Below are 55807 nucleotides of genomic sequence, written 5' to 3'. Positions count from 1 at the left end.
TCCAGTTCTTGCTCAGCTGGCCCGCCACGTCCACCTCCAGGCCGCGCGAACGGGCCGCGCCCGAGGTGCGCCAGTCCGTCAGCTTGGTCACGTCGTTGAACTGGGAGACCAGCACGTTCTTCTTGTGGATGTCGAACAGCGCCACGGTGCCCGTCATGCCGCCCGGCAGGTCGAGCTTGGCGCCCAGCTCCCACGACTTGGCCTCTTCGGGCTTCACCGACGCGTCGAGCACGTAGCCGCTCGACAGCGGCGCGATGGTCGAGGCCGGCTTCAGCGATTGGGTGTAGCTGCCGTACAGCGACACCGTGTCGCTCCACTTGTAGATCAGCCCCAGGCGCGGCAGCAGCTTGGAGCCGTCGGTGTCGGTGTTGACCTTGAACGGACGCCCGCGCCCCGCCAGCTGGGTCCATGCCTGATAGCGCAGCGCGGCCACGGCGATCCAGCGGTCGCTCAGGTGAATCGAGTCCTGCAGGAACAGCGACTGGTTGTGCAAGCGGTCGGTCTGGTCGCTGTCGCTGGCAGACACGGTGCTGGACGGGGCCTCGAGCCCGTACACCGGGAAGATGTAGTTGAAGGTGCGCGTGGTCGCCTGGCGCAGCAGGTCGGCGCGGTAGATCTTGCGGTACTCGGCGTCCCAGCCGAACTGCAGGTCGTGGCGCATGCCTGCCGCCTCGAGCGTGCCGTCGACGTATGCCGTGGCGTAGCTGTCGGTGCTCAGCGCCCCGTGCGTGGCGTCGTTGCTGCGCGCGAGCGTGCCGCGCGTGGTGTTGATGCCGTTCACGCGCAGTTGGTTGGCGTCGTAGGTTTCTCGGTTGTAACTGAGGTTCACATGGCCGGCCCAGCCGCCGCCGAACTGGTGGTCGACCGACAGCTGCGCGAGGTGCGTCTCGCCGCTCATTTCGTTGAAGGGCTCGTCCAGGCGCTGCGTCCTGGGCAGCGCGAGCGGGCGCTGCGTGCGCGGGTCGAGCGCGGTGCCGCGGTCGAAGGGTGTCACGTACTTGCGGTACTCGTACCAGAACACGGCCTGCGTGTCGTCGCCGTACCAGGCGAGCGAGGGCGCCACCAGCGTCTCGCGGTGCCTGCCGAAATTGCGCCAGTAGTCCTCGTCCACATGGTCGGCGATCAACCGGTACGCGAGACCGTTCTCGCCGATGGGACCGGTGGTGTCCAGCGTGGCGCCGCTGCCGTTGCGCCCGCCCGCATAGCCCGAGCCCAGCAGCGACAGCGAGGTGCGCTGGCGCAACTGCGGCTTCTTGCTGACCACGTTGACCACACCGCCCGGGTCCATCAGGCCGTACAGCAGCGACGACGGGCCCTTGAGCACCTCGACGCTCTCGGCCGCCGCGTTCATGCCGCGACCCTGCACCAGCGGCATGCCGTTGTGCATGATCGAGCCGTCGCGGTTGCCGCCGAAGCCGCGCTTCATGATCGTGTCCTGCGTGCCGGCCAGGGTGTTGCCCTGGTTGATGCCGCTGACGTTGGTGAGCGCGTCGTCGATGTTGCGCGGGCGCTGGTCGCGAACGACCTGCGCCGGCACCACGTTCACCACCTGCGGTATCTCCAGCACCGGCGCGGTCGTGCGCAGGGTCGATGCGTCGGGCGTGGGCTGGTAGCGGTCGTCGGCGTCTGCCGGCACGGGCGCCGCGCGCGCCACCACGCGCACCGCGGGCAGCGTGCCGTCGGCGTCTTCGGCGTCTGCCGCCGAGACAGCCTGCGCCGGTGCGGCCTTGCGCAGCGTGAACTCGCCCGCGCCCCCCTCCACCGCCTCCAGGCCCGTGCCCGACAGCAGCGCTGCAAATCCCGCGCGCACCGTGTAGTTGCCTTGCAGGCCGCCGGACTTCAGGTCCTTCGTGCTCGCGGGGTCGAACGACAGCGCCACGCCCGAGGCCGCGGCAAAGCGCCCCAGCACCGACGCCAGCGGTCCGGCATCGATGCGGTAGGCCCTGGTTGCGGCGCTTTGCGCAGGGGCGCCGGCGGCGGGCTCGGCGGCAGCGGCCGCCAGCGGCATCGCAAGGGCGGCCGCCAGCAGGCACAGCGCCTTGCGAACGGGGGTGGGAGACGGGTGCACGGGCATTCGGGCTTCCTTCGGCATGGAGGGCTGTCCATGGCGCTCGCCATGGTTCTTAGAGGTAGGCCGAACGAAACCGGAAAAGATGAAAGAAATGGCGAAGATATTTTTGCAACGCGGCAAAAGCAGCCCCGCGCTCAGGCCGGCACCAGCGACACCCAGTAGCGCGTCATGCCGCTCGCACGCACCGGAAACGCCCGCGTGAGAACGGCCAGCGCCTTGTCGGTGTCGTCCAGCGGAAACGCCCCCGACACCCGGATGCCGGCCACCGCCGCGTCGCACACCAGCCGTCCGCGCCGGTAGCGCGAGAGTTCGGCCACCACCTCGTCGAGCCGCCAGTCATTCACGACCAGGCTGCCCTGCGACCAGTCGGCCGCGCCGGCATCGGCCTGCCCCGGCTCGCCGATGCCGTCGCTGCCCAAGCTCACCTGCTGGCCCGAGCGCAACGTCACCACCTGCCCGGGCCGTTGCGCGGCGCGAATCTCGACAGCGTCTTCCAGCACCGTGACGGCCGTTCGCTCGCCCTCGGTGCGCACGGTGAAGCGCGTACCCAGCGCCAGGATGCGGCCCTGCGGCGTTGCCACCATGAAGGGCCGCGCATCCTTGTCGCCGGGCGCTTGCGGCTTGGCCGTCTCGACGAGGATCTCGCCGTCGCGCAGCGTCACGAGCCGATGCGATGCGTCCATGGCCACGTCCGCCGAGGTGCGGGTGTTCAGCATCAGCCGCGATCCGTCGGCCAGCAGCACGGAACGTTGCTCGCCGGTGCCCGTGCGGTAGTCCGCCAGCCAGGCGCGCCAGCTGCCCTGCACGCCGCCCATGTCCGCCGCCTGCCAAGACAGGTACGCGAGCGAGCCGCCCGAGGCCAGCACCGCCAGGCCGCGCAGCACGCGGCGCCGCTCGGGCTGCGCCGCGCGCAAGGTGGGCGCGGCGATGTGCCCGGGCACGCGCCTGAGGGTGGTCTGCATCGATGCCAACCGCTGCCACGCGCGCCGATGGTCGGGGTGTGCGTGGTGCCAGCGTTGCCAGGCCTCGCGGTCGGCATCGGTCGCCTCGCCCGAGCACAGGCGCGCGTACCAGGCAATCGCATGCCGGCGGACCTCGGCTTCGCGGGGGGCCAGCAGCGCGATGCCGCCGCTGTTCGGGGTGCGTTCGAAGGCGGGCTTCACGGCGCCAGCAGGTAGCAGTGCTCCAGCGCCTTGAGCATGTAGTTGTTCACCGTGCGCACCGTCACATGGAGCCGCTCGGCGATCTCCTTGTAGGTCAGCCCGTCAAGCTGCGACAGGATGAAAGCCTGGCGGACCGGCGGCTTCATGCCGTCGAGCATCGCGTCGATGGCGGTGAGCGCTTCCAGCACCAGGGCGCGCTCCTCGGGCGACGGCGTCTGCGGCTCCGGCAGCGCGGCCAGCGTATCGAGATAGGCGCGTTCGAGGGCGCGGCGGCGGTGAAAGTCGACCACCAGGCCGTGCGCGATGGTTGCGAGGTAGGCGCGCGGTTCGGCCGCGGCCACCGGCCCGGTCTTGCTCAGCACACGCACGAAGGTGTCGTGCGCGAGGTCGGCCGCGTGGTGCGAGCAGCCCAATTTCTTGCGCAGCCAGCCGTGCAACCACCCGTGGTGGTTGCTGTAAAGCGATTGCACCTCGTGCTGCAACACGAACTCGGCGGCCGGCATGGGTTCTACGCGCAGCAGAATGCACCGCGCCCTGGATTAATACGAATGGTTCTCAATTGTAGCGAACTCGTGAGACGGCCAGGATGTAGCGCCATGTAATTTCCACGCACGCGTGTTCGACCGTTGCGCCTACAAGCACTGACAGGGCGCCATGGAAGACTCACCGCCCATGGTGGAAGCACAAAACCTGGACCAGAACGGCCTTGCAACCCTCGCTGCGGAGTGGCGCAGGCGCGCCTTGCGAGGTGATCACAACGCGCGCGGCATCGCGCATGCGCTGGAGGTCGAACTGAGACGAATGGCGGGTGCGCCGCCACCGCCGAGGCACGAGCTGGACACCCGCCACCTGGAACTGCGCCAGGCGCGCAGCCCTTGGTGGAAGCGCTGGTAGCGCCGCCCTGAACCCCGGACTTCAGTCGTCCACGCCCTCGAGGGACCGCGCGTACAACGCCGTTTCAGCCGGCGTCATCGCATCTTCCAGCGCAGCAAGTTCGAGCTGCTCGTAGTCGTGCGCGATCCATTCGAACATGTGCGAGCGCGGCATGTGCGACAGGTCTTCGCCGTCGCACCAAGGCTGCAGCCGTGTAGCCGCGCTGCTCAGCAGGAACCGCAGGTACAACGCCCGCGCCACCCGAACGGCGGCCGCCTTGTCGGGATCCGTCAGCTGGTCCCGATACGCCGCCAGACGCCGTTCGCAGACTGCCAAGCGCACCTGTGCCTTCACCATGCCGTGGGTCGTGACATCGACCGCCCGACACCGCGACTCCTCCATGCGATGAAACTCGCACAAGACCCTTGCATAGGCGTGCTGCTGAAGAAGAAGGAGCGCGTGGTCCAGAAAGCTTGATTGCATGGTGGCCCCATCTGACTGTTTCTCGGCAGTGGGCGGGCGTAGGACTTGGCGCAAAAAAAACGCACGACCATCCTCACGACGCAGGCAGCCCGTAGCAAACTGGTCGACCTCAAAGCCCATTCAAGGAGCTCCGATGCGCATCCGTGAACTCGCCACCGGCCTGCAGTTTCCCGAAGGCCCGATTGCCATGGACGACGGCTCGGTGCTGCTGGTCGAGATTGCGCGCGGCACCCTCACCCGCGTGCGCGCCGACGGCCTGGTGCAGAAGGTGGCCGACCTGGGCGGCGGGCCGAACGGCGCGGCCATCGGGCCCGACGGCGCGGTGTACGTGTGCAACAACGGCGGCTTCCAATGGCACACCGAAGCCGACGGCTGCCTGCGCCCCGTCGGCCAGGCCAAAGACTATTCGGGCGGCCGCGTCGAACGCGTAAACCTCGCCACCGGACGCGCCGAGCGCCTGTACGACACGGTTGATGGCGGCGCGCTGTGCGGGCCCAACGACATCGTGTTCGACGCGCACGGCGGCTTCTACTTCACCGACCTGGGCAAGACCCGCGAGCGAGACATGGACCGCGGCGGCCTGTTCTACGGCCACACCGACGGCGGCGCAGCACACGCCATTGCGCGGCCGGTGATGACGCCCAACGGCATCGCCCTGTCGCCCGACGGGCAAACGCTCTACTACGCGGAGACCGAAGGTGCGCGCGTCTGGGCCTTCGACATCGCCGCGCCAGGCCGCGTGCGAAAGGACGGCTGGCCGTCGCCGCATGGCGGGCGCATGCTCTGCGCCTCGCCGGGCGGCCACTACCAGCGCTTCGATTCGATGGCCGTCGATGCGCTGGGCAACCTCTGCGTGGCCACGCTGCTGCACGGCGGCATCAGCATCGTCACGCCCGACGGCGCCACCGTCGAGCACGTGCCGCTGCCCGACCGCTACACCACCAACATCTGCTTCGGCGGGCGCGACCGCCGCACGGCGTTCGTCACGCTCTCGGGCAGCGGACGGCTGATTGCCATCGACGACTGGCCCACGCCGGGGCTGGCGCTGAACTACTCAACCTGAGGGGCTTCCGGGCACATGCCCCGGACTTTGGGTTTCGGCGAGCACTGAAGAACTGCGAGGCCTACGACACCACCTGGTAGTACAGGTTCTGCGGATGCTTCGCCTGCGCGAAGAAGAACCAGCGCTCGGCCAGCAGGCCCGGCGCCTGCACCGCCACCGCGAGCAACCAGGGCACGACGGCCGTGCTCGCCATGGCCCACACCACCAGCAGCGCAGGCACCACGAAGGCCAGCAACAGGAAGCCGAGCTTCATGTTCTTCAGCGCCACCAGCGACGCACCATGAAAGAACTCGCGCGTGTTGAACGACCCGGCCGACATGCCCATCGACTTCTGCACCAGCTTGTGCGTACGGATGCCGGTGGCCGACTGCAGCGTGGACTTGTGGCGGATGCCTGCATTGCGACGCAGCGCCTTGCCGCGCGCCGCCCAGGCCGCCAGCGTGGCGACCAGCGCCCACGGCCCGAACACCTGCACGAAGCGCGCTTCCGCGGCCAGCGCCGCCATCGCACAGGCCAGCATCAGCCCCGACGACAACCCGATCAGCGTGAAGTTGACGACGGTCAGCGGATGCGCCCATTCCTCGATGAAGCGCAGGCACGCGTAGATCATCGCGGTGCAGTACCAGAGCAGCGCGGCGCCGCACAGCACCGCCAGCGGCAGCAGCCACGACCACGGCGCGCCGAAGCCGAAGTGCAGCGACAGCCACCACAGCCCCACCAGCGCGATGAACGCCGGCAGCACGATCACCTCGCGCGACATCCACGAAGTGCGCCACATCAGCACCGCGCGCCATGCGCGTGTCTTGCGTCCCAGGTGCATGAACGATGCGGCCAGGCCGGCCACCAGCAGCACCTCGGCCACGCCCAGTGCCACGCTCAGGAAGCCCGGCGCCAGCTCCAGCCCGAAGAGCGCGGCCAGCGCGAGCGTGAACACCAGCCCCTGCGCCGCGCCTGCCAGCGTGGTGAAGAAAAGAATCGAGAACGCGGGATGCATGCGGCTACTCCGGTGCCTGCGCCGGCTGCGTGATGTGCCGCGGCAGGTACTGGTTGGCCGGGTTCGTGTCCCACTCGGGCATCAGCTGGTAGCCGCCGCGCTCGCGGATGGCTTTGGAGACATCGGAGTCCGGGTCCTTCACGTCGCCGAAGATGCGCGCGCCCGTGGGGCAGGCCTTCACGCAGGCGGGCTTGCGGTCTTCCTTGGGCAGCTGCTCGTCGTAGATGCGGTCCACGCACAGGGTGCACTTGGTCATGACCTGGCGTTCTTCGTCGAGCTCGCGCGCGCCGTAGGGGCAGGCCCACGCGCAGTACTTGCAGCCGATGCACTTGTCGTAGTCGACCAGCACGATGCCGTCTTCCTTGCGCTTGTAGCTTGCGCCCGTGGGGCACACGGGCACGCACGGCGGGTCTTCGCAGTGCAGGCAGCTCTTGGGGAAGTGGATGGTCTCGGTGGCGGGAAAAGCGCCGGCCTGGTAGGTCTGCACGCGGTTGAAGAAGGTGCCGGTGGGGTTGGCGGCGTAAGGGCGCTCGTCGGCCAGCGGACCGGCGCTGCCGGAGGTGTTCCATTGCTTGCAGGAGGTGACGCAGGCGTGGCAACCGACGCAGACGTTGAGGTCGATGACGAGGGCGAGTTGCTTGGCCAGGGTTTCGCCGGGCTCGGCGCGCACGGTGTTGGCATGACTCCCTCCCCCTCTGGGGGAGGGCTGGGGTGGGGGCACGTCGGCCTTCAATGCAACGAGGCTTCCAGCTCCAACGCCGATGCCCCCACCCCCGCCCTCCCCCAGAGGGGGAGGGAGCGATACCGGGGCCATCAAATCCTTCAACCACTGCATCATTTCTTCCCCCTCCCCGCAAAGTACGTCAACACACTCGCCGCCTTCCCCAACACCCCCGGCACCGACGGCATGCTCCCCGTCTGCGGAAAGCTCTCTTCCGGCTCGCCCGGCTCCGCCGGCCGTATGCGCACCCGCACGTCGTACCACCCGGCCTGCCCGGTGATCGGGTCCGAATTGCTGATGGTCCCGCTCGCCGTTCCAGCACAAGGCAGCTCCTCGCTGATCAGGTGGTTCAGCAGGAAGCCCTTGCGCGCCTCGTCCGAGCCGGGCGCCAGCTGCCACGCGCCATCGGCCTTGCCGATCGCGTTCCACGTCCACACCGTGCCCGGCTCCACCGCCTCGCTGTAGCGCAGCATGCAGCGCACCTGGCCCCAGCGGCTTTCCACCCAGCACCAGCCGCCGTCGGCAATGCCTGCGGCCTGCGCGGTCAGCGGGTTCACATGCAGGTAGTTGTGGCTGTGGATCTGCCGCAGCCACGCGTTCTGCGAGTCCCACGAGTGGTACATCGCCATCGGCCTTTGCGTGAGCGCATTGAGCGGGTACGCGGCGAGATCGGTCGCGGCTTCTTCCAGCGGCGGATACCAGAACGGCAGCGGATCGAAGTACGTGTCGATGCGCTCGCGCAACGCATCGGGCGGCTGCCGTCCCGCGCTCTTGCCCTGCGCCGCGAGGCGAAAGCTCTGCAGCGTGTCGGAATACAGCGCCAGCTGCACCGGGTCGTTGCGCTGGCGCCAGCCCTTGTCCTTGGCAAAGTCCAGGTACTCCCGGTTCCAGTTGCGCATGTAGTGCATGGTCTCGGGCATGTGGTACTGGAACACGCAGTTGTTCTGCGCATAGGCTTCCCACTGCCTGGGGTTCGGCGCGCCGCGCAGGTGCTCGGTGCCGTCCTTGCCGCGCCAGCCCATCAGGAAGCCGATGCCCGGCTGCGGCTCGAAGTTGACGACGAAGTCCGGGTAGCCCGTGTACTTGCGCCCGCCCTCGGGCGTGGTGAAGGCCGGAAACTTCAGCCGCGAGGCCAGCTCGATCAACACCTCCTGGAACGGCTTGCACTCGCCCGTGGGCGGCACCACCGGCACGCGCACCGAATCGACCGGCCCGTCGAACTCCGAGATCGGGCGGTCGAGCATGCCCATCACGTCGTGGCGCTCCAGGTACGTGGTGTCGGGCAGCACCAGGTCGGCAAAGGCCACGGTCTCGCTCTGGAAGGCATCGCACACCACCAGGAAGGGAATCATGTGCTCGCCCTTCTCGTTCTTGCGGTTGAGCATCTCGCGCACGCCCATGGTGTTCATGCTGGAGTTCCAGGCCATGTTGGCCATGAAGATCATCAGCGTGTCGAGGCGGTATGGGTCGCCCTTCGCCGCGTTGGTGATCACGTTGTGCATGAGCCCATGCGCCGACAGCGGGTGCTCCCACGAAAACGCATGGTCGATGCGGATGGGCGAGCCGTCGGGGTTGATGGCCAGCTCTTCCGGGCTGGCCGGAAAGCCCAGCGGCGCGGCATTGAGCGGCGTGTTCGGCTGGATCATGCCGGGGTCGTTGAAGGCCCGGTAGTTGGGCACGATGTGGCGCGGGTACGGCGCCTTGTGCCGGAAGCCGCCCGGCGCGTCGATGGTGCCGAGCACGCTCATCAGCACCGCGAGCGCACGCACCGTCTGGAAGCCGTTGGAGTGCGCCGCCAGGCCGCGCATCGCATGAAAGGCCACGGGCCGCGCCTGCGTGCTCGGGTGCTTCTTGCCCCAGGCGTCGGTCCATGGAATGGGCAGCTCGAAGGCTTGCTTGAGCGCCGTCTCGCCCATCTCGCGCGCCAGCTGACGGATGCGCGCCGCGTCGATACCGGTAATGGCCTGCGCCCACTCGGGCGTGCAGCTGGCCACGCGCTCGCGCAGCAGCTGGAACGACGGCGCCACGCGCGTGCCGTTGGCCAGTGTGTAGTGGCCTTCCAGCGCCGGATCGCAGCCGTCTGCAATGCCTTCGGGGTAGGCGTTCTTCACGCTGCCGCTCGCCGTGTCCCACACCAGCTTGTTGTGCGGGTTGCGGCCGTCGCCGGGCGGCCCGCGCTGCGGGTCGGGATCGAAGGCGAACAGCCCCTGCCGCTCGCAGTCGTCGAGCACCACCAGCTGCGGCGCGTTGGTGAAGCGCTTCAGGAACGCGTGGTCAAGCAGGTCGCTCGCAATCAGCTCGTGGAGCAGCGCCATGAAGAGCGCGCCGTCGGTGCCCGGCTTGATAGGAATCCACTCGTCCGCGATCGCCGAGTACCCGGTGCGCACCGGGTTGATCGAGATGAAGCGCCCACCCGCCCGCTTGAACTTGGCGATGGCGATCTTCATCGGATTGCTGTGGTGGTCTTCGGCCGTGCCGATCATCACGAACAGCCTGGCGCGATCCAGGTCCGGACCGCCGAACTCCCAGAAGCTGCCGCCGATGGTGTAGATCATTCCCGCGGCCATGTTCACCGAGCAGAAGCCGCCGTGCGCCGCGTAGTTGGGCGTGCCGAACTGCCGCGCGAACAGGCCCGTGAGCGCCTGCATCTGGTCGCGCCCCGTGAACAGCGCGAACTTCTTCGGGTCGGTCGCGCGAATCCTGCCGAGCCGCTCGGTCAGCATGTCGAAGGCGCGTTCCCAGCTGATGGGCTCGAACTCCCCCGCCCCGCGCTCGCTGCCGGGCTTGCGCAGCAGCGGCTGCGTGATGCGCGCGGGCGACACCTGTTTCATGATGCCCGACGACCCCTTGGCGCAGATCACGCCCTGGTTCAGCGGATGCTCCGGGTTGCCGTCGATGTAGCGAACCTCGGGCCCCTTCTCGCCGTCGCGCAGGTGCACGCGAATGCCGCAGCGGCACGCGCACATGTAGCAGGTGGTGGTCTTGACCGTGGTCTCGGCCGTGGGGGTGGGTGCCGACAGCGGGTCGTGCACCGGCTCGCGAGACAGGAACTTGAACACGGTCGGTCCTTTGTTTTCATGCGTGGCAAGACCGATCGTATGGGCCCGTCATCAATCGGAAAAGCGCAGAATATCTTTCACCATGACCGGAAAAACAGATCAACTTCCCACGCAGCGGCTGCGCCTGAACCTGCGCCAGCTCGAGGTGTTCGTGGCCACCGCGCGCGGTGGCAGCACGCGCGCCGCGGCCGACCGCATCGCGCGTTCGCAGTCGGCGGCCAGCAGCGCGCTGGCCGACCTAGAGGTGTCGGTCGGCGTGCTGCTGTTCGACCGCATCGGCCGGCGGCTGGTGCTCAACGAGAACGGCCGCGCCCTGCTGCCCAAGGCCCAGGGGCTGCTCGACCAGGCCGGTGAAGTGCAGGCCCTGTTCAGCGGCGAGCATGCGGCGCCGCTGCGCGTGGCCGCGAGCTTCACCATCGGCGAGTACCTGCTGCCCGAGCGCATGACGCAGTGGACGGCGCTGCATCCGCAGAGCCAGGTGCACCTGCACATCGCCAACACGCGCGACGTGATCGACGCCGTGGCGGGCTTCGACGTCGACGTCGGCTTCATCGAAGGGCCGCAGACGCACCCCGACCTGGTGGTGCGCGCCTGGCGCAGCGACGAACTGGTGATCGTGGCCGCGCCGGGCCACGCGTTGGCGGGCCGCGTGGCCACGCACAGGCAGCTGTCGCAAGCGACCTGGGTGCTGCGGGAGCATGGTTCGGGCACGAGGCAGGTGACCGACGCGTGGCTGATCCAGAACCTCGAACAGGTGATCGTGGGCTTCGAGCTCGGGAGCACCGAGGCCATCAAGCGGGTGGTGGCCTCGGGCACCGCCCTGGCCTGCCTGTCGCGCTACACCGTGGCGCAGGCGCTGGAAGACGGGCACCTGGTCGAGTTGCGCACGCGCTTGCCCGCAGGCATGCGCAAGCTGGCCACGGTGATGCACCGCGACAAGCTGCTGGGGGGCGCGACGGCGGACTTTCTTCGCCACTGCGGCGCCAGCGTGCCGCGCGCGGCCACGGCGCGTTGAGTGATCAGCCCGCGCGCAGCAGGCGCGCGGTGTGGCGGGCAATCACCGCTTCTTCGTCGGTGCGCAGCACCCATGCGCTGACAGGGCTTTCTGCGGTGGTGAGAAGGGCAGCGGCGCCGTCCTTGGCAGCCGCGTCGACATTCACGCCCAGCCACTCGCAATCTTCGAGAATGCGGCCCCGCAGCAGTGCATCGTTCTCGCCGATGCCGCCGGTGAACACGATCGCGTCTACACCGCGCAGCGCGGCCGCGAGGCTTCCCATGTGCTGCACGACCTGCTCGGTGAAATGGTCGATGGCTGCGGCCGCGGCAGGCTCGGCGGAGGCATGCAGGGCACGCATGTCGCTGGAAACGCCCGACAGGCCGAGCAGCCCCGACTCGCGGAACAGCAGCGTCTCGACCTCGTCGGCCGACATGCCGCGCGAGCGCAGCAGGTACAGCACCGCGGCCGCATCGATGTGGCCGCAGCGCGTGCCCATGGTCAGCCCGTCGAGCGGCGAGAACGTCATCGTCGTCGCGACCGAGCGGCCCTGCACCATGCCGCACATCGACGCGCCGTTGCCCAGGTGCGCGACGATCACGCGCTTTTGCGCGAGCGCCGGCGCAAGGGCGGTGAACTGCGCAACGATCGATTCGTACGACAGCCCATGGAAGCCGTAGCGCCGCACGCCCGCGCTATGCAGGGCACGCGGCAACGCGAAGCGCCGGTTGACCTCGGGCTGCACCGCATGGAAGGCCGTGTCGAAGCACGCCACCTGCGGCACGCCCTCGAACGCCTTCATTGCCGCACGCACGCCCGCGAGGTTGTGCGGCTGGTGCAGCGGCGCCAGCGGCTCGAGTTCGGCCAATGCGTCAAGCAACGCCGCATCGACGCGCACCGGCGCCACGAAGTCCGTGCCGCCGTGCACGATGCGGTGCCCCACCGCCGCGATGCGCCCGCTGCCGGCCTCGTGCGCATGCCATTCGAGCAGGGCGGCCAGCGCGCCCTGGTGCGAGGCCTGCGCGCCGTCCAGCGCCTCGTCGAGCAGCGGCTGCCCCTGCGCGTCGTGCACGCGCAGCCGCGCCTTCAGGCCCGCGCCCAGGCCGTCGGCCTGGCCCGACCAGCGTGCCGGCGGCAACGCGCCGTCGCTGCCCGGCTGCATCGCATCGAACAATGCGACCTTGATGGACGAGGAGCCCGCGTTCAGCGTCAGCAGCGAATCGGTCATGCGTTCAGACGTAGTCCTTGTACTTGTCGAGGAAGCGTACCGGCTTGGACAGCGCGTCGCGGCGGAACGGGTCGCCCAGCTCGCGGGTGCACATGATCTCGATGACGCAGGTCTTGCCTTCGTTCATCTGCATGTCGATGGCCTTCTTCAGCGCCGGGCCCACGTCTTCGATCTTGTCGACCACGATGCCTTCGGCGCCCATGGCCTTGGCGATGCCCGCGAAGCTTTCGCTCTCGAGCTCGCCGGCCACGAAGCGGCGGTTGTAGAAGTCGACCTGGTTCTTCTTCTCCGCGCCCCACTGGCGGTTGTGGAAGACCACGGCCGTCACCGGAATGTCGTGGCGCACGGCCGTCATGATTTCCGACATGCTCATGCCCCAGGCGCCGTCGCCGGCATAGGCCACGGCCGGGCGGTCGGGCGCGGCGCACTTGGCGCCGATCATGGTGGGCAGCGAGTAGCCGCAGTTGCCGAAGCTCATCGGCGCGAAGAAGCTGCGCGGCTCCTCGAAGCGCAGGTAGCTGTTGGCAATGGCGTTGATGTTGCCGATGTCGGTGGACACCATCACGCGCGGGGGCATGGCCTTCTCGAGCTCGCGCAGCACCTGGCGCGGGTGCAGGTAGGTGCCGCCGGTGGGCGTCTTCTCGCCCTTGGCCTCTTCGATGGCGTCCAGGCTGTATTGGTCGCGCTCGTGGGTCCACTCGTCGAGTTCCTTTTCCCAGGCGGCCTTCTCGGCCTTGATTTTTTCCGCGCGCTCGGCCTTGGTGGCGTCGCAGGCCAGCGTCTTGCCCTGCAGGCGCTTGAGCAGTTCCTTGGCGGTGGCCTTGGCGTCGCCGTGGATGCCCACGGTGATCTTCTTCACCAGCCCGAGGTTGGTGTGGTCGGCCTCGACCTGGATGATCTTCGCGTCCTTGGGCCAGTAGTCCATGCCGTGCTGCGGCAGCGTGCCGAAGGGGCCCATGCGCGAGCCGAGCGCCAGCACCACGTCGGCCTGCGCGATGAGCTTCATCGCGGCCTTGGAGCCCTGGTAGCCCAGCGGGCCGGCCGCGAGCGGATGGCTCGCGGGGAACGAGTCGTTGCGCAGGTAGCCGTTGGCCACCGGGGCGCCCAGGCGCTCGGCCAGCGCCTTGCACTCTTCCACGGCGTCGCCCATCACGACACCGCCGCCCGAAAGAATCACCGGGAACCTGGCCGAGGCCAGCAGTTCGACGGCCGCGTTCAGGCTGTTCTCCCCGCCCGCGCCGCGCTCCACGCGCATCGGCTTCGGGATCTCGGTGGTGAGCTCGCCGTAGAAGTAGTCGCGCGGAATGTTGAGCTGCGTCGGGCCCATCTCGGAGATGGCGCGGTCGAAGCAGCGCGCCGTGTACTCGGCCATGCGCTTGGGGTTGTTCACGTGGCCCTGGTACTTGGTGAACTCCTGGAACATCGGCAACTGGTTGGCCTCCTGGAAGCCGCCCAGGCCCATGCCCATGGTGCCGGTCTCGGGCGTGATCATCACCACCGGGCTGTGCGCCCAGTAGGCCGCCGCGATGGCCGTCACGCAGTTGCTGATGCCGGGGCCGTTCTGCCCGATCACCACGCCGTGGCGGCCCGACACGCGCGCATAGCCGTCGGCCATGTGCGCGCCGCCCTGCTCATGCACCACCGGCACGAGGCGGATGCCGGCGGGCGCAAAGATGTCCATCGCGTCCATGAAGGCCGAGCCCATGATGCCGAAGATGTCGGTCACGCCGTTGGCGACCATGGTCTCGACGAAGGCCTCGGAGGGGGTCATCTTCTGCACGCCTGTGACGGCTTCTCGCGAGGCTCGAACAGGGGCGGCGGGTTGCTTCTGGCTCATGGAAGTCGTCTCCTGGTGGAATGGGGCGGTCGGGTTGAAACTTGAAAGTCGGAACTGCTTGTTCCGAAATTCGTTTCGGCGGAATATAGGACGCCACTGGCATCTCGTCAAACAATTTACAAAATTCGATACGCCACGTCTCTTTTTTTGTGAAAAGACTATGATCCGCGCCATGAAGATCGTCAAAGCGCTCCCGTCGGAGACCGTCGACGCCGCCGAACCCGCCGGGCTGGACGGCGACTCGCCCACCATGCGCCTGTTCGCGCTGCTCGAAGTCATGGCGGCCAAGGACCAGCGCCATTCGCTGCAAGGCCTGGTCGAGCAGACCGGCCTGCCCAAGCCCACGCTGCACCGCATGCTGCAGCAGCTCGAAGGCGCGGGCCTGCTGCAGCGCGAAGGCGACGGGCGCCACTACGGCATCGGCACGCGGCTGCGGCGGCTGGCCGAGAACCTGCTGCTCAACGACAGCCTGCACGGTGCGCGCCATACGGTGCTGCGTCAACTGGTGGAAGAAATCGGCGAAAGCTGCAACCTCACGGCGCTGTCGGGCAGCGAGGTGGTGTACCTCGACCGCGTGGAGACCGCCGCGCCGCTGCGCTTCTACCTGCACCCGGGCTCGCGCGTGCCGGTGCACTGCTCGGCCAGCGGCAAGGTCTTTCTCTCGCAGATGGGCGCGGCGCAGCGCCGCCGCCTGCTCCACAGCGCGCCGCTGGAAGCCTGCACGCCCCGCACCCTGACCGACCCCGGCGCGCTCGAAAAGGAAGTGCAGCGCGTGCGCAAGGACGGCTACGCCATCGACCATGAAGAGTTCCTGCCCGGCCTGCTGTGCATCGCCACGCGGGTGCCGTCCGGCGACGACGCGCCCTCCAACCTGTGCATTGCCGTACAGGCGCCGGTGATGCGGCTCGACGCCGCCAAGGCGAAGACGCTGCTGCCCGCGCTGCAACGCGCAGCGCTCGCGCTGAGCCGCATCGGCACCGATGCGGCCGCCGAGCGCGCGCAGGCCTGACCTCTTCCACAGAATCCACAGAAAGCCGCCCGTGACCGATACCGCAGACCTCCGACCGGACCGAATGCTCAGCGTGCGCGAGGTGTTCGGCATCGACACCGACCTGCAGGTGCCCGCCTTCAGCCATCGCGAAGGACTCGATGGCCTCGAAGACCACGTGCCCGAAGTCGACGCGGTCTACCGCTTCAACCCCGACGTGACGCTCGCCATCCTCGCGGGCTTCATGCGCGACCGGCGCGTGATGGTGCAGGGGCTGCACGGCACCGGCAAGTCGACGCACATCGAGCAGGTGGCCGCGCGGCTGAACTGGCCCTGCGTGCGCCTGAACCTCGACGGCCACATCAGCCGGCTCGACCTCGTCGGCAAGGACGCGGTGGTGCTGCGCGACGGCCAGCAGGTCACGCAGTTCCAGGAGGGCATCGTGCCCTGGGCGCTGCAGCGGCCCGTGGCGCTGATCTTCGACGAGTACGACGCGGGCCGGCCCGACGTGATGTTCGTCATCCAGCGCATCCTGGAGCGCGACGGCAAGTTCACGCTGATGGACCAGAACCGGGTGCTGCGCCCGCACCCGTTCTTTCGCCTGTTCGCCACGGCCAACACGGTGGGCCTGGGCAACCTCAACGGGCTCTACCACGGCGCGCAGCGCCTGAACCATGCGCAGATCGACCGCTGGAACATCGTCGCCTCGCTCAACTACCTGCCGGCCGCCGAAGAGCTCGCGATCGTGCAGGCGCGCGTGCCCTCTTTGGCCGACGAGGCCGGCACCCGGCTGGTCGCCTCGATGGTCGCGGTGGCCGACCTCACCCGCAAGGGCTTCGCCGCGGGCGACCTGTCGACGCTGATGTCGCCGCGCACCGTCATCACCTGGGCCGAGAACGTCGAGATCTTCAAGGACCCGGCGCTGGCGTTTCGCCTGTCTTTCGTCAACAAGTGCGACGACGCCGAGCGTCCCCTGGTCGCCGAGTATTTCCAGCGCTGCTTCGACCGCGAACTGCAGGAGTCGCACCAGCTGTCGGCGGGCGCGCGCGAATGAGCCAAGCGCCTGCATCGGCCAGCGCGATGCAGCGCAAGGTGCGGCAGGAAGAGCTGGTGGCCGAGCTGTGCGCGGGCGTGGTGCGGGCCTTCAGCGGCGAGCGCGACCTGCACTTTCGCGGACGGCGGCTGCATCGCGGACGCGTGGCGCTCCCGTGGTTCGCGCCGCACCTGCATCCGTCGCCAGACACCGACGACTTCGCATCGTTCCGCGGCGTGGCCGACGGCCTGGCGCTGCGGCTCACAGAATCGAACGCGGCGCTGCACGACAGCCTGCGGCCCGAAGAGCCCGTCGAGCGCATGCTGTTCGAGATGCTCGAGCAGTTCCGCGCCGAGGCGATGGCGCCCGAAGTCATGGCCGGCATGCGCCGCAACCTGCGCCACCGGCATGAACAGTGGTCGCTGGCCTTCCATCACTCGGGGCTGACCGACACCGCGCGCGGCCTGTTGCTGTATGCCGTGGCACAGATCTGCCGCGCCCGCGTCAGCGGCCAGCAGGTGGTGGAGGCAACCGAAGACATGCTCGAAGCCACCCGCTTCGCGCTTGCGCCGCTGATCGGCCATGCGCTGGCAGGCCTTCGCCGCGACCGCACCGACCAGGCCGCCTACGCGGTGCACGCGCTGGCCATCGCACGCACCGTCGCCGCGATGCTGCACGAGGCCGGCGAAGAAAGCGCAGCCGCGCGCGACCCGCATGTGGACGACAAGCGCAGCGTGTTCAGCCTGGTCACGGACATGGACCGGGAGATCATCGAGCGCTTCACCACCGCGGAGTCGGGCCGCAGCGCGGTGCTCGACGAGGCGGGCGGCAGCTACCGCGTGTTCACCGGTGCCTACGACCGTGAACAGGACGCCGCCACGCTCGCGCGCAAGGACGTGCTGGCAGAGCACCGCGACAAGCTAGACCGCCGCATTGCCGCGCAGGGCGTGAACATCGCCCGCCTCGCGCGCGAGCTGCGCGCCCTGCTGGCCGAGCCCGAGCGCGACGGCTGGAGCGGCGGGCAGGAAGAAGGCCTGATCGACGGCCGCCGGCTCGCACAGCTGGTCGCCTCGCCCACCGAGCGCCGCCTGTTCCGCACGGAGCGCATGGAGCCGGTGGCCGATTGCATGGTCACCTTTCTCATCGACTGCTCGGGCTCGATGAAGGAGCACGCCGAGTCGGTGGCGATGATGGTCGACGTGTTCGCGCGCGCACTCGAACAGGCCGGCGTGACCAGCGAGGTGCTGGGCTTCACCACCGGCGCATGGAACGGCGGACGCCCGCAACGCGAGTGGGTGCGCGCGGGCCGCCCGCCCCACCCCGGGCGCCTGAACGAACGCAGCCACCTCGTCTTCAAGGCCGCGGCCACGCCCTGGCGCCGCGCACGCCCTGCCATGGCCGCCTTGCTCAAGGCCGACCTGTTCCGCGAAGGCATCGACGGCGAGGCGCTCGACTGGGCCTGCACGCGGCTGCGCGCGCGCAGCGAGGCGCGTAAGCTGCTGCTGGTCATTTCAGACGGCTCGCCGATGGACAGCGCCACCCACCTGGCCAACGACGCGCACTACCTGGACCATCACCTGCGCGACGTGGTGGCGCGCCAGGAGCAGCGCGGCGACATCGCCATTGCCGGCATCGGCGTGGGCCTCGACCTGAGCCCGTACTACAGCCGCAGCCATGTGCTCGACCTCGCGGCCTCCAGCGGCAACACGATCTTTCGCGAAGTGATCGACCTCATGGCCGGGCGCCACCGGCGCTGAAGCGTTCGGCACTGCATCCAGGTTGCTGGTTGACAAAGCGCCACCGACATTCCTACAGTGCGTTTCAAATCCAAGAACGCAGTTCCAAAATTTGGAACACCCGAGACAAACCCATGGACTCCACGCTTGCCAAGGGCCTTGCCGCCCTCGAATGGATGGCGCGCCAGCAGCGCGACTGCCGCGTCACAGACCTGGCCCAGGCCTTCGGCATGGCGCGCAGCAACGCGCACCGCACGTTGCAGACACTCGTCGAATGCGGCTGGGCCGTGCAAGACCCCGGCACCAGCGCCTACCGTCCCAGCCTCAAGCTCTTCGAACTGGGCGCATTGGTCGGCGAGGCCGCCGATGTGGGGGCCCTGCTTCGACCGCACCTGGCCGCGCTGGCGCAAGCCACGGGCGAGACCATCCACCTGGCCGTGCTCGACGGCGCCGACATCGTCTACCTCGACAAGTTCGACAGCCCCCTGCCCGTGGCCGCGTACTCCCGCGTCGGCGGCCGGGCCCCGGCGTACTGCGTGGCCTCGGGCAAGGCGCTGCTGGCGGCCGCTTCGCTCGATGCCGCCGCGCTGCGGCAACGCCTCGGCGCGCTGGTGGCACACACCGGGAACAGCATCACCGACATCGATGCCCTTCTTCTGGAACTGGCGCGCACACGCACACGCGGCTATGCAGAGAACCGCGAGGAATGGCGCCTGGGCGTGTGCGGCCTCGGCGCGCCGGTGTTCAACGCACGCGGCGAAGCGGTCGCGGCCGTGGGGATGAGCGTGCCGTCGATCCGCTTCGCACGCACGCAGGCGCGCCTGCTGGCCGGGCGCCTCACGGCCTGCGCGCGCGACGCCAGCCTCACGCTGGGCTACCGCGCGCGTGCGGCGGCAGGCCCCGTGGCGGACACCCCGAAGCAAAGGAGACTCGAATGACGCTGTTCTTCACCTCCCGCCTGCGCCCCTTGCTGTGGGCCGCGGCCGCGATCCCGGCGCTGCTGGCGCCCCTTTCTTCGCACGCCGACACCGGCGCCGACTACCCCACCAAGCCGATCCGCCTGGTGGTGCCCTACCCGCCCGGTGGCGGCACCGACGTCATCGCGCGCATCGTGCAGGAGCGCTTCCAGACGCTGCTGGGCCAGCCGGTGCTTATCGACAACCGCGGCGGCGCGGCCGGCTCCATCGGCACCGAGCTGGTCGCCAAGTCGGCGCCCGACGGCTACACCGTGCTGTTCACGCTGTCGTCGCACACCATCAACCCGGCCATCTACAACAAGCTGGGCTTCGACACCGCGAAAGACTTCGCACCGGTCGCCATGGTCGCCTCGCTGCCGCAGATCCTGGTGGCCAACATGCAGTTCCCGGCCAGCACGGTGGCCGAGCTGGTGGCCATGGCCAAGGCCAAGCCCGACGGCATTTCCTTCGCCTCGGTCGGCAACGGCTCGCCCGGGCACCTGGCCGGCGAGCTGCTGAAGCTGCGCACCGGCACGCAGATGACGCACATTCCCTACCGCGGCGGCGGCCCCGCCGTGACCGACGTGATGGGCGGGCAGGTGCCGCTGCTGTGGGTGTCCATTCCCGCCGCGGCGCAGTTCGTGAAGGCCGGCAAGCTGAAGGCGCTCGCGGTGTCGACCACCCGGCGCAGCGCGGCCTTCCCCGACGTGCCCACCATGCAGGAAGCCGGCATTGCCGACTTCGACGTCGACTCCTGGTACGCCGTGTTCGTGCCCGCGAAGACGCCGCAACCCGCCATCGACAAGCTCAACCGCGTGATCAACACCGTGGTGAAGGAACCCGACATCCGCGACAAGCTGCTGGCCCAGGGCAGCGAAGGCGTCGGCGGCACGCCCGAACAGCTGGGCAAGGTCGTCACCACCGAACTCGTGCGCTGGCAAAAGCTGGCCAAAGAGGCAAACATCAAAGTCGATTGACCGACACGGACAGACGCCATGGAACATTCGAATCCCTCCCCCATCGCCGAACTCGTGGCGCGCGCGCGCGCCGCACAGCGCATCTACGAAACCTGGTCACAGGCGCAGGTCGACACCGCCGTGGTCGCAGCCGGCTGGGCCATCGTCGAGCCGGCGCGCAACCGCGAACTGGCCGAACTGGCGGTGGCCGACACCGGCGTGGGCAACGTCGAGGACAAGGTGCGCAAGAACCACCGCAAGACCTTCGGCCTGCTGCGCGACCTGCACGGGGCGCGCTCGGTCGGCGTGATTGCAGAAGACCCGGCACGCGGCATCGTCGAGATCGCGCGGCCCGTGGGCGTGGTCTGCGCCATCACGCCCTCGACCAATCCCGGCGCCACGCCGGCCAACAAGATCATCAACGCGCTCAAGGGGCGCAACGCGGTCATCGTGGCGCCTTCGCCCAAGGGCTGGTCGACGGCGGCGCGGCTCGTCGGGTTCATCCACGCGCAGTTCGACCGCATCGGCGCGCCCCGCGACCTGGTGCAGTTGCTGCCCTCGCCCGTCAACAAGCAATCGACCGCCGAGCTGATGCGGCTGTGCGACCTGGTGGTGGCCACAGGCTCGCAGGCCAACGTGCGCGCGGCCTATGCGAGCGGCACCCCGACCTTCGGCGTGGGCGCGGGCAACGTCGCCGGCATCGTCGACGAAACGGCCGACGTGGTGGCCGCGGCAGACCGCATCGTGCGCTCCAAGACCTTCGACAACGCCACCAGCTGCTCGTCGGAGAACAGCCTGGTCATCGTCGATGCGGTGCGCGCGCAGATGCTCGCCGCGCTGAAGGACCGGGGCGCAGTGATGCTCGCCGCCCCGCAGAAAGCCACGCTGCAGGCGCTGATGTGGCCGGAGGGAAAACTCTCGCCCGCCGTCATCGGCCAGTCGGCGCGCGCCATCGCCGAACGCGCGGCGGCGCTGGACGGGGCCAACCGCGCGGGGTGGCAGGCCATTGCCGAGGCCGACCCGCGCATCCTCATGGTGGCCGAAGACGGCGTGGGCCACGACCATCCGTTCTCCGGCGAGAAGCTCAGCCCGGTGCTCGCGGTGTACGCCGCGCCCGACTTCGCGCACGCCATGGCGACCGTCGCGCGCATCTACGCCTACGAGGGCGCCGGCCACTCGGTGGGCCTGCACAGCGCGGAGCCCGAACGCGCGCTCACGCTCGGGCTCACGCTGCCGGTGGCTCGCGTGATCGTCGACCAGGCGCACTGCATCGCCACCGGCGGCAGCTTCGACAACGGCCTGCCGTTCTCGCTGTCGATGGGCTGCGGCACCTGGGGCAAGAACAATTTCTCGGACAACATGAACTACCGCCACTACCTGAACATCACGCGCGTGTCGCGGCCGATTCCGGAGGTGGTGCCAACCGAGGAGCAGATCTTCGGCGCGTTCTTCGCCGCGCACGGCGCCAACTGAGCATGGCGGCGCCGGCCCTCACCGTTCACGCGTTGATCGAGCAGCAGGCGCTTCGCCAGCCGCACGCGGTGTATGCGCGCGCCACCGAGTCGGAGCGGCATCTCGGCTACGGTGAGCTCGCGCGCGCGTGCCGCCGCGTTGCCGCGGTGCTGGAGGGGCATGGCATGCAGGCGGGAGACACCGTCTCGGTCGTCATGCCCAACGGCCTGCAGACCCTGCGGGTGCTGCTGGGTGCGATGCATGGCGGCTTCTGCGTGAACCCCGTCAACCTGCTGTCGCAGCCCGAGCAGATGCGCTACGTGCTCGCGCATTCCGACTGCCGCGTGGTCTGCGTCGCGCCCGAATGGGAAGCGCGCGTGCGCGAGATCGTGCACGGCTTCGGCCGGCCGGTGAAGGTGATCGTGGCCGACCCCGAAGGCGATGCCTTGCCGGACGAAGAAGAGATGGCGCAGGCGGCGTCGCCGCCTTCTCCCGACGCCGTCGCGTTGCTGATGTACACCTCGGGCACCACCGGCATGCCAAAGGGCGTGATGCTCACGCAGCGCAACCTCGCGGCCAATGCGCACGCCATCAGCGCCGAGCACGCGCTGCAGCCGTCGGACCGGGTGCTCGCGGTGCTGCCGCTGTATCACATCAACGCCTTTGCTGTGACCATGCTCGCGCCGCTGGCGCACGGCGGCAGCCTGGCGATGCCGCCGAGGTTCTCGGCCGGCCGCTTCTGGGCGCAGGCCACGCGCGCGCAGTGCAGCTGGATCAACGTGGTGCCCACCATGATCTCGTACCTGCTCGAAGGTGCGAAGCCGCCGCTGGCGCAGACGCTGGGCATTCGCTTCTGCCGCTCGGCCTCGGCCGCGCTGCCGCCCGAGCACCACCGCGCCTTCGAGCAGATGTTCGGCATCGGCATCGTCGAGACCATGGGGCTCACCGAAACCGCCGCGCCCTCGTTCTCCAACCCGATGGACCCGGCCGCGCGCAAGCTCGGCTCGGTGGGGCGCGCCTCGGGCTGCATGGCCGGCGTGGTCGACGCGAAGCTGGCGGCCGTGCCCGACGGCGTGACCGGCGAGCTCGTGATCCGCGGGCCCCAGGTGATGCTGGGCTACTACAAGAACGAGGCAGCCACCCGCGCCGCCTTCACGCCCGACGGCTGGCTGCGCACCGGCGACCTGGGCCACCGCGACGCGGACGGTTTTTTCTTCGTCACCGGCCGCATCAAGGAACTGATCATCAAGGGCGGCGAGAACATCGCGCCGCGCGAGATCGACGAGGCGCTGCTGCGCCACCCCGCCGTGCGCGAAGCCGCCGCCGTGGGTGTGCCCGACCGCCACTACGGCCAGGAGATCGGCGTGTGCATCGTGCTGCGCGAAGGCTGCGCCTGCACCGAGGAAGAGCTGCGCGCGTTCAGCGCCGCCGCGCTCGGCCGCTACAAGGCGCCCGGCCACTACCGCTTCGTGCGCGACCTGCCGCGCGGGCCTTCCGGAAAGGTGCAGCGCCTGAAGCTGCTGCCGCTGTTCGAGGCATGACGGCGGCCGAACTGCTGGTGCCGCCGCTGGCCCCGGCCACGCTGGCCTACAGCCTGTGCGTGGTGTTCGCGGCCGGCATCGTGCGCGGCTTCGCGGGCTTCGGCTTCTCGGCCATCACGGTGGCCGGCATGTCGCTGGTGGTGTCGCCCGCGCTGGTGGTGCCCGCGATCTTCATGCTGGAGATTGTTGCGAGCCTGAGCCAGCTGCGCGGCATTGCGCGCGACATCGACATGCCGTGGCTGAGCTGGCTGATGCTGGGCAACCTGGTCTGCATTCCGCTGGGCGTGGCGCTCCTCGCCTGGCTGCCCGAGACGCCGCTGCGCCTGCTGATCGGTGTGCTGCTGATGGCGGCCGCGCTGCTGCTGCGCGCGGGCGCACACCTCACGCTGGTGCCCACGCGCGGCGTGCGGCTGGCCGCGGGCCTGGCGTCGGGGTTCATCAACGGCGTGGCGGCCATCGGCGGCATTGCGATCGCGGTGCTGCTGAGCACCGCGAAGATGGCGCCGGCGGCATTGCGCGCCACGCTCATTGCGCTGCTGCTGTTCAGCGACGTGGTGTCGCTGGTTTGCGCGGCGCTCATGCCCTCGCCGGCGTATGCCTCCGGCAACCTCATCGGGCCGGACACGCTCAAGTGGGCGCTGTGGCTCGCACCGGCAATGCTCGCGGGCATCTGTTACGGGCAGCGCTCGTTCAAGGGTGTGTCGCCGGCGCAGTTCAGGCGGCATGTGCTGAACCTGCTGATCGCGCTGGCGACGGTCAGCGTGGTGCGGGCGCTGGCCAGCGGGTGGGCTTGAGCCTCTGCGCCGGCCCCGAGCCGAGCGCCGGTCCGCTCAGGGGGCCATTGCCCCCGCATCGAAAGCCGCGCTGTAGGTCTTCCAGTCTTTCTCGACCTGCGCGGCGCATTCGTGGGCGGCCTCGAGCAGGTCGTTGCGCCACGACTTGGCCGAGCCCCCGAAATCGACCAGCGCGTCGGCAACGGCCGAGCCCTGCCGGCCCGCGCTGCGCAGCTGCGCCCACGCCACGAGCTGCCCCATCTCGCCGATCACGCCGCGAATCTGCGCGAGGCTGTTGCGGCGGGCATCGAGGCTCACCCGGTCTTCGCTCGGCTGCAGGCCGCGCAGCACATAGGAAGCAGACGTGGCCTTGGCCCCCACGATGGGGTGCAGGAACGCCATCGACGCCGCCTGCATGCGCTGCTGCAGTCCCACCACGCGGTGCGCCTGCGACGGCCACGCGGGCTGCTTCAGCGCGAGGTGCGGCGCGAGCGAAGACGGCAGCGCCTGCTTCAGGTCGAGCAGGTAGTTGCCGTCGGGCGAGCCCTTGCCTTCCACCAGCACGATGTAGCGCTCGACCCCCAGGCTGCCGGTGCCCGCGATGCGCCGCGCCACGTCGAGCACCTTGAAGAAGCCGGGCTTGTCCTGCGAGGCCGCGAAGGTGTCGATGAGCGCGGTTACCTTCGCACGCGCGTCGTCGCTCACGCTCAGCGCGTGCTTGCCGTCGCAGCGAATGACACGGCCGCGCCCCTTCCTGTCGGTGCGCCGGTCGAGAAAGGCCGGCCGCGTGCGCGCCTTGAGGGTGTCCAGCAGTTGCCCGATCAGCCCGTCCGCGGTGTCGCGCTCCACCCAGCGGGCCTTGCCGGGCACCAGCGCGGCCGCATAGGCATCGAGGAAGGTCTTGCACAAGGCATCGGCGTCGCCGGCCGCGCACAGGCTGTCGCCCGCCACCAGGATGCTCGACAGGAAGCGCACCAGCTCCCAGGTGACGGGCGCCAGCGCCGCCTCGTCGAAGTCGTTGAGGTCGAAGTACACGAGCCGGTTGTCGCCCTTGTAGCTGCCGAAGTTCTCCAGGTGCGCGTCGCCGCAGAGCCAGCCCGCCGGCGCCTTGGTGAAGAGCGCATCGTCCGGCAGGCGGTCGTAGAAGAGATGGCAGGTGCCCCGCAGGAACACGAAGGCGTTGCTGCGCAGGTTGGCGTACTTCATCGCCAGGCGCTCGGGGTCGCGGCCTGCGTTGAAGTTGCGGATGGCGTCGACGACTTTCGGCATGGGCTCCCCTTGCGCCGCACGCGCACGGCGCGCAGTGCATGGCTGGGAGATTGTGGGCCACGACGGCGCGGGGTACGGCCCGTCCGGCCCGGCTTGACGGCGCAAGCCTACAAGGTCCGGCGCGGGGACGCCCTAGATTGCTCCATCCTCACCGTTACGCCGCCCCAAGAAACCATGCCCGAAGAACGCAACCCCGATCTGGCCGCCTGGATCGCCGCAGAGACGGCCGCCTACTCTGCCATTCATGCGCTCCACCAGCGAACGCAAGGCGGGCGCTTCGCGCCGCCGGACCACCGCATCGAACCGATCGCCCGGTTGCGCAAGGAAGCCGACGTTCGTTTTGCCAGCCTGTGGGGTGCCCTTGGCGCATCCGTTCAAGCCTGCGAGCCTGCTTCTGCGACGCGATCCGCGCATGCCACCCCGGCCATGTCTCCCGCAGCTCGCGCTCGACGGCCCGAAGGCCTGAGGGCCGCGGCAAGCCACCCGACGTCGGCGCCGTAAAGAGAAGGTTCTACTGGGGCGAAGCGACGTCTTTTCGCCCCGCATTCAGCCTGTATATTCGCCCGGCCATCAAGGCACGAGGGCGCTGCCCGCCAAGCGAAAAAAGCGGCGGACGGCAGCGCCTAATCAAAAGAAATCCAGGGTGAATCATATGCAGAAAAACACCGGCAGGCTCGCTGCCTTTCTTCCCGCGCTCCCGTTGATCGTTGCGGCCTCCCTGTGGCACGGCAACGCGCAGGCCGACAACGCCGCGCCCGTGCTGAGCTACGGCAAGCTCGTCGAGGCGTACAAGGCCAACCCCAAGGAGGCGGCGGCAAAGTACACGCAGAAGCGCCTGGCATTCAGTGGCCGCGTGATGCGCATGGGCAGCAGCGCGGAGACCACCTATTTCGGCGCGGTGGCCGACGACGGCGCGCAGTTCGACACGCAGTTCGAGGTGAGCGACCAGGAGGCCCTGAAGCCGAAGTTCAAGGACCAGAAGCTGACCCCGTTCCAGCCATCGTCGAGCATCGTGTTCGACTGCCTCAACGAAGGCTTCCTGGCCACCGCGCTGGTGCCTTCGCCCAAGCTCACGCAGTGCCGTCTGGTGAAGTAGCTGTTTCCGCGGGCAGGCGGCGCGGCGCGGCTGCTCAGAGCAGCGTGCTCATCTTGCCCGCGGCGGTCTTCAATGCATCGATGCGCGTCAAGGCGTCGGCCATCGACATGCGCGCCGTCGGCGCATGCACCGCCAGCGCGGCGCGCACCGCGCCTTCGGCGTCCCGCACGGGAACGGCCACCGCCACCAGCCCGGCAATGAACTCTTCGCGGTCGCACGCGTAGCCGCGCTTCGCGGTGGCCTCGCATTCGGCGCGCAAGGCATCGACCGTCGTCAGCGTGTTGGCGGTCATGCGCTCCAGCGGCAGGCTGTCGACGAGCGCGTCGCGCTCTTTCTTCGGCATCAGCGCCAGGAACAGCTTGCCGCTGGCCGTGCAGTGCAACGGCACGTGCGAGCCCACGTCCAGCGTGAGGCGCAGCGGCCATTGCGCTTCGACGCGGTCGAGGTAGAGCACCCCTGCGCCGTCGAGCGTGGTGAGGTTGCAGGTTTCTCCCACCTCGCGCACCAGTTCCGACAGCACCTCGTGCCGCAGGCCGCGCACCACGCCGTGGTTGAGCGTGTCGAAGGCCAGCTTGCGCAGCGCCGGGCCGACGCTGAAGGAGCGCTCGTCCACGTCGCGCGCCAGGAAGCCGGTGGCCAGCAACTGCGTGCAGATGCGGTGCGCGGTGCCCTTGGGCAGGCCGAGTTGCGCGGCCAGTTCGGCCAGCGTGAGGGCGCGGCCTTCGTTGGCCAGCAACGCCAGCAGGCGCAGGCTGCGCTCGGCGGAAGAACCGGAACCGGGCTCCGGCTCCACGGGGGACATCACGGCGGCAGCGGCTCTCGCGGGACGGGGCATGCGGGTAAACCTTAAAAGTGGAACATTGCGTTCCGAAAATCATTGGCCTAGGATGCGGCCGAGCCCTGCGATTGTTCCACTCCCTCACCACAGGATCCCTCCGGACCTCGCCGAATGCCTGACCAAGAGTTCGACTACATCGTCGTCGGCGCCGGCTCCGCCGGCTGCGTGCTGGCCGCCCGGCTCAGCGAAGACCCGGCCGTGCGCGTGCTGCTGCTCGAAGCCGGTCCGGCCGACCGCTCGCTGTGGATCCACCTGCCCATCGGCTACGGCAAGACGATGTGGAGCCCCATCTACAACTGGCGCTTCGAAACCGACCCCGACCCCAACATGAACGGCCGGCGCATCTACTGGCCGCGCGGCAAGACGCTGGGCGGCTCGAGCGCCATCAACGGGCTGATCTACATCCGCGGCCAGCGCGAGGATTACGACCACTGGGCCGCGCTCGGCAACGCCGGCTGGGGCTACGACGACGTGCTGCCCTACTTCATCAAGTCCGAGGGCAACCAGCGCGGCGGCGACGCCTTCCATGGCGGGAGCGGGCCGCTGAAGGTGTCCGACATCGCCGCGAAGCACGAGCTGATCGAGGCCTTCATCGGCGGCGCCGAACAGACCGGCGTGCCCCGCACCCGCGACTTCAACGGCGCCGCGCAGGAAGGCGCGGGCTACTACCAGCTGACCACGCACAAGGGCTGGCGCTGCAGCACGGCCACGGCCTACCTGACGCCGGCCGTGAAGCGCCGCCCCAACCTGCGCATCGAGACCGAGGCGCTGGCCGGCAAGCTGGTGTTCGAAGGCAAGCGCGCCGCCGGCGTCACCTACCGCCAGGGCGGCGAACTCAGGACCGCGCGCTGCCGCGCCGAGGTGCTGCTCTCGGCCGGCTCGATCCAGTCGCCGCAACTGCTGCAGCTCTCGGGCATCGGGCCGCGCGCGCTGCTCGAGCGCGTGGGCGTTGCGCTGCGCCACGACCTGCCCGGGGTGGGCGAGAACCTGCAGGACCACCTGCAGATCCGCCTGGGCTACGAGTGCGCCAAGCCCATCACCACCAACGACCAGCTCAACTCCTGGTTCGGCCAGATGGGCATGGGCATGGAATGGCTGCTGCACCGCACCGGCCCGCTGGCCGTAGGCATCAACCAGGGCGGCTGCTTCATGCGCGCGCTGAAGGGCGCCGACGGCAAGCCCGTGGCGGCCACGCCCGACATCCAGTTCCATGTGGCCACGCTCTCGGCCGACATGGCGGGCGGCAAGGTGCATCCGTACTCGGGCTTCACCATGTCGGTGTGCCAGCTGCGGCCCGAGTCGCGCGGGCACATCCGCATTCGCTCGCTCGACGTGGCCGAGCCGCCCGAGATGCAGCCCAACTACCTGGCCACCGAGCTCGACCGCGCGACCACCGTGGCCGGCGTGAAGGCGGCCCGCGCCATCGCCGATGCACCCGCGATGCGGCCCTACGTGAAGCGCGAGGTCAAGCCCGGCCCCGCCGCGGCCAGCGACGAAGACCTGCTCGAGTTCTGCCGCAACAACGGCGCCACCATCTTCCACCCCACCGGCACCTGCCGCATGGGCAGCGACCCGCTCGCCGTGGTCGACGCGCGCCTGCGCGTGCACGGCATCGCGGGCCTGCGCGTGATCGACTGCTCGGCCATGCCCACGCTGGTGTCGGGCAACACCAACGCCCCCGCCGTGATGATGGCCGAGAAGGCCGTCGACCTGATCAGAGAGGACGCCAGGCAATAGCAGCACCCGAAGGCCCGAAGAGGCCATTCAGACAACAACGCATTGGAGACAAACACATGAGCGCAACCGACGAAAAAGCGATTCGCAGGGTGGTCATCTCGGCCCTGGTGGGAGCCACCATCGAGTGGTACGACTTCTTCCTGTACGGCGTGGTGGCCGGCATCGTGTTCAGCAAGCTGTACTTCCCGGGCAGCGACCCGGTGGTGTCGGTCCTGCTGGCCTACACCACCTTTGCGGTGGGCTTCGTCACGCGGCCATTGGGCGGCGTGATCTTCGGCCACTTCGGCGACAAGATCGGCCGCAAGAGCATGCTGATCATCACGCTGATGATCATGGGCGTGGCCACCTTCCTGATCGGGCTGGTGCCCACCTATGCGCAGATCGGCGTCGCCGCACCCATCCTGCTGCTGCTGCTTCGCATTGCACAGGGCATCGGCCTGGGCGGCGAATGGGGCGGCGCGGTGCTCATGGCGTACGAGTACGCACCGAAGGAAAAGCGCGGCTTCTATGCCTCGCTGCCGCAGATCGGGCTGGCCATCGGGCTGTGCCTGGCCTCGGGCGTGGTGGCGCTGCTGTCGTCGCTGCTGACCGACGCGCAGTTCATGGCCTGGGGCTGGCGCATCGCCTTTCTCATCTCCGGCATGATGGTGCTGGTGGGCATGTACATCCGCCTGCACGTGCAGGAAACGCCCGAGTTCGCGGCCGTGAAGGCGCGCAACGCCGAGCTGCGCATTCCGTTCATGGACATGATCCGGCGCTACCCGGGCAATGTGCTGAAGGGCATGGGCGCGCGCTACATCGACGGCGTGTTCTTCAACATCTTCGGCGTGTTCTCCATCAACTACCTTACGAGCACGCTCAAGATCAGCCGCACCGACGCGCTGCTGGGCGTGATGGCCGCGGCGGTGGTGATGATCTTCTTCATTCCCTTCTTCGGCCGGCTGTCCGACAGGATCGGGCGGCCCAAGGTGTACATGTGGGGGTCGATCGTCACGGCGGTGTCGGCCTTTCCGGGCTTCTGGCTCATGACGCACAGCGGGGGCAACGTGCTGCTGGTGTGGCTCGCGATCATCGTGCCCTTCGGCATCCTGTATGCGTCGGTGTACGGGCCGGAGGCGGCGCTGTTCTGCGACCTGTTCGACGCGAAGGTGCGCTACACGGGCATCAGCTTCGTCTACCAGTTCTCGGGCATCTTCGCCTCGGGCATCACGCCCATCATCGCGACCGCGCTGCTCAAGTCGGGCGCGGGCGAGCCGTGGCAGATCTGCATGTACGTGCTGTTCGCGGGTGCCGTGTCTGCCCTGTGCGCGTGGCTGATCGGGCGCTCGCCGTCGCCGGCCGACGCGCCGCAGGCCTCGGCCTCACGGTGAGGCCACGGCGGGGGCGGCCGCGCGCACCTGCCGCACCACGGACAGCACCGCATCGACCACCGCCTCGGGGTCGTCGAACTGGATGTCGTGCCCCGCGCCGGGCAGCAGGCGGTGCGTGCCGCGCGTGGACCAGCTGGCAATGTCGTCGTGCATCTGCTTCCACAGCGCCTGCACCTGCGTTCCCTGCCCGGGCGTGATCTTCATGCCGCGCAGTTCGCCCTCGACATAGGGCGCCATCGCCGTGAGCACCACCAGCGGGCGGTTGCCCAGGTTGCGAAAGGCGCCCGCCTCGGCCAGCGTGCGGTCGGTCGCGTCGCCCTCGGCCCACTGCGTGCGGAACGACTGCGGTGCAAAGGCACGAACCGCCTGCAGGTCGTGCGCCGTCTGGTTCGGCGCCTGCGGCAGCAGCACCGGTGCCGCCGCACGCAAGAGGCCCGACCACCCCAGGCTCATGAGGATGCGCGAACGCAGCGAGCGCGACTCCGTCATGTAGTTCGCCACGCGCGCCACCTGGTCCGGATGCGAGGGGTCGACCAGCACCAGCCCCGCCACCTCGGCGCCGAAGTACCGCGTGAAGGTGACGGCATAAGGTCCGCCGATCGACTGGCCCACCAACACGAACGGGCCGTGTTCGCCGGCGCCGGTCAATGCGGCATGCAGGTCCTGCGCAACCTGCTTCGCAGTGGAAGGCGCATCCGAAGGGTCGCTCCACATCAACCCCGCGCGGCTGTAGGCGCAGGCGCGCGTGTGCGCGGCCACCTTCGGCTGCACGGCCGACCAGCTCAGCGCGCCGTCGACGCTCTGCCCCGCCTCGAACACCACGGTGGGCGAGCCCGAGCCCCGGCAATCCAGCTGGATGCGCCGCCCGCCGATGTCGACCATGCGCCCGGGCGGCGGAAAGTCGCGCGCGGCGCGGTAGCGGCCGGCCTGCTCGTACACCACGCCCAGCAGCACGGCCAGCGCCAGAACGGCCACGGCGCCCAGGGCGATGCGCGCGGTCACCGGCGCATCACACCGGCGGGAACTGGAAGATCAGCTCCTGCAGCATCGAATGCACCAGTTCGGGCGACCAGAACGGGTCCAGCGTCTTGTCGCCGTGCGCCGGAATGCCGTTTCTCCAGCAGCGCCACGTGGCGTGGACTTCGCCGCTTTCGATGTCGCCGGTAAAGACCACCGCGTTGAGCCGCCCGCCCTGGGCGCCCCAGCGAAAGCCCACATGCGGGTGCGCGTCGCGGCTGAGGCCTTCTTCCCGGTCGACGTAGCACTCGGCCGCGTCGCCGAGCTTGGCCGCAAAGTATTCGGCGAACTCGCAAAAGACGGGATAGGCCAGGTCGTTGAGCCGTTGCGACATGCGCCGCGCCCGCCGGGCCCGGTCGGCCACGTCCGCGTCCTGGCGAGGCTCGAGGAGCCTTGCGTCGAAGTAGCTGTCGAGCAGCTGGAATTTCGAACCGTTCATCGCTTCCCTTTCGGCACTGCAGATGGTCTGCTGCCCTTGCTTATAAGTACCAGAGCTGAACGCAGCCTGTCTGTGCGCGCCGCCGGGGCATTCCAAGGCCGGAACCATGGAATAGTTCACAAAGTACAACCAATGCACACCTACTTGAGCCGATAACTGAGCTTTCGGTTCCCGCTGACCATGGAATCGAGCCCCAGCCATTCGCCCTGCTGCGAATACCAGACGTCGATGGGTTGCGCGTCGGTCGCAATGCGCCATCGCGTGGCGGCCACCTGCTGGCCGCGCACCTCGACCGTGCCGCTGCCGGCGCGGCTGACCTTCACCGCCTCGAACTTGCCGCTCTGCGCATTCAGCAGCTTGTCCTGCGTGCGGATGGCCGGGTTCCAGTAGGCGAAGCTCATCACGCAGCCTTCGAGCGACTGCGTGCCCTTGGGCGTGGTCACGGCCAGCGCGTTGTCGCCGGCCGCCTCGGCGTTCACCCGCTCGGGGGTGCCGTCGTCGTCGGTCTTCGAGCTCAGGCGCTTGAGGCAGTCGCCGCGCCACATCTCGGTGGCGTTGTGCTGGTAGCGGTACACCGTCACGCCCAGCAGCTTGACCGCGAAGCGCGCCTCGCTGGTGAGCTTGCGCTCGTCGCCGGAGGTGGCCAGCGCGAAGCGGTGCTCGCCGATGGGCGCATCGTCCAGCAGCACGCGAAACTCCCATTCGCCACCGGCGGGCCCGGCGGCCGAGGCGGTGGCCGCCCCATTCGAGAGTGCGGCCAGTGCGGCCACCACGAGGACCCGGTGCTTGTTGTTTCTCATGACGCCTTGTGGTTGCCGCGCACCGGCCCCGGAAGAAAGGCATTGGTGCGCGCGATGTAGTCGCGGTACGCCGGGCGGCGCTCGCCGATGTCGCCTTCGAGCATGCGCACGCCCGACACCTTCAGCAGCAGCCAGGTCATCAGCAGCGGCGACACCACGCTCCACGCGCCGCCCCAGCCCGCCCCGCCCATGGCCATGAGCCACAGCCCCCACCAGACGCAGGTTTCGCCGAAGTAGTTGGGGTGGCGGGTGTAGCGCCACAGGCCGCGGTCCATCACCTGCCCCTTGCTCTTCGGATCGGCCTTGAAGCGCGCCATCTGCGCGTCGCCGATCGCCTCGAAGAAGGTGCCGAACAGCGCCAGCGCGATGCCCAGCGCGTCGAGCGCGCCCAGCGCACGCGGCGCCGCCATGCCCGGCAGGAACGGCGCGGACACGACCCAGGCGAGCACCGCCTGCAGCGCGAACACCAGGTACAGGCTCTTGAAGCCGAAATTCGGCTGGTTGCGCGCGCGGATCGCCTGGTAGCGCCGGTCTTCCCCGTGCCCCCAGTTGCGCCAGGTGATGTAGAGGCACAGCCGCACCGCCCACGCCGCGCCGATCACCGCCATGCACAGGCCGCGCACCGTCTGCACCGGCAGCAGACCGAAATAGACCAGCCCCGCACCCACGATGCACAGGGGCCACATGCGGTCGATCAGGCTGGCGTCGTGGCGGACCAGGCTGGCCACCCAGGTCAGGAACGCGAGCGATGCGGTCAGTGCCAGGCCGGCCAGGGCCACTTCCATGGAACCGCTCATGCGCGGCGCTCGAACAGGTAATGGCTCACCCACCAGCGCTGGCCGTTGTCAAAGCCGAACAACTCGGCCACCGACATGAAGAACAGCCGCCAGCGCGTCCACCAGATGTTCGCGTCGGCGCCGTAGGTGGCCTGGAACAGCGGGCGCAGCGTGTCGCGGCGCTCGTCCATGTTGCGCAGCCAGGCCTCGGCCGTGCGCTGGTAGTGGCTGCCTTCCCAGCGCCAGCGGCGCAGCAGGCGCAGGTCGTCCTGGCAGTGCAGCGCCAGGTCGTCGCTGGGCATCATGCCGCCGGAGAAGAAGTACTTGCTCATCCAGTCGCTGGGGTCGCGCACCTCGAAGGGGTACGGCGCCTCCCGGTGGGCGAACACGTGCATGAAGAACTTGCCGCCCGGCTTGAGCCAGCGCGCCACGTTGGCAAAGGCCTGCGGCCAGTTGCGCAGGTGCTCGAACATCTCGACCGACACCACGCGGTCGAAGCGCTGGTCGGTGTCGAACACGTTGATGTCGCGGGTCAGCACGCGCACATTGCGCAGGCCGCGCTGGGCCGCTTGCGCCTCGATGTATTCACGCTGCGAATTGGAGTTGGACAGCGCGGTGATCCGGCTGTTCGGGTAGTGCGCCGCCATCCACAGCGTGAGCGAGCCCCAGCCGCAACCCAGCTCCATCACGTCCTGCCCGTCGGCCAGGCCGGCCCGTTCGCAGGTGGCGGCCAGCGCGGCGGACTCGGCCTCTTCCAGCGTCTGCGTGCCTTCGGGCCAGTAGCAGCTGCTGTATTTGCGGTGGTTTCCCAGCACTTCGCCGAAGAAGGCGGCCGGAACTTCGTAATGCTGTTCGTTGGCCTTCTCGGGCAGCGGCGCCAGGTTGGCCTTTCCCATCCGGGCGACGAAGTCCTGCGTCAGCTCGGCCACGGCCAGCGCATTGCCCGCCTGCAGCTCGTGGAGCCGGTCTTTCAGCAGGCGGCGAATGCCGCGGCGGACCACGGTGTCGGGCACCAGGCCCTTTTCGACCCAGCGAATGGCGAATGCGATGTCCTGCGGCATGACTGTTCCTCGATAGCGGCACGTCGATGCGCGTGCCATAGGCACCTGTACGCAGCGGTCCTGGTTTTGGATGAGGCGGTTCCATTCTTGGCGCGGCGACACCCCCCTTTTGTCATGCACACGAAATGTTAAAAACATAACATAAGTTCACACTTATTGAACAAATGCAGCCGTCATGCCCGAAACCTCCGAATATTTGAGCGATTTCCGGCCCCGGTTCCGCCAGCCCTGCGCGGGCGATCTCTGCACCACGGTGCCGTGCATGACGACCGAGGAGACGAACGAGAAGGTGATGGACGTCTTCAGCCGGCATCGCGATCTCGTCAGCCTGCCCGTGGTGGAAGGCCAGCAGCCGATCGGCCTGATCAACCGCAACATCTTCCTGTCGCAGATGAGCCAGCCGTTCCGCGTGGAGCTGTATGGCCGCAAGAGCTGCATCGCCTTCATGGACAAGGACCCGTTGATCGTCGATGCGGCGCTCGACCTGGAGTCCCTCACCTTCAAGACCGTGGAATACGGCGAGAAGGCCCTGACCGACGGCTTCATCATCACCCGCGACGGCCAGTTTGCCGGCGTGGGCAACGGCCTGCAGCTCATGCGCGTGGTGGCGGACCTGCAGGTTTCGCGCAACCGCCAGATCATGCACAGCATCGAGTACGCCAGCGTGATCCAGCAGTCCACCTTGCGCAGCTCGCTCGACGCATTGGCGCGCGCCTGCCCCGAGGCCCACCTGGTGTGGGAGCCGCGCGACGTGGTCGGGGGCGACTTCTACCAGTTCAGCACCGAGGCCGACGGCTGGTTCGCCACCGTGGCCGACTGCACGGGGCACGGCGTGCCCGGCGCCTTCATGACGCTGATCGCCTCCACCAGCCTGACCCAGGCCATCGAGCAGCACGGCGCGCGCGACCCCGCGCGGCTGCTGGGCAGCGTCAACCGCAGCATCAAACAGATGCTGGGACAGATGGGCGAACACGACGCAACGCCGGGCTCCGACGACGGCATGGACGCCGCGTGCTTCTGGTTCGAGCCCGCGCACGGCCGGCTGGTGTTCGCCGGCGCGCGGCTGTCGCTGTTCGTGCTGCGCCCCGGCGCCGATGCCGTGGAGGTTGTCGAAGGGCAGCGGAAGGGCGTGGGCTACATGGACAGCGATTTCGACTTCGCCTGGAGCAACCAGGAACTCACGCTGCCCGCGGGCAGCCTCGTCTTCGTGAGCACCGACGGGCTGGTCGACCAGGTCGGCGGCCCGCGCGCCATTGCACTGGGCAAGCGGCGCGTGCGCGAACTGCTGCTCGCGCAGCGCGAGCGCACGGCCGCGCAGATCAACGAGGCCGTGCTCGACACCCTGCGGCTCTGGCAGGGCGAGCACCACCGCCGCGACGACCTGACCTTTTTCTGCTTCCGCACCTGACAGGGGAATCCAACCGTGCCGTTCCCGCAGATCGCCGACAAGTACGGCTCCTTCTTCAACCTGGCGCGCCAGCACCAGGTCATCTTCTACTACGTGGGCTACTTTTCGCAGCACATCGTGGCCGCCATGTCCGACGCCGTGAAGCTGCAGCTCGAGGTGGCCGGCGTGGCCGGGCCGACCCGGCGCAGGCTGTTCTCCTCGTTCGTGGAGATGGCGCAGAACATCATTCATTACTCGGCCGACACGCTGACCGCCACGAGCCTGCAGAGCGGCGAACTGCGCCACGGCTCGGTGTGCATCCGCCGCGAGAGCGACGGCGGCTTTCTGCTGCTGTGCGCCAACCCCGTGGAGCCCGAGATCGCCGATGCGCTGCGCGTGAAGCTGGAAATGCTGCGCAGCATGACGCTGGACGAAATCAAGCAGGCCTACCGCCAGACGCTGCGCGAGGAAACGCCCGAAGGCAGCAAAGGCGCGGGCATGGGACTTCTCACGGTCGCGCGCGACGCACGGGAGCCGCTGGAGTTCGACTTCGACGCCGCCGACAGCGCCGGCGGCGCCCCGGTGTTCTACCTGAAGGCGGCAATCTGATGCGCGCCACGCCCGGCAACGAATCGAGACCACAGATGGAAAACCTCTACATCGCCCCGACGCCCAGTTCGCCCCAGGTGGACTTCAGGTTCGACACCCACACGCTCGGCCTGCGCGGCGAGTCCTACCCCGAGAATGCCGCCGCCTTCTATGGCGAAATCATCGCGCGCCTGAAGGACTACCTGGCCGGGCAGAGCGGCAGCCGCATCGAGGTCAACATTGCCCTGGCCTACTTCAACAGCTCCAGCACCAAGATGCTGTTCAACCTGATTGCAGCGCTCGCCGACGCCGTGGCGGCGGGCAACCGCGTGGCCCTGAACTGGTACCACGACGAGGAAGACGACACCATTCTCGAATTCGGCCAGGAGCTGAGCGAAGACTTTCCGGCGATCGACTTCGCCAGCCATCCGGTGAGGCCCGCCTGAATGGACACCGCAGCCGCCACCGCCGCGCCGCCGGACCTGTTCGATGCCGAGCACCAGGCGCTGCAAGCCGCCCGCGCCGCCTATGAAGACTGCGCTTCGGCGCAGCCCTCCCCCTGCCGCCTGGCCCTGGGCGAACTGCTCACCGTCTACGAGCGGCTGCTGCGCGAAACGCGCCGGCTGGTGCGCCGCAGCGACCGGGCCGAACTCGAGATGAACCAGCTCAACCTGCGCCTGCAGGCGCTGGCGGCCGAGCTCGAGTACCGCGCCACGCACGACCCGCTGACCGGCGTGCTCAACCGGGCGGCCGTCATCGAGCTGGTGAACCGCCATTTCGAGCGCCATGACCTCGCGCTGATCGTGCTGGACATCGACCACTTCAAGCGCATCAACGACAGCTTCGGCCACCCCACGGGCGACCGCGTGATCCAGGGCGTGGTCACCTGCCTGAAGAACGCAGCGCCGGCCACGGCGCAAATCGGCCGCGTGGGCGGCGAGGAATTCACCGTGGTGCTGCCCGGGCCGGGCAGCGACGCCGACGGGCAGGTCGCGCAGGCCCTGCGCCGCGCCATCGAGTGCTTTGCGTTCGACCTGCCCGACGGCAGCAGCGTGACGGCCAGCTTCGGCGTGAGCTGGCTGCCGCACGGCAGCAGCTTCGACGAGGCCTATGGCCTGGCCGACGAAGCCTTGTACGTCGCCAAGCGCGGCGGACGCAACCAGGTGGCGCTCGCATCCGGCCAGGTGCACGCGCAGCCCGCATGAAGCGCGAGACTGATGCGGGCTGGCCGGGGGAAGCCGCCGACCGGCCAGCGCCAGCGCTTGCGCTTGCGCCTGCACTTGCGCCGGACACGGCGCCCGATCCGCGCATGCTCGAGCTCATCGTGCGCTCCAGCGCCTCGCTGCTGGAAGAACCCGACCTGCGCGCCTTCGCCCGCGGCGTCATCGCGCAGTTCACCACCCTGCTGGGCGCCGATGGCGACGGCCTGGCCTGCGCACCGCAAGCACCGCCAGCGAGCGGGCACCGGGTGCTGGCGGCGACCGGCCGCTTCGCTCCCCTGCTCGACCTGCCGCTGGACGCCGTGCACGAGCAGCCGGCGGTGGCGCTGCTGCGCCGCGCGCTGGCATGCGGCTGCAACGTCCACGGCGAGGGCAGCGAAAGCGGCGAGGGCAGCGAAAGCGGCGAAGGCCGCGGGTTGGCTTTGCACATCGGCCGCGAGGGCGAGCAGCCCATGGCCGTCTTCATCGACACCACCGGCCTGCACGGCGCGCTCGACCGGCAGCTGCTGGACGTGCTCTGCCTCCACCTCGGCACCTTGCTGCACCAGCGGGGCCTGATGGAGCGGCTGCATGAATACGCCTACTTCGATCCGCTCGTGCGCCTGCCCAACCGCACCCGTTTCGTCGAGAAGGTGGACGACTGCGCACGGCAAGGCATGCGCGAGCACATCCTGGCGCTGGTCGACATCGACGACTTCAGCGCCGCCAACGACGTCATGGGCCACCGCTTCGGCGACCGCGTGCTGCAGGCGGTGGCGCAGCGCCTGGCCGAGGCCTTGCCGGCCGGCGTGCTGCTCGCCCGCCTGGGCGCGGACACCTTCGGCGTGCTCGGGCCGCTGCAGCAGGTGTCGCCCCAGCAATTGCTGGACTGCGTGCGCCAGCCGCTGGCCGTGGACGGCGTGCCGCACAAGGTGTCGCTGACCTGCGGCTACGTGCTGCTGCCCGAAGACGCGCAGGCCGGCGCCGACCTGGTCAAGGACGCCACCATCGCCCTGAAGCGCGCCAAGCGCGACCACCGGGGCCGGCACCTGCAGTACTCGGCCCACATGGGCGCCGAGGCCCGCGACCGCGCCCTGCTGCTGTCCAGCCTGCGCGCGGCCGTCGACAACGCGCAGCTCTTCCTGGTCTACCAGCCGCAGGTCAACCTGAACACCCATGCGCTGGTGGGCCTGGAGGCCCTGGTGCGCTGGCGTGCCGAAGACGGCAGCCTCATACCGCCGGACCGCTTCATTCCGGTGGCCGAGCATTCGGGCCTGATCGTGGCGCTGGGGCAATGGGTGCTGTCCACCGCCTGCCTGGCCATGCGCGCGCTGCTGGACGCGAACCTCGCGCCGCTGCGCATGGCCGTCAATGTGTCCAGCGTGCAGCTGCAGGACCCGGCGTTCTACGACACCGTGTGCGCGGCGCTGGCGCACAGCCGGCTGCAGGGCCACCACCTGGAACTGGAGATCACCGAGTCCGTGGCCGCGCTGCCCACCGAGCTGCTGGAGTCCACCCTGACGGCCCTGCGGGCCAAGGGCATTTCCATTGCCATCGACGACTTCGGTACCGGCTACTCGTCGCTCAGCTACCTGGAGCGGTTGCCGCTGGACCGCATCAAGATCGATGGCACCTTCGTGCGCCGCCTGGGCGAGGCGCAGGGCGCGCGCATTGCCGAAATGATCGCGCAGCTGGGCCGCAAGCTCGGCCTGCACGTGCTGGCCGAAGGCATCGAGGACGCAGCCGCCCTGCGGGCGTTGCTGGCCATGGACTGCGACGAGGGCCAGGGCTACTACATCGCCCCGCCCATGGACAAGACCGCCCTGCTGCGCTGGCTGCACGAACGCGCTGAAAAGGAAAGGCGCGGGCACTCGCTGGGCATGTCCGATCCTTGCTAGCGAGCGGCGGGGCGGCTAACATCGCCAACCCTGGAGATGGCATTCCTCCATGAACCGCCGCGGCATCGCCCGCAGCTGATGATGCCTGCAGACACCTGATCACATCGCAGGGCTGCAGGCGTTCGCGTTCACACACCGCGTTGCCCTGCCGGTCGATCAGGCCCCTCGTTTTTCGCACCTGATCCACATGACCCGTTTTCGCCGCCCCGAACAGCTCGAGCTCCTGCCCTACATCGGCAAGTGGCTCGTCATCGCCAGCGTCGTCGCCTTGCTGGCCGGCTCCGCCTCCGCCTTCTTCCTTTTCGCCCTCGACTGGGCCACCAACTGGCGCGAGTCGCACCGCCAGGTCGTCTGGCTGCTGCCCCTGGCCGGCTTTGCCGTGGGGTGGATCTACCACCGCCTGGGCAAGCCGGTGGACGCCGGCAACAACCTGCTGATCGACGAGATCCACGACCCGAAGAAGGTCGTGCCGTTGCGCATGGTGCCCCTGGTGCTGGGCGGTACCGTGATCTCGCATCTCTTCGGGGCCTCCGTGGGCCGCGAAGGCACTGCCGTGCAGATGGGCGGCGCGCTGGCCGACCAGCTCACGCACCTGTTCCGCCTGAAGCACGAAGACCGGCGCATCCTGCTCATGGCCGGCATCAGCGCGGGCTTTGCGTCCGTGTTCGGCACACCGCTGGCCGGCGCCATCTTCGGACTGGAAGTGCTGGCCATCGGGCGCATGCGCTACGACGCGCTGTTCCCCTGCATGGTGGCCGCCATCGTGGCCGACCAGGTCGGGCTGGCCTGGGGTGTGCATCACACGCACTATGTCGTCACCGCCGTGGCGCCGGTCGCCTTCTGGAGCGTGGTCGCCATCGTCGCCGCGGGCATCGTGTTCGGCCTGGCCGGGCTGGTGTTCGCCACGGCCACGCACAAGCTCGGCGCGCTGATGAAGCGCCGGGTTGCCTACCCGCCCCTGCGGCCGCTGCTGGGCGGCATCGTCGTTGCAACGGCGGTCTGGGCCGTCGACGGCTACCGCTACATCGGCCTGGGGATTCCGACGATCGTCGAGTCTTTTCAGGCGCCTGTCGCGCCATGGGACTTCCTGGGCAAGCTGGTCTTCACCGTGGCATCGCTGGGCACGGGCTTCAAGGGCGGCGAGGTCACGCCGCTTTTCTACATCGGGGCCACCCTGGGCAACGCGATGGCGCCGCTGCTGCACCTGCCGTTCTCGATGCTGGCCGCCATCGGCTTCGTCGCCGTCTTTGCCGGTGCGGCCAACACGCCGGTCGCCACCATCGTCATGGCCGTGGAACTGTTCGGGCCGGCCATCGGCCCGCTCGCCGCCATCGCGTGCATCGCGAGCTACCTGGTCTCGGGCCACACCGGCATCTATCACGCACAGCGCGTCGGCCACAGCAAGCACCGCCAGGCCTTGCCCGAAGACCTTCGGATCGCGGACGTCGCCGAGTTCCGCCGCGAGCAGGCCGGAGAGAAGAAAGACGCCGCCTCGGAGGGGAACAACTGAAGACCACGCGGACGCGCACTCGCGCGCCCGGGGCTACGATGCGGTGGGTTCGGACATTCCCAGCCCCCACATTCCTACCTCCCCATGCGCAACCTGATCGTGGTCCTCGGCGACCAGCTGAGCCTCACGAGCGTGGCCTTCGAAGGCTTCGATGCCGCGCAAGACCGCGTGTGGATGGCCGAGGTGCCGCAAGAGTCGCAGCATGTGCCCAGCACCAAGATGCGCACCGCGCTCTTCCTGTCGGCCATGCGCCACTTTGCCGAGGCGCTCGCCGCGCGCGGCATGCCCCTCGACTACCTGAAGCTGGGCACCCACCCCTTCGCCTCGCTGGAGGCCGCGTTGACAGACACCTTGTCGCACCACCGCCCCGGCGCGGTCGTGACGGTCGATGCCGGGGAATGGCGCCTCGAACAGGCGATCGCCAAGGTCTGCCAGGCGGCGGACGTGCGGCTGCTGGTGCGGGACGACCTGCACTTCATGGCGTCGCGCGCCGAGTTCGCGGAGCACGCGCAGGGCAAGCAACGCCTGGTGATGGAGGCCTTCTACCGGCGCATGCGCACGAAGCACCATGTGCTGCTGGACGAGGCCGGCCAGCCCGAAGGCGGGCAATGGAACTTCGACCACGACAACCGCGGCGCCTTCGGCCGGAACGGCCCGGGCATGCTGCCCCCGCCGCCCTCGTTCGCGCCGGACGCCATCACGCGCGGGGTGCTGGCCGACGTCGAGGCGCACTTCGGCGACCACTACGGCAGCGCAGCGCAGTTCGACTGGCCGGTGACGCGCGAGCAGGCCCTTGTGGCACTAAACGACTTCATGGCCTGCAGGCTGCAGGACTTCGGGCGTTTTCAGGACGCCATGTGGACCGACGAGCCCTTTCTGTACCACGGGCTCTTGTCGTCCTGCCTGAACCTCAAGCTGCTCGACCCGCGCGAGGTAATCGATGCGGCCGTGGCACGCTGGCGCGCGGGCGCCGTGTCCATCGAGTCGGTGGAAGGCTTCGTGCGGCAGATACTCGGGTGGCGCGAGTTCATGCGGGGGGTGTACTGGTGGCGCATGCCGCAGCTGGCCGAGGCCAACGCGCTCCGCCACCACGCCCCGCTGCCCGACTGGTACTGGACGGGCAAGGTCGGCATGAACTGCATGAAGCAGGCCATCGGCCAGACCTTGCGCACCGGCTATGCGCACCACATCCAGCGCCTGATGGTCACCGGCAACTTCGCGCTCACCTTCGGCGTGGCGCCGGCGCAGGTGCATGCCTGGTACCTGTCGGTGTACGTCGATGCGGTGGAATGGGTCGAGCTGCCCAACACCGTGGGCATGTCGCTTTTTGCCGATGGCGCGCGCTTCGTGACCAAGCCCTATGCGGCGGGCGGCGCCTACATCAAGCGCATGAGCAACTACTGCGACGGCTGCCGCTACAAGCCGGCCACGCGCAGCGGCGAAGGCGCATGCCCGATGACGGTGATGTACTGGGACTTCGTCGCGCGGCACGAGCAGCTGCTGGAGAACAACCCGCGCACGGTCATGATGACCCGCAACCTGCAGCGCTTCAGCGACGAGGAGCGGGCCGCGATACGAAGCACTGCGGATGGCATGCGTGCGCGGCCGGACTCACTTTAGGGCGCACCGCGATGACGAGCGATGTGCCCATGCCTGTGACCGACCCGAAGATCGAGCAGACCATCTTTGCGCTGCTTGAGCGGCGCGATGCATCCGCTTCGATCTGCCCGTCGGAGGTTGCACGCGCGCTGGCGAGCAGCGATGTCGCCTGGCGCGCACTGATGCCTGCCGTGCGGCGAGTGGCGGCGAAGTTGGCGGCGAAGGGCGCGCTGCGGGTCACGCGGGGCGAAGTTGAGGTCGATGCGACGTCCCCGGGGGGACCGGTGCGCTTGCGCCGGCCGAAGTAGCGCGCTCGTCGGTGAGCGAAAAACATTTTGGGGAGACATGCCATGACGAAACAGCCTGAGTTCAAGAGCGATGCCTTCGAGGCCGTTCACGCTTCTGCGAGCGCCTTGCAAAAAGTCGGCGCTATCGACGAGGCCACCCTGCGCGCGTTCGACGAAACCTGCCTCTCCGCTCCTGGAAGACAGGTGTCGGACGGTACCTGCCTGACACCGCCGGCTGCTGCATTGCCAAGCCCTGCTCGGTAAAGACGCAACGCCACGCGCTGGCCGTCGTTTGAGATCACAGCTTGTGATTTCAAAGCCGCTCGGACGACAGCCGGGCCGTGAGCCGGCCGGTGCTTGAGGTCACAGTTTGTGACCTCAACGCCTCTCACTCCTCGGACGAGAGCCGAGACATGAAATCGGCATCGAAGGCCTTCATGTCGCAACGCCTTCGCTCACAGCAACACGCAACGACTGAACCGCAGCATCAGCCGTCTCGATCCGCCGATGCAGTTCCTCATTGACCACCTGCACCAGCGCGCTGAGTTCGGACCGATTCGGGCAGACCTCTTCCGTGTCTTGCACGCGCTGCGGATCGATGAGCTTTTCGATGCACGCATACGCACGCTGCACGACGCGAAGGCTGCCGACGTCGTCGCATGCCTGCAGCGCGAGTGATTCGGCGCGGGCGGTTGCTGAAGAAGATTCGGGGAACGGGGGAACGTAAGCCATGAATGGCCTCCAAGGGTTTCGGTTTGCAAAAACCGACGCACCCGAGGCCAATCGGAGGCGGCGGCTCGACGGGTTGGCCTACCGGGAAACCACTTGCGTGAAACCGGCCGGGCTTGCGCCCGCCCATCGAGCCGCCTAAAAAGGTTGCACGAATGACGAAGCCGCAGACCCTGCGGGTGACTGCGGCTTGCGTCGCAGTGATTTCAGTGGGAGGCCAATCCCGATCACGCCTGTTTTCGGCGCGACGGCGGCAGTATAGCCACGAGGCATCGTCGCCTCAAAGGGGAAACGGGCGATGCCCCGGCGAAAGACCCCGGCATCCCGAAGCTGGAACAATCCGCCCATCCATGGACGGCCTCGATCTCATCAAAACATTCCGCGAAGTCGCGTTCCGACGCAGCTTCTCCCGCGCGGCGATTTCGCTGGGCATGTCCAAAGCCACGGTCAGCCGCTACGTGGCCGAGCTCGAGGAGCGCAGCGGCGTGCGCCTGCTGAACCGCTCCACCCGATCATTGAGCCTGACCGACGCCGGCCAGGTGCTGCTGGACCGCAGCACCGAGCTGGTGGCCATGGCCGAAAACACCCTGAACGACCTGCAGGCCCACGGCTCGCACCCGCGCGGCCGGCTGCGCATGAGCGCACCCAACGGCCTGATCGCGGGCTGGCTGTCGGACGTGATCGCCGGATTCATCCGCCTCTACCCCGACGTGTACGTGAGCCTGGTGTTCACCAACCGCGACATCGACCTGATCGAGGAAGGCATCGACATCCACCTGACCGGCGGGCGCATCGACGACATGAACCTGATCGTGCGCCGGCTGGTGCAGTACGACATGGTGGTGTGCGCCACGCCGGCCTACTGGGCCCAGCGCGGCATGCCGCAGGTGCCCGCGGACCTGGGCCGCCACGAGATGCTGAGCTATTCGTCGATGCCCACCACGCACCTGCCCTTCGAGACCGACGGCAAGCCGCACGACGTGACGGTGCACAGCCGCATGGAAGCCAACGACGCCGTGGCACTGATCGAGCTGGCGCTGCGCGGCGTGGGCGTGGCCTACGTGCCCGAGCCGCTGGCGCAGTCGCACCTGGAGCGCGGCGCGCTGGTGCCGGTGCTGCGAGAGCACATGCCGCGCGACCACTGGCTGTACGCGGCCTACTCGCAGCGCCGCCACAACAGCGCGGCGATGCGCGCGATGCTCGACTTTCTGGAGCAGTCGATGGTGCCGGCCGGCCAGACGATGCCGACCTTGCCGCCCGCATTGCAGGTGTCGCCGCTTGCGCCGACCCCTGCGCCTACATGCGCCCTTTCCAAGGCACCAGCCGCCGCTCGAGCCATCGCATCAGCAGGTCGAACAGGTACGCCACCACGCCAATGACGATGATGCCCATGATGACGATGTCGGTGCGCAGGAAGTTCGACGCGTTCAGCACCATCTGACCCAACCCCATGCTGGCCGCCACCATTTCGGCGGCCACCAGCGTGGTCCAGCCGAAGCCGATGGCAATGCGCATGCCCACCAGGATGTCGGGCAGCGCCGACGGCAATATCACGTGGCGAATCACCTGCATGTAGCTGGCGCCCATGGAGTAGGCCGCGTTGATCTGCTCCTGCGACGCACTGCGCATGCCCGAGCGCGCGGCCAGTGCCAGCGGCGCGAAGCAGCTCAGGAAGATCAGCAGCACCTTGGGCAGCTCGTCGATGCCGAACCAGATGATGATGAGCGGCAGGTACGCCAGCGGCGGCAGCGGCCGGTAGAACTCCAGCGGCGGATCGAAAATGCCGCGCCAGAAGCGGCTCATGCCCATGGCAATGCCCACCGGAATGGCGGTGGCGCAGGCCAGGAAGAAGGCCGAGAACACGCGGAACATGCTGGCCAGAAAGTGCTGCCACAGCGGCTTGTCGTTGGCCTGGCCGGTCAGGTATTCGTAGAACTGCTGGAACACGGCCTGCGGCGTGGGCAGGAACAGCGGCTTGACCCAGCCCATGTTCGTGACCAGGAACCACAGCGCGATCAGCACGGTCACGGTCACCACGCTGATGACCACGCTGGAGCCCTCGCCCGGCACCTTGAAGGCGCTGGTCTTGAGCTTGGTGCCGGCTGCCTGCGCCGAAGATTCGGGCGATGCCGCGGGCTTGGAGGGTGGCGTCATGGCAGCGTTGACCACGCGGGGCGATGCGATCGTGACCTCAGGCATGGGCGGCCTCGCGGTGGTGAATGATGGACAGCACTTCTTCGCGCATGCGAATGAATTCGGGCTCGGACTTCACCTTGCGTGAATCGCCGTGCGATAAAAACTGGCGAGAGAACGGCACGTCGTCGTAGATGTGCGAAATGCGCCCGGGGCTGGGGCTCATCACGATCAGCCGCGTGGCCAGGAACAGCGCCTCTTCGACCGAGTGCGTGATGAAGAACACCATCTTGTTGGACTTGGACCAGGCGTGCAGCAAGATCTCTTGCACCTGTTCTCGCGTGAACGCATCGAGCGCGCCCATGGGTTCGTCCATGAGCAGCACGGCGGGGTCGCTGGCGAGCGCACGCGCAATGCCCACGCGCTGCTGCATGCCGCCGGAGAGTTCGTACACGGCGCGGTCGGCATACTTTTCCAGGCCGACAAGGGCAAGTTTTTCTTCGGCGACGCGGTCGCGTTCGGCCTTGCCTACACCGGCCAGCCGCAGGCCCAGCGCCACGTTGTCGCGCACGTCGAGCCAGGGCATGAGCGCATGCTTCTGGAACACCACGCCACGGTCGGCACCGGGGCCGACGACGGGTTTGCCGTCCAGCAAAATCTCCCCGGTCGAAGGCGGCAGGAAGCCGGCGATGCTGTTGAGCAGCGTGGTCTTGCCGCAGCCTGACGCACCCAATGCAACGACGAAGTCGCCGTCGTGCATCGTGAGGTTGACCGGGGCCAGCGCCTGCAGCGTGCCGCCCTTGACTGCGTAGTTGACCGTGAGGTCTCGGATGTCTAGCGTGGGCATGTCTTTTTCTCCAATGCGGGTTGCTGTTGCGCGCTGCTGTTCGGGGCGGGTGCACAGGCCGCCGGGTACTCCCCTCCGCGAATGTCCCCCGGGGCTGCGCCCCTCCTCCTTCATTTCGCTGCGGGGAGCACCCGACGCCCTGTTCACCTGGGCACGCTGTCGGTTTGCGGCTGATCAACCACCGCTGCTGACGACGCTCACGTCGATGGGGTGCCTTGCGCAGCGAAATAAAGGAGGAGGCCGAAGGCCGGGGGACATTCGCGGAGCAAGGTACCCCGTCGGCGTGAGCGCCACCCCGAACAAAGGCGCCCCCCGAAACCACAGGCAGTGTTACTTGCCCATCGCCTTCTCGACATAAGCAGTGGTCACGAAAGCGTTGTAGTCAGGCTTCACCTCCTGCACACGCCCCTGTTCCTTCAGGAAGGCCGCCGTGTTGGCCATCGCCTTCGCAGCGCCCCCGCCGAGCCACACCGGCGACAGCTGCTCGGCCATCGTCGGGAAGGTGTAGAGCGCCATCGCCGGCCCCACGTCCTTCGGGTCGGCCTTGGTCCACTTGGCCATGGCCTTGGTCTGCGGCGAGTCGGGGTTCCAGCTCTTGCCGGTGGCCTTGTATTCCTCGTTGGCGCGGTTCAGCGCCTTCACGAACGCGACCATGAACGGCTCGTTGGCGGCAGCCCACTTGGCGTTGACCACGATGCCTTCGAACGTGGGCGCGCCGCGCTTGCCGATGCTGCCCGAGGTGGCGATGGTCTTGCCGTTGGCCTTGATCTTGGAAAGCACCGGGTCCCAGATGAAGGTGGCGTCGATGTCGCCGCGCTCCCATGCCGCCGCGATCTCCGGCGGGCGCAGGTTCATCACGTTCACGCTCTTGGGGTCGACGCCGTCCATCTTCATGCCGGCCATGAGCTGGTAGTGCGCGGTCGACACGAAGGGCGTGGCCACCTTCTTGCCGGCCAGGTCCTTCATGCTGTTGATGTTGGAGCCGTTGCGCGCCACCAGCGCCTCGGCGTCCGCGATGTCGGCGGAAATCCAGAACAGCTTGATGTCCTGCCCCTGGCTGGCCGCGGCGGTCAGCGGGCTGGAGCCGGTTTCGCCCATCTGCACGTCGCCCGAAGCCATGGCGCGAATCACGTCGCCGCCGCCCGAGAACATGCGCCAGTTGATCTTGTAGCCCGTGGCCTTCTCGACCTCGCCGGACTCCATGACAAGGCGCAGCGGCACCAGCATGTCCTGGTGGGCGAAGGTGACTTCCTTGGTTTGCGCGAAGGCGGCGCCGCCAAGGGTCATTGCCGCCGCGAGGGCTGCGCACTGGAGGGAAAGACGTCGGGACAAGGTCATCTGTTTTCTCCTGGAGGGTGAATCTCGCTGCGGACTTTGCACCCAACACCGCCAGCCAGGAAGTACCAGCGCTTGCGTGGGCGTAGAGCCAGTGGCTCGGGACTTACCCTCGTTCTGGTGCGCGCTGCACGCCAGCGGTGCGCCTCCGCCTCCGGGAAGCCGCAAGGCTCAGTGCGTTCGACCACCCGCCGGGCGCTTCTCGCCCCGCGCCAGCGCCAACTCTTCGACCGCGAGCCCCAACGCCCGGATACCCGCCGGAATCTGCGCCGCCGCAATGGAAGACAAGCGCAGCCGGAAGAACGGGCACGGGTACGGCGGCTTGGCAAAGAACACGTCGCCCGCCTCGATCAGCACGCCGTGGCTGCGCGCCATCAGCGACAGCTCGGTGGCGTCCACCCAGGTCGGCGCCTGCACCCAGATCGACGCCCCGCCCGAAGGCAGCCGGAATTCGAAATCGGGCAGATGGTCGCGCAGCGCCTGGGCCGCCAGGGCCAGCCGCTCCTGCATGGCGTGGTTCACCCGCCGCGCATGCGACTCGTGATGCCCCAGCGACAGGAACAGCGCATACGCATGCTGCAGGAAGGCGCTCGGGTGCCGCACCATCGCATGCCGGATGACCCTCAGCTCCTTGATCAACGCGCGCGGCGCCACAATGAACCCCAGCCGCAGCGCCGGCGACAGGCTCTTGGACACCGACCCCACGTAGATCACCCGCCCCGTCTTGTCCAGGCTCTTGAGCGCGGGCATCGGCTTGCCTTCGTACAGGTTCTCGGCCTCGTAGTCGTCCTCGATGATCACGAAGTCCTGCAGCTCCGCCTTGCGCAGCAGCCACTGCCTGCGCTCCAGGCTCAGCGTGGCTGTCGTGGGGCTCTGGTGCGACGGGGTCACGAACAGGTAGTCGGCGGCGGGCAGCGCATCGACCACCAGCCCGTCTTCATCGACGTCGACCTCGACCCATTTGGGCTGGCGCAACGAGAAGCTGTTGCGCGCATGCGGATGGCCCGGCTCTTCGAGCCCCACGCGCGTGTGCTCGTCGAACAGCGCCTCGGCCAGCAGGTAGTAGGCGTGCTGCGCGCCCATGGTCACGAGGATCTCTTCCTTCAGCGCGAACACGCCGCGCTTGGGCAGCAGCCGCGTGCGGATCTGCTCGATGAGGTCGGGAACGTCGTCGGTCTCGAAGTCGGGCGTCCAGTGCGGCAGCTGCGAGCGCGCCAGGCTGCGCGCGCAGCACTCGCGAAAGTCTTCGGTGGGGAACAGCTGCGGGTCGTAGTTGCCGTAGACGAAGGGGTACGGGTAGTCGCGCCACCGGTCGGGCTTGGACAGCGTGGGCTTGTCCATCAGCGAGCGCAGCACGCGGCCCGACCAGTCCGGCGGCTGGCTCGCCTGCCCGCTGCGGCTCACCAGCGGCTCCGCATGCGCGGCGGACACCGGCCGCGCATTGCGCGCCACGAACACGCCGCTGCGCGGGCGCGCTTCCAGGAAGCCTTCGTCGATGAGTTGCAGGTACGCGGAGGTGACCGTGTTGCGGCTCAGCCCGAGCAGGGCCGCGAGCTCGCGCGACGAAGGCAGCGGCGCGCCGGGGCTCAGGTGTTCTTCGAGGATGGCCTGAACCACGGCGGTGCGCAAGCGGGCTTGCAACGGCAGTGCCGGCTGGTCGGGCAGCGCGAAGAGCTGCGCCCATTGGGTGGCTCGCGGGTTCGGGGGCATGGTGCGCCGCAGTTTAGGGCAGCCGGTGCCGTTCGTGCACTTTGGCCGGCGCTCTGGCTCGGTCGAATTCCCGCAACTGGCCCTATCGCGCAGGCAGCCGGCTGCCTACGCTTGCCTCATCAATTTCCGGAGCTCCCGCGTGACTGCCTCTTCTTCCTCTACCGTGACCACCGACACCCTGGCCGCCTTCAGCGACGCCTGGAACCGCCACGACGTCGACGCGCTCATGGGCTTCATGACCGACGACTGCATCTTCCAGACCGCCGCCGGCCCCGACGCCTGCGGCACGCGCCATGTGGGCACCGAGGCGGTGCGCAAGGCCTTCGCCGCCGCATGGGCCGCGGTGCCCGACGCGCAGTGGGTGAACGGCCGGCACTTCGTGCACGGCGACTTCGGCACCTCGCAATGGACCTTCACCGGCACCGCCGCCGACGGCAGCCGCATCGAGACCGACGGCATCGACGTGTTCACCTTCCGGGGCGCAAAGATCCACCTGAAGAACGTGTTCCGCAAGGCCCGGCCCAACCTGCCCGCCGCGAAGTAAGCCGAACCCTTTCCTTTTCCCCCTTCCTGGAGCCCTTCATGACCATGACAGGCACCGTGCAGTTCGCCACCGCCAGCGCAGCCATCGACGCCGCATCGTTCGAGCCGCAGCCGCTGCAGGTGCCCATGCGCCCCTACGACCCGCAATACGACCCGCTGCACGCGCCCGACCCCGGCGCGGGCCGCGCCTACGCGCCCACCTGGTGGGTGGCCAGCGCCGGCACCCCGCCCGAGGACGACGGCCCGCTGGTGCAGGACATCGATGTCGACGTGGCCATCATCGGCTCCGGCGCCACGGGCATGTCGACCGCGCTCTACCTGGCGCAGGAACACGGCATTCGCGCCACCGTGCTCGAGGCCAACCAGGCCGCGTGGGGCTGCTCCAGCCGCAGCGGCGGCCAGGGGCAGAACGCGAGCGGCCGCCTGAAGCGCTCGCAATGGATCCAGCGCTGGGGCATGGACACCGCCAGGCGGCTCGACGCCGAGATTCGCAGCGGCTTCGAGAACTTTCGCCACCTGACCACGCAGATCGACTGCGACGCGTACGACGGCGGCCACCTCTACCTGGCGCACCGGCCCGAGAAGCTGCCGGTGCTCGACGCCGAAGCACGGCTCATGCGCGAGAAGTTCGGCTACGCCACCCGCATGATGAGCGCGGAGGAAGTGCGCCGCGACTACTGCGACGAGCGCGAAACCGTGGGCGCGATGTTCGAGGCCGAAGGCATCGGCATCCACCCGCTGAAGTTCACCTTCGGCCTGATGCAGCGCGCCCGCGCGCTGGGCGTGAAGGTGCACACCTCCAGCCCGGTGCAGGGCTGGCACACCATCGACGGCGTGCACCACCTGCAGACGCCCGCCGGCGTGGTGCGCGCGCGCCGCGTGGCGGTGTGCACCGGGGGCTACACGGGGCAGGCGCTGAGCCCGCTGCTGAAGAACCGGCTCATGCCCATCCTGTCGAACTCGGTGGTCACGCGGCCGCTGACCGATGCGGAACTGCAGGCCACCAACTTCCGCTCGAAGACCTTCCTCACCGACACGCGCACGCTGCGCTTCTATTACCGGCTGCTCAAGGGCAACCGGCTGCAGATCGGCAGCCGCAGCGCCGTGACCGGCGCCGACGCCGAAGACCCGGTGCACCTGAAGCTGCTGACCGACGCCATCGCGCGCAAGTTTCCGCCGCTGGCGGGCATACGCATCGACTACTCGTGGTGGGGATGGGTCGACATGAGCCACGACATGATGCCGCGCATCACGCAGCCCGAGGCGGACAAGAAGGTCTGGTACGCGGTGGGCTACGGCGGCAACGGCGTGTCGTTCTCGACCTGGGCCGGCAAGCGGCTGGCCGAGCGCGTGGCGGGCAAGGACACGGGCAAGGACGTGTTCGAACTGCCCATCTACCACTCGCCGCTGCCCTTTCCCAACGTGCTGGGCATGGTGGAGTCGCGCGCGTTCGCGCCGTTCCGGCGCATGGGGCAACGCATGCTCTACAAGTGGTACTGGCTGCGCGACGAAAAGTAGAAAAGAAGGCGCCTCGCCACGACGGGAAACGCACCGCGCGCGCGCATTCCCCGATGTGGCGCACGGCCCCGTCGCACAACGGGGCAAACCCGTGCCTTCTGGCCCTGTGACTCGCGCGGCGTTGGCTCTTCGCCGGCACGCACCAAGCGCCTATCTTCGACACCGAGGTCCTGCAACGCCGCGGACCGAAACCGATTGCCTGTGTCGAACTCCCTGAGGTCCTGTCATGCCGATCCCCACGCTCCCCTCGCTGCCCTCGAATCCTGCAGATGCAGTCTTCACGCGCCGCACCACGCTGCTGTCCGCCACGCTCATGGCCGCGAGCAGCCTGCTGCCGCTGCCGGCGTTCGCGGCCGACGAGCCCAAGCGCGGCGGCACGCTGGTCATCGGCAGCACGCAGACGCCCCGGCACCTGAACGGCGCGGTGCAGTCGGGCATTGCCACCGCCCTGCCCTCCACGCAGATCTTCGCGAGCCCGCTGCGCTTCGACGACAAATGGAACCCGCAGCCCTACCTGGCCGAATCGTGGAAGCTGGCCGAGGACGGCAAGTCGCTCACGCTCAAGCTGCGCAAGGACGCGGTGTTCCACGACGGCAAGCCCGTCACCTCGGCCGACGTGGCCTTCTCGATCATGGCCATCAAGGCCAACCACCCCTTCACCACCATGATGGGACCGGTGGACAAGGTGGAAACGCCCGACGCCTACACCGCCATCGTGCGCATGGGCGTGCCGCACCCGGCCATCGTGCTGGCGATGTCGCCCGCGCTGTGCCCGATTCTTCCCAAGCACATCTACGGCGACGGGCAGGACCTGAAGAACCATCCGCGCAACAGCACCGACGTGATCGGCTCGGGCCCCTTCCGCGTGACCGACTTCAAGCCCGCGCAGCGCGTGGTGCTGGAGCGCTTCGACAAGTTCTTTCTGCCGAACAGGCCCTACCTCGACAAGATCATCGTCAACATCACGCCCGACTCCGCCAGCCTGATCCTCGGGCTGGAGCGCGGCGACATCCAGATGGTGCCCTTCGCCACGCTGCCCACCGACCTGAAACGCCTGGCCAACGACCCCAAGGTGTCGCTCACGCCCAAGGGCTACGACGGCATCGGCGCGCTCAACTGGCTGGCCTTCAACACCGCGAAGAAGCCCCTGTCCGACGCGCAGGTGCGCAAGGCCATTGCCACGGCGCTCGACAAGAACTTCATCACCAAGGCGCTGATGGGCGGCTTCGCCACCGTGTCCGACGGCCCGCTGGTGGCCAGCAGCCCGTTCGCGGTGACCGACCTGGTGCGCTACCCGCTCGACCTGAAGAAGGCCGGCGAGATGCTCGACGCCGCGGGCTACAAGGCCGGTGCCGGCGGCGAGCGCTTCAAGCTCACCATCGACTACCTGCCCGGCGCCGACGACCAGCAGAAGAACGTGGCCGAGTACATCCGCGGGCAGCTCAAGAAGGTGGGCATCACGGTGGAGGTGCGCGCCTCGGCCGACTTTCCGGCCTGGGCCAAGCGGCTCGCCTCGCACGACTTCGACCTGTCGATGGACACGGTGTTCAACTGGGGCGACCCGATCATCGGCGTGCACCGCACCTACCTGTCGACCAACATCAAGCCCATCGTCTGGACGAACACCCAGTCTTACGCCAACCCGAAGGTGGACGAGCTGCTCAACACCGCCGGCAGCCTGATGGACCCGACGCAGCGCAAGGCCTACTACGCCACCTTCCAGAAGATCGTGACCGACGAGCTGCCCATCGAGTTCATCAACCAGGTGCCGTACCACACCATCACCAGTAAGAAGCTGGGCAACGTTCCGACCACCATCTGGGGACCGATGTCGCCGATGGACGAGGTGTACTTCAAGTAAGGCGCGGGTCATGGGCACGCTGCGCTATATCGCATCGCGACTGCTGCAGGCGCTGGGCCTGGTGATTGCGGTGGTGGTCCTCAATTTCGTGCTGGTGCACGCCGCGCCGGGAGACCCGGTGGAAACCATTGCCGGCGCCAGCGGCGGCATGTCGCCCGAGCTGATGGCGCAGCTGCGCACGCAGTACGGGCTGGACAGGTCGCTGCCGGTGCAGCTGGGCGTGTACCTGGGCAAGGTGGCGCGGGGCGACCTGGGCTACTCGTACTTCTTCAACCTGCCGGTGACCCACCTGATCGCCGAGCGCGTGCCGGCCACGCTGCTGCTGGTGCTGAGCTCGGTGCTGCTGGCCTTCTTCGTGGGCACGGCGCTGGGCGTGCTGTCGTCGCGCAAGCCGAACGGCTGGCTGTCGCAGTTCATCACGGTGCTCTCGCTGGTGGGCTTCGCGGCACCGGTGTTCTGGCTGGGGATCATGCTGGTGATCCTGCTGGCCTCGGTGTTCCCGATATTGCCGGTGGCAGGCATGCGCGCCATCGATTCGAGCGGCGCCGGCGGGCTGGCCGACCTGATCGACGTGGCCTACCACCTGGTGCTGCCCACGCTCACGCTGAGCCTGGTGTACCTGGCGCAGTACAGCCGGCTGGCGCGCTCGTCGATGCTCGACGTGCTGGGCTCGGACTTCATCCGCACCGCGCGCGCCAAGGGCCTGGCCGAGCGCGTGGTGCTCTACAAGCATGCGCTGCGCAACGCGCTGCTGCCGGTGGTCACGGTGCTGGGGCTGCAGTTCGGCAACGTGCTGGCCGGCGCCATCCTGGTGGAGACGGTGTTCAACTGGCCGGGCCTCGGCCGGCTGGCCTTCGAGTCGGTGCTGCGGCGGGACTACCCGACCATCCTCGGCGTGCTGCTGTTCTCCTCGGTCGTGGTGGTGGTGATGAACCAGCTCACCGACCTGTGCTATCGCTTCATCGACCCACGGATCAAGGCCTCATGAACAAGGTGAGCACTATGCCTTCTGTTGCTGCACCCGCAGCGCGCGTGGAACACCCGGGCATGGAGGCGCTGCGCATGTTCCTGCGCAACCCCGCCGCCATCGTCGGCATGGCGATGCTGCTGGCGGTGCTGGTGGTGGCCATTGCCGGGCCCTGGTTCTACCCGGCCGACCCGTTCGAGATCAGGACCGCGCCGCTCACCCCGCCCTTCAGCGAAGACGCCTGGCTGGGCAGCGACTACCTGGGCCGCGACGTGCTCACCGCGCTGATCTACGGCGGGCGCGCCACGCTGCTGGTGGGCGCGGTGGCCGCGCTGCTGTCGGTGCTTATCGGCATCACGCTGGGGGCCTTCGCGGGCTACTACGGCGGCAAGGTCGACGCAGCGCTCATGAAGCTGACCGAGTTCTTCCAGGTGCTGCCCGCGCTGCTGTTCGCGATGGTGGTGGTCACGCTGTTCTCGCCCACGCTGGTGACGGTCACGCTGGCCATCGGCATCGTGAGCTGGACGGGCACCGCCCGCCTCACGCGCGCGGAGTTCATGAAGTTCCGCGGGCTGGAGTTCGTGCGCGCCGAGCGGGCCATCGGCGCGCGCGACGCGCGCATCATCTGGAAGGTGATTCTTCCAAACGCGCTGCCGCCGCTGGTGGTGTCGGCCACGCTGGCCATCGGTGCGGCCGTGCTGTTCGAGGCCGGGCTGTCGTTCCTGGGCCTGGGCGACCCGAACCAGATGAGCTGGGGGCTGATGATCGGCTCCAGCCGGCAGTACGTGCTGTCTTGCTGGTGGGCGGTGGCCTTTCCCGGTGCCGCCATCTTCGTCACCGTGCTGGCCGTGAGCCTGATCGGCGACGGCCTGAACGATGCCCTCAACCCGAAGCTGAGGGAACGCTGATGGCAAGCACCCACAACACCCACGACGCATTGCTTCGCGTGCAGGACCTGCACGTCGAGTTCAAGACCCGCCGCGGCCAGGCGCTGGTGCTCAACGGGGTCGACTTCGAAGTGCGCGCCGGCGAAACGCTGTGCGTGGTCGGCGAGTCGGGCTGCGGCAAGAGCATGACGGCGCTGGCACTGCTGCGGCTCATTCCGTCGCCGCCGGGGCGCATTCGCCAGGGCCGCGTGCTGTTCCAGGGCGAAGACCTGGTGCAGGCCAGCGACGCGCGCATGCGCGAAGTGCGCGGCAACCGCATCTCGATGATCTTCCAGGAGCCGATGACCTCGCTGAACCCGGTGTTCACCGTGGGCGACCAGATCGGCGAATCGCTGCAGCTGCACGCCGGCATGAACGCCCACGCGGCGCGCCAGCGCGCCATCGAGATGCTGCGGCAGGTGGGCATTCCGGCGCCCGAGCGGCGC

At 68.5% G+C, this 55807-nt stretch carries 52 protein-coding genes and 1 riboswitch (2 of these 53 cut by a window edge); of the genes, 31 read left to right on the top strand and 21 right to left on the bottom strand.

Translation table 11 applies throughout. The features are described 5' to 3' along the window. From AC1DJH_RS15605 to AC1DJH_RS15595, 3 genes are all read right to left on the bottom strand, one after another. Nucleotides 1–2092 carry the 5' portion of a TonB-dependent siderophore receptor gene (locus AC1DJH_RS15605; protein WP_478186264.1) on the bottom strand. It extends 401 nt beyond the left edge of the window, so 2092 of the gene's 2493 nt are visible here — the first part of the coding sequence; its start codon is at nucleotides 2090–2092; its stop codon lies off the left edge, out of view. A 113-nt stretch (nucleotides 2093–2205) separates the two neighbouring features. Further along, nucleotides 2206–3234 (bottom strand): FecR domain-containing protein, encoded by a 1029-nt coding sequence (locus AC1DJH_RS15600; RefSeq protein ID WP_478186263.1) that lies wholly within the window; start codon nucleotides 3232–3234, stop codon nucleotides 2206–2208. After that, entirely contained in the window at nucleotides 3231–3737 is a 507-nt protein-coding gene (locus tag AC1DJH_RS15595) for a sigma-70 family RNA polymerase sigma factor (RefSeq protein WP_478186262.1), read from the bottom strand. Before AC1DJH_RS15595 ends, AC1DJH_RS15600 begins: the two co-directional genes overlap by 4 nt. Before the next feature lie 169 nt (nucleotides 3738–3906). On the opposite strand from AC1DJH_RS15595, the gene AC1DJH_RS15590 reads away from it, so the two are divergent. After that, complete coding sequence (locus AC1DJH_RS15590) at nucleotides 3907–4128, top strand: hypothetical protein (protein WP_472115361.1); 222 nt, start codon at nucleotides 3907–3909, stop codon at nucleotides 4126–4128. Between the two features lie 21 nt (nucleotides 4129–4149). On the opposite strand, the gene AC1DJH_RS15585 is transcribed toward AC1DJH_RS15590, so the two are convergent. Beyond that, nucleotides 4150–4710: a hypothetical protein gene (locus AC1DJH_RS15585; protein WP_478186261.1), complete on the bottom strand. Its 561-nt coding sequence runs from the start codon at nucleotides 4708–4710 to the stop codon at nucleotides 4150–4152. Nucleotides 4711–4723: 13 nt separating this feature from the next. On the opposite strand from AC1DJH_RS15585, the gene AC1DJH_RS15580 reads away from it, so the two are divergent. Further along, nucleotides 4724–5653 (top strand): SMP-30/gluconolactonase/LRE family protein, encoded by a 930-nt coding sequence (locus AC1DJH_RS15580; protein WP_478186260.1) that lies wholly within the window; start codon nucleotides 4724–4726, stop codon nucleotides 5651–5653. Between the two features lie 61 nt (nucleotides 5654–5714). On the opposite strand, the gene AC1DJH_RS15575 is transcribed toward AC1DJH_RS15580, so the two are convergent. Genes AC1DJH_RS15575 through AC1DJH_RS15565 form a run of 3 tightly spaced genes read right to left on the bottom strand, consistent with a single transcriptional unit; the run spans nucleotide 5715 to nucleotide 10427 of the window. After that, nucleotides 5715–6647 (bottom strand): dimethyl sulfoxide reductase anchor subunit family protein, encoded by a 933-nt coding sequence (locus AC1DJH_RS15575; RefSeq protein ID WP_478186259.1) that lies wholly within the window; start codon nucleotides 6645–6647, stop codon nucleotides 5715–5717. A 4-nt stretch (nucleotides 6648–6651) separates the two neighbouring features. Continuing rightward, a complete protein-coding gene (locus AC1DJH_RS15570; RefSeq protein ID WP_478186258.1) occupies nucleotides 6652–7485 on the bottom strand; it encodes a 4Fe-4S dicluster domain-containing protein in 834 nt (277 codons plus the stop codon). Then, complete coding sequence (locus AC1DJH_RS15565) at nucleotides 7482–10427, bottom strand: molybdopterin oxidoreductase family protein (RefSeq protein WP_478186257.1); 2946 nt, start codon at nucleotides 10425–10427, stop codon at nucleotides 7482–7484. The genes AC1DJH_RS15570 and AC1DJH_RS15565 overlap by 4 nt, the downstream gene beginning before the upstream one ends. 82 nt (nucleotides 10428–10509) lie before the next feature. Between AC1DJH_RS15565 and AC1DJH_RS15560 the strand changes: the two genes are divergently transcribed. Beyond that, complete coding sequence (locus tag AC1DJH_RS15560) at nucleotides 10510–11442, top strand: LysR family transcriptional regulator (RefSeq protein ID WP_478186256.1); 933 nt, start codon at nucleotides 10510–10512, stop codon at nucleotides 11440–11442. A gap of 4 nt (nucleotides 11443–11446) precedes the next feature. Here AC1DJH_RS15560 and AC1DJH_RS15555 read toward each other — a convergent pair whose 3' ends face one another. Together AC1DJH_RS15555 and xsc are read right to left on the bottom strand one after the other, a co-directional pair. Continuing rightward, nucleotides 11447–12649 (bottom strand): acetate/propionate family kinase, encoded by a 1203-nt coding sequence (locus AC1DJH_RS15555; RefSeq protein WP_478186255.1) that lies wholly within the window; start codon nucleotides 12647–12649, stop codon nucleotides 11447–11449. 4 nt (nucleotides 12650–12653) lie between these two features. Then, entirely contained in the window at nucleotides 12654–14486 is a 1833-nt protein-coding gene (gene xsc / locus AC1DJH_RS15550) for a sulfoacetaldehyde acetyltransferase (RefSeq protein WP_472115389.1), read from the bottom strand. 160 nt (nucleotides 14487–14646) lie between these two features. Here xsc and AC1DJH_RS15545 point away from each other — a divergent pair, with 160 nt between their 5' ends. The 8 genes from AC1DJH_RS15545 to AC1DJH_RS15510 all read left to right on the top strand — a co-directional run bounded on the left by AC1DJH_RS15545 (nucleotide 14647) and on the right by AC1DJH_RS15510 (nucleotide 23942). Beyond that, nucleotides 14647–15495 carry an IclR family transcriptional regulator gene (locus AC1DJH_RS15545; protein WP_478186254.1) on the top strand — a complete coding sequence of 283 codons (849 nt, stop codon included), beginning with the start codon at nucleotides 14647–14649 and terminating at the stop codon, nucleotides 15493–15495. A gap of 31 nt (nucleotides 15496–15526) precedes the next feature. After that, nucleotides 15527–16528 (top strand): AAA family ATPase, encoded by a 1002-nt coding sequence (locus AC1DJH_RS15540; RefSeq protein ID WP_478186253.1) that lies wholly within the window; start codon nucleotides 15527–15529, stop codon nucleotides 16526–16528. Next, nucleotides 16525–18264 carry a cobaltochelatase CobT-related protein gene (locus AC1DJH_RS15535; protein WP_478186252.1) on the top strand — a complete coding sequence of 580 codons (1740 nt, stop codon included), beginning with the start codon at nucleotides 16525–16527 and terminating at the stop codon, nucleotides 18262–18264. The genes AC1DJH_RS15540 and AC1DJH_RS15535 overlap by 4 nt, the downstream gene beginning before the upstream one ends. 113 nt (nucleotides 18265–18377) lie before the next feature. Beyond that, on the top strand, nucleotides 18378–19181 hold the full coding sequence (locus tag AC1DJH_RS15530) for an IclR family transcriptional regulator (RefSeq protein ID WP_478186251.1): 804 nt from the start codon (nucleotides 18378–18380) through the stop codon (nucleotides 19179–19181). Next, nucleotides 19178–20176 (top strand): tripartite tricarboxylate transporter substrate binding protein, encoded by a 999-nt coding sequence (locus AC1DJH_RS15525; RefSeq protein WP_478186250.1) that lies wholly within the window; start codon nucleotides 19178–19180, stop codon nucleotides 20174–20176. The genes AC1DJH_RS15530 and AC1DJH_RS15525 overlap by 4 nt, the downstream gene beginning before the upstream one ends. An 18-nt stretch (nucleotides 20177–20194) precedes the next feature. Further along, entirely contained in the window at nucleotides 20195–21628 is a 1434-nt protein-coding gene (gene sauS / locus AC1DJH_RS15520; RefSeq protein ID WP_478186249.1) for an acylating sulfoacetaldehyde dehydrogenase, read from the top strand. A gap of 2 nt (nucleotides 21629–21630) precedes the next feature. Continuing rightward, nucleotides 21631–23148, top strand: coding sequence for an AMP-binding protein (locus AC1DJH_RS15515; RefSeq protein WP_478186248.1), 1518 nt, complete (start codon nucleotides 21631–21633; stop codon nucleotides 23146–23148). Beyond that, complete coding sequence (locus AC1DJH_RS15510) at nucleotides 23145–23942, top strand: TSUP family transporter (protein ID WP_478186247.1); 798 nt, start codon at nucleotides 23145–23147, stop codon at nucleotides 23940–23942. The genes AC1DJH_RS15515 and AC1DJH_RS15510 overlap by 4 nt, the downstream gene beginning before the upstream one ends. Nucleotides 23943–23978: 36 nt before the next feature. On the opposite strand, the gene AC1DJH_RS15505 is transcribed toward AC1DJH_RS15510, so the two are convergent. Next, nucleotides 23979–25190 (bottom strand): DUF2252 domain-containing protein, encoded by a 1212-nt coding sequence (locus tag AC1DJH_RS15505; RefSeq protein WP_478186246.1) that lies wholly within the window; start codon nucleotides 25188–25190, stop codon nucleotides 23979–23981. A 174-nt stretch (nucleotides 25191–25364) separates the two neighbouring features. On the opposite strand from AC1DJH_RS15505, the gene AC1DJH_RS15500 reads away from it, so the two are divergent. Together AC1DJH_RS15500 and AC1DJH_RS15495 are read left to right on the top strand one after the other, a co-directional pair. Continuing rightward, the gene (locus AC1DJH_RS15500; RefSeq protein WP_478186245.1) at nucleotides 25365–25691 is read left to right on the top strand and encodes a hypothetical protein; all 327 of its coding nucleotides are present in this window, start codon (nucleotides 25365–25367) and stop codon (nucleotides 25689–25691) included. 151 nt (nucleotides 25692–25842) lie between these two features. Continuing rightward, the gene (locus AC1DJH_RS15495; protein ID WP_478186244.1) at nucleotides 25843–26286 is read left to right on the top strand and encodes a hypothetical protein; all 444 of its coding nucleotides are present in this window, start codon (nucleotides 25843–25845) and stop codon (nucleotides 26284–26286) included. 34 nt (nucleotides 26287–26320) lie between these two features. On the opposite strand, the gene AC1DJH_RS15490 is transcribed toward AC1DJH_RS15495, so the two are convergent. Further along, nucleotides 26321–27121 (bottom strand): IclR family transcriptional regulator, encoded by an 801-nt coding sequence (locus AC1DJH_RS15490; RefSeq protein ID WP_478186243.1) that lies wholly within the window; start codon nucleotides 27119–27121, stop codon nucleotides 26321–26323. A gap of 114 nt (nucleotides 27122–27235) precedes the next feature. On the opposite strand from AC1DJH_RS15490, the gene AC1DJH_RS15485 reads away from it, so the two are divergent. Together AC1DJH_RS15485 and AC1DJH_RS15480 are read left to right on the top strand one after the other, a co-directional pair. Continuing rightward, entirely contained in the window at nucleotides 27236–28861 is a 1626-nt protein-coding gene (locus AC1DJH_RS15485) for a GMC family oxidoreductase (RefSeq protein ID WP_478186242.1), read from the top strand. A gap of 56 nt (nucleotides 28862–28917) precedes the next feature. Next, entirely contained in the window at nucleotides 28918–30231 is a 1314-nt protein-coding gene (locus AC1DJH_RS15480) for an MFS transporter (RefSeq protein ID WP_478186241.1), read from the top strand. Here the strand turns inward: AC1DJH_RS15480 and AC1DJH_RS15475 are convergent. The 5 genes from AC1DJH_RS15475 to AC1DJH_RS15455 all read right to left on the bottom strand — a co-directional run bounded on the left by AC1DJH_RS15475 (nucleotide 30223) and on the right by AC1DJH_RS15455 (nucleotide 34324). Then, the gene (locus AC1DJH_RS15475; protein WP_478186240.1) at nucleotides 30223–31233 is read right to left on the bottom strand and encodes an alpha/beta fold hydrolase; all 1011 of its coding nucleotides are present in this window, start codon (nucleotides 31231–31233) and stop codon (nucleotides 30223–30225) included. The genes AC1DJH_RS15480 and AC1DJH_RS15475 overlap by 9 nt on opposite strands. 7 nt (nucleotides 31234–31240) lie before the next feature. After that, a complete protein-coding gene (locus AC1DJH_RS15470) occupies nucleotides 31241–31687 on the bottom strand; it encodes a hypothetical protein (protein WP_472115435.1) in 447 nt (148 codons plus the stop codon). 140 nt (nucleotides 31688–31827) lie between these two features. Beyond that, nucleotides 31828–32487: a DUF6134 family protein gene (locus AC1DJH_RS15465; protein WP_478186239.1), complete on the bottom strand. Its 660-nt coding sequence runs from the start codon at nucleotides 32485–32487 to the stop codon at nucleotides 31828–31830. Further along, the gene (locus AC1DJH_RS15460; RefSeq protein ID WP_478186238.1) at nucleotides 32484–33284 is read right to left on the bottom strand and encodes a DUF1295 domain-containing protein; all 801 of its coding nucleotides are present in this window, start codon (nucleotides 33282–33284) and stop codon (nucleotides 32484–32486) included. The genes AC1DJH_RS15465 and AC1DJH_RS15460 overlap by 4 nt, the downstream gene beginning before the upstream one ends. Then, entirely contained in the window at nucleotides 33281–34324 is a 1044-nt protein-coding gene (locus tag AC1DJH_RS15455) for an SAM-dependent methyltransferase (protein WP_472115444.1), read from the bottom strand. The genes AC1DJH_RS15460 and AC1DJH_RS15455 overlap by 4 nt, the downstream gene beginning before the upstream one ends. Before the next feature lie 175 nt (nucleotides 34325–34499). Between AC1DJH_RS15455 and AC1DJH_RS15450 the strand changes: the two genes are divergently transcribed. The 9 genes from AC1DJH_RS15450 to AC1DJH_RS15410 all read left to right on the top strand — a co-directional run bounded on the left by AC1DJH_RS15450 (nucleotide 34500) and on the right by AC1DJH_RS15410 (nucleotide 43056). Next, the gene (locus tag AC1DJH_RS15450; RefSeq protein ID WP_478186237.1) at nucleotides 34500–35732 is read left to right on the top strand and encodes a SpoIIE family protein phosphatase; all 1233 of its coding nucleotides are present in this window, start codon (nucleotides 34500–34502) and stop codon (nucleotides 35730–35732) included. A gap of 15 nt (nucleotides 35733–35747) precedes the next feature. Further along, entirely contained in the window at nucleotides 35748–36320 is a 573-nt protein-coding gene (locus AC1DJH_RS15445) for a SiaB family protein kinase (RefSeq protein ID WP_478186236.1), read from the top strand. A 35-nt stretch (nucleotides 36321–36355) separates the two neighbouring features. Beyond that, nucleotides 36356–36745, top strand: a complete 390-nt coding sequence (locus AC1DJH_RS15440; protein ID WP_435439141.1) for a DUF1987 domain-containing protein — start codon at nucleotides 36356–36358, stop codon at nucleotides 36743–36745. Next, on the top strand, nucleotides 36746–37504 hold the full coding sequence (locus AC1DJH_RS15435; protein ID WP_435439142.1) for a GGDEF domain-containing protein: 759 nt from the start codon (nucleotides 36746–36748) through the stop codon (nucleotides 37502–37504). Then, nucleotides 37501–39396, top strand: a complete 1896-nt coding sequence (locus tag AC1DJH_RS15430; protein WP_478186235.1) for a putative bifunctional diguanylate cyclase/phosphodiesterase — start codon at nucleotides 37501–37503, stop codon at nucleotides 39394–39396. The genes AC1DJH_RS15435 and AC1DJH_RS15430 overlap by 4 nt, the downstream gene beginning before the upstream one ends. 23 nt (nucleotides 39397–39419) lie before the next feature. Then, a riboswitch (Fluoride riboswitch) is annotated at nucleotides 39420–39491 on the top strand. 92 nt (nucleotides 39492–39583) lie between these two features. Then, nucleotides 39584–40906, top strand: a complete 1323-nt coding sequence (locus tag AC1DJH_RS15425; RefSeq protein WP_478186234.1) for a voltage-gated chloride channel family protein — start codon at nucleotides 39584–39586, stop codon at nucleotides 40904–40906. 84 nt (nucleotides 40907–40990) lie between these two features. Then, nucleotides 40991–42526, top strand: a complete 1536-nt coding sequence (locus tag AC1DJH_RS15420; protein WP_478186233.1) for a cryptochrome/photolyase family protein — start codon at nucleotides 40991–40993, stop codon at nucleotides 42524–42526. Nucleotides 42527–42537: 11 nt separating this feature from the next. After that, the gene (locus AC1DJH_RS15415) at nucleotides 42538–42813 is read left to right on the top strand and encodes a DUF3253 domain-containing protein (protein ID WP_478186232.1); all 276 of its coding nucleotides are present in this window, start codon (nucleotides 42538–42540) and stop codon (nucleotides 42811–42813) included. A 42-nt stretch (nucleotides 42814–42855) separates the two neighbouring features. After that, a complete protein-coding gene (locus AC1DJH_RS15410) occupies nucleotides 42856–43056 on the top strand; it encodes a hypothetical protein (protein WP_478186231.1) in 201 nt (66 codons plus the stop codon). 171 nt (nucleotides 43057–43227) lie between these two features. Here the strand turns inward: AC1DJH_RS15410 and AC1DJH_RS15405 are convergent, their stop codons facing one another. Next, the gene (locus tag AC1DJH_RS15405) at nucleotides 43228–43524 is read right to left on the bottom strand and encodes a hypothetical protein (RefSeq protein WP_478186230.1); all 297 of its coding nucleotides are present in this window, start codon (nucleotides 43522–43524) and stop codon (nucleotides 43228–43230) included. A 347-nt stretch (nucleotides 43525–43871) separates the two neighbouring features. Between AC1DJH_RS15405 and AC1DJH_RS15400 the strand changes: the two genes are divergently transcribed. Beyond that, complete coding sequence (locus AC1DJH_RS15400) at nucleotides 43872–44900, top strand: LysR family transcriptional regulator (RefSeq protein WP_478186229.1); 1029 nt, start codon at nucleotides 43872–43874, stop codon at nucleotides 44898–44900. Here AC1DJH_RS15400 and AC1DJH_RS15395 read toward each other — a convergent pair. From AC1DJH_RS15395 to pdxR, 4 genes are all read right to left on the bottom strand, one after another. Further along, nucleotides 44818–45675 carry an ABC transporter permease subunit gene (locus AC1DJH_RS15395; RefSeq protein ID WP_472116132.1) on the bottom strand — a complete coding sequence of 286 codons (858 nt, stop codon included), beginning with the start codon at nucleotides 45673–45675 and terminating at the stop codon, nucleotides 44818–44820. The two genes, AC1DJH_RS15400 and AC1DJH_RS15395, sit on opposite strands and share 83 nt — an antisense overlap. Nucleotides 45676–45712: 37 nt before the next feature. After that, entirely contained in the window at nucleotides 45713–46501 is a 789-nt protein-coding gene (locus AC1DJH_RS15390) for a taurine ABC transporter ATP-binding protein (RefSeq protein ID WP_478186228.1), read from the bottom strand. A 330-nt stretch (nucleotides 46502–46831) separates the two neighbouring features. Beyond that, nucleotides 46832–47839, bottom strand: coding sequence for a taurine ABC transporter substrate-binding protein (gene tauA / locus AC1DJH_RS15385; protein WP_478186227.1), 1008 nt, complete (start codon nucleotides 47837–47839; stop codon nucleotides 46832–46834). A gap of 168 nt (nucleotides 47840–48007) precedes the next feature. Beyond that, a complete protein-coding gene (pdxR, locus tag AC1DJH_RS15380; RefSeq protein WP_435439152.1) occupies nucleotides 48008–49546 on the bottom strand; it encodes a MocR-like pyridoxine biosynthesis transcription factor PdxR in 1539 nt (512 codons plus the stop codon). Between the two features lie 139 nt (nucleotides 49547–49685). Between pdxR and AC1DJH_RS15375 the strand changes: the two genes are divergently transcribed. The 6 genes from AC1DJH_RS15375 to AC1DJH_RS15350 form a co-directional block, all read left to right on the top strand. Further along, nucleotides 49686–50090, top strand: coding sequence for a nuclear transport factor 2 family protein (locus AC1DJH_RS15375; protein WP_478186226.1), 405 nt, complete (start codon nucleotides 49686–49688; stop codon nucleotides 50088–50090). A gap of 38 nt (nucleotides 50091–50128) precedes the next feature. Further along, nucleotides 50129–51607: an NAD(P)/FAD-dependent oxidoreductase gene (locus AC1DJH_RS15370; protein ID WP_472115469.1), complete on the top strand. Its 1479-nt coding sequence runs from the start codon at nucleotides 50129–50131 to the stop codon at nucleotides 51605–51607. Between the two features lie 313 nt (nucleotides 51608–51920). Continuing rightward, nucleotides 51921–53468 (top strand): ABC transporter substrate-binding protein, encoded by a 1548-nt coding sequence (locus AC1DJH_RS15365; RefSeq protein ID WP_478186308.1) that lies wholly within the window; start codon nucleotides 51921–51923, stop codon nucleotides 53466–53468. Between the two features lie 10 nt (nucleotides 53469–53478). Next, nucleotides 53479–54456, top strand: coding sequence for an ABC transporter permease (locus AC1DJH_RS15360; protein ID WP_478186225.1), 978 nt, complete (start codon nucleotides 53479–53481; stop codon nucleotides 54454–54456). After that, the gene (locus AC1DJH_RS15355; protein WP_478186224.1) at nucleotides 54453–55343 is read left to right on the top strand and encodes an ABC transporter permease; all 891 of its coding nucleotides are present in this window, start codon (nucleotides 54453–54455) and stop codon (nucleotides 55341–55343) included. The genes AC1DJH_RS15360 and AC1DJH_RS15355 overlap by 4 nt, the downstream gene beginning before the upstream one ends. After that, a protein-coding gene (locus tag AC1DJH_RS15350; RefSeq protein ID WP_478186223.1) for an ABC transporter ATP-binding protein crosses the window boundary here: on the top strand, nucleotides 55343–55807 show its start. 606 nt of this gene lie beyond the right edge of the window; the window shows 465 of its 1071 coding nt (coding positions 1–465); it begins with the start codon at nucleotides 55343–55345; the stop codon falls past the right edge of the window. The genes AC1DJH_RS15355 and AC1DJH_RS15350 overlap by 1 nt, the downstream gene beginning before the upstream one ends.

This window comes from Variovorax sp. 10N412 (assembly GCF_056394985.1).
This window is presented reverse-complemented; position numbering and strand designations above follow the sequence as displayed.

Coding starts and splice junctions, on each gene's coding strand:
- AC1DJH_RS15425 (WP_478186234.1), top strand. CDS start 39,584: ATGACCCGTTTTCGCCGCCCCGAACAGCTCGAGCTCCTGCCCTACATC.
- AC1DJH_RS15580 (WP_478186260.1), top strand. CDS start 4,724: ATGCGCATCCGTGAACTCGCCACCGGCCTGCAGTTTCCCGAAGGCCCG.
- AC1DJH_RS15355 (WP_478186224.1), top strand. CDS start 54,453: ATGAACAAGGTGAGCACTATGCCTTCTGTTGCTGCACCCGCAGCGCGC.
- AC1DJH_RS15400 (WP_478186229.1), top strand. CDS start 43,872: ATGGACGGCCTCGATCTCATCAAAACATTCCGCGAAGTCGCGTTCCGA.
- AC1DJH_RS15405 (WP_478186230.1), bottom strand. CDS start 43,524: ATGGCTTACGTTCCCCCGTTCCCCGAATCTTCTTCAGCAACCGCCCGC.
- AC1DJH_RS15545 (WP_478186254.1), top strand. CDS start 14,647: ATGATCCGCGCCATGAAGATCGTCAAAGCGCTCCCGTCGGAGACCGTC.
- AC1DJH_RS15480 (WP_478186241.1), top strand. CDS start 28,918: ATGAGCGCAACCGACGAAAAAGCGATTCGCAGGGTGGTCATCTCGGCC.
- AC1DJH_RS15390 (WP_478186228.1), bottom strand. CDS start 46,501: ATGCCCACGCTAGACATCCGAGACCTCACGGTCAACTACGCAGTCAAG.
- AC1DJH_RS15500 (WP_478186245.1), top strand. CDS start 25,365: ATGCCCGAAGAACGCAACCCCGATCTGGCCGCCTGGATCGCCGCAGAG.
- AC1DJH_RS15515 (WP_478186248.1), top strand. CDS start 21,631: ATGGCGGCGCCGGCCCTCACCGTTCACGCGTTGATCGAGCAGCAGGCG.
- AC1DJH_RS15440 (WP_435439141.1), top strand. CDS start 36,356: ATGGAAAACCTCTACATCGCCCCGACGCCCAGTTCGCCCCAGGTGGAC.
- AC1DJH_RS15460 (WP_478186238.1), bottom strand. CDS start 33,284: ATGAGCGGTTCCATGGAAGTGGCCCTGGCCGGCCTGGCACTGACCGCA.
- AC1DJH_RS15415 (WP_478186232.1), top strand. CDS start 42,538: ATGACGAGCGATGTGCCCATGCCTGTGACCGACCCGAAGATCGAGCAG.
- AC1DJH_RS15470 (WP_472115435.1), bottom strand. CDS start 31,687: ATGAACGGTTCGAAATTCCAGCTGCTCGACAGCTACTTCGACGCAAGG.
- AC1DJH_RS15455 (WP_472115444.1), bottom strand. CDS start 34,324: ATGCCGCAGGACATCGCATTCGCCATTCGCTGGGTCGAAAAGGGCCTG.
- AC1DJH_RS15485 (WP_478186242.1), top strand. CDS start 27,236: ATGCCTGACCAAGAGTTCGACTACATCGTCGTCGGCGCCGGCTCCGCC.
- xsc (WP_472115389.1), bottom strand. CDS start 14,486: ATGAGCCAGAAGCAACCCGCCGCCCCTGTTCGAGCCTCGCGAGAAGCC.
- AC1DJH_RS15505 (WP_478186246.1), bottom strand. CDS start 25,190: ATGCCGAAAGTCGTCGACGCCATCCGCAACTTCAACGCAGGCCGCGAC.
- AC1DJH_RS15435 (WP_435439142.1), top strand. CDS start 36,746: ATGGACACCGCAGCCGCCACCGCCGCGCCGCCGGACCTGTTCGATGCC.
- AC1DJH_RS15585 (WP_478186261.1), bottom strand. CDS start 4,710: ATGGGCTTTGAGGTCGACCAGTTTGCTACGGGCTGCCTGCGTCGTGAG.
- AC1DJH_RS15395 (WP_472116132.1), bottom strand. CDS start 45,675: ATGACGCCACCCTCCAAGCCCGCGGCATCGCCCGAATCTTCGGCGCAG.
- AC1DJH_RS15365 (WP_478186308.1), top strand. CDS start 51,921: ATGGCCGCGAGCAGCCTGCTGCCGCTGCCGGCGTTCGCGGCCGACGAG.
- AC1DJH_RS15555 (WP_478186255.1), bottom strand. CDS start 12,649: ATGACCGATTCGCTGCTGACGCTGAACGCGGGCTCCTCGTCCATCAAG.
- AC1DJH_RS15535 (WP_478186252.1), top strand. CDS start 16,525: ATGAGCCAAGCGCCTGCATCGGCCAGCGCGATGCAGCGCAAGGTGCGG.
- AC1DJH_RS15420 (WP_478186233.1), top strand. CDS start 40,991: ATGCGCAACCTGATCGTGGTCCTCGGCGACCAGCTGAGCCTCACGAGC.
- AC1DJH_RS15590 (WP_472115361.1), top strand. CDS start 3,907: ATGGTGGAAGCACAAAACCTGGACCAGAACGGCCTTGCAACCCTCGCT.
- AC1DJH_RS15570 (WP_478186258.1), bottom strand. CDS start 7,485: ATGATGCAGTGGTTGAAGGATTTGATGGCCCCGGTATCGCTCCCTCCC.
- AC1DJH_RS15525 (WP_478186250.1), top strand. CDS start 19,178: ATGACGCTGTTCTTCACCTCCCGCCTGCGCCCCTTGCTGTGGGCCGCG.
- AC1DJH_RS15490 (WP_478186243.1), bottom strand. CDS start 27,121: ATGCCCCGTCCCGCGAGAGCCGCTGCCGCCGTGATGTCCCCCGTGGAG.
- AC1DJH_RS15560 (WP_478186256.1), top strand. CDS start 10,510: ATGACCGGAAAAACAGATCAACTTCCCACGCAGCGGCTGCGCCTGAAC.
- AC1DJH_RS15575 (WP_478186259.1), bottom strand. CDS start 6,647: ATGCATCCCGCGTTCTCGATTCTTTTCTTCACCACGCTGGCAGGCGCG.
- AC1DJH_RS15450 (WP_478186237.1), top strand. CDS start 34,500: ATGCCCGAAACCTCCGAATATTTGAGCGATTTCCGGCCCCGGTTCCGC.
- AC1DJH_RS15510 (WP_478186247.1), top strand. CDS start 23,145: ATGACGGCGGCCGAACTGCTGGTGCCGCCGCTGGCCCCGGCCACGCTG.
- AC1DJH_RS15495 (WP_478186244.1), top strand. CDS start 25,843: ATGCAGAAAAACACCGGCAGGCTCGCTGCCTTTCTTCCCGCGCTCCCG.
- sauS (WP_478186249.1), top strand. CDS start 20,195: ATGGAACATTCGAATCCCTCCCCCATCGCCGAACTCGTGGCGCGCGCG.
- pdxR (WP_435439152.1), bottom strand. CDS start 49,546: ATGCCCCCGAACCCGCGAGCCACCCAATGGGCGCAGCTCTTCGCGCTG.
- AC1DJH_RS15595 (WP_478186262.1), bottom strand. CDS start 3,737: ATGCCGGCCGCCGAGTTCGTGTTGCAGCACGAGGTGCAATCGCTTTAC.
- AC1DJH_RS15360 (WP_478186225.1), top strand. CDS start 53,479: ATGGGCACGCTGCGCTATATCGCATCGCGACTGCTGCAGGCGCTGGGC.
- AC1DJH_RS15370 (WP_472115469.1), top strand. CDS start 50,129: ATGACCATGACAGGCACCGTGCAGTTCGCCACCGCCAGCGCAGCCATC.
- AC1DJH_RS15430 (WP_478186235.1), top strand. CDS start 37,501: ATGAAGCGCGAGACTGATGCGGGCTGGCCGGGGGAAGCCGCCGACCGG.
- AC1DJH_RS15530 (WP_478186251.1), top strand. CDS start 18,378: ATGGACTCCACGCTTGCCAAGGGCCTTGCCGCCCTCGAATGGATGGCG.
- tauA (WP_478186227.1), bottom strand. CDS start 47,839: ATGACCTTGTCCCGACGTCTTTCCCTCCAGTGCGCAGCCCTCGCGGCG.
- AC1DJH_RS15465 (WP_478186239.1), bottom strand. CDS start 32,487: ATGAGAAACAACAAGCACCGGGTCCTCGTGGTGGCCGCACTGGCCGCA.
- AC1DJH_RS15410 (WP_478186231.1), top strand. CDS start 42,856: ATGACGAAACAGCCTGAGTTCAAGAGCGATGCCTTCGAGGCCGTTCAC.